Consider the following 56498-nt stretch of genomic DNA (forward strand, 5'->3'; position numbering starts at 1 on the left):
GCCCAGCACGACGCCGGGGTGCCGGAGGTGCTGCCCTGGCGCGAAGGCGCCGCGGTCGCGCGCGACTGACCCGGCCGCGGCGGGCGCGCCGCCTCCCCTACAATAGGCGCCTTACCCGTTCCGGAGCCTGCGCATGCAGCCCACTTCCGTCCGCGCCGTCATCACCGGTGGCGTCTCCGGCCTCGGCCTGGCCGTGGCCCGGCGCCTGGTCGCCGATGGCGGCAAGGTCGCCTTGCTGGACGTCAACGACGCCAAGGGCGCCGAAGCCGTCGCCGCCCTCGGCGAGGCCAACGCCCGCTACTTCCGCACCGACGTCACCGACGAGGCCGGCGTGGCCGCCACGCTCGAGGCCGCGCGCGGTTTCCTGGGCGGCCTGAACGTCGCGGTGAACTGCGCCGGCATCCTCGGCTCGGGCCGCGTGCTGGGCAAGGAAGGCCCGATGCCGCTGGACGGCTTCGCGCGCACGGTCATGGTCAACCTGGTGGGCAGCTTCAACGTGGCCAAGGCCGCCGCGGCGCTGATCCAGCACAACGAGCCGGGCGAGGACGGCGAGCGCGGGGTGGTCGTCAACACCGCTTCGGTGGCCGCCTACGAGGGCCAGATCGGCCAGGCCGCGTATTCGGCGTCCAAGGGCGGCGTGGTCGGCATGACCCTGCCGATGGCGCGCGAGCTCTCGCGCTTCGGCATCCGGGTGATGACCATCGCCCCGGGCGTGTTCTGGACGCCGATGGTCGATGGCATGCCGCAGGCCGTGCAGGACTCGCTGGCCGCGACCATCCCGTTCCCGTCGCGCCTGGGCCGGCCGGAAGAGTTCGCCGACACCGTCGCCTTCATCCTGCGCACGCGCTACCTCAACGGCGAGACGATCCGCCTGGATGGCGCGACCCGCCTGGCGCCCAAGTGAGGCCGTAATTCGCAATTCGCGATTCGTGGCTGGGGGGCGCGAGCCGCCGCCCTTCCTCGGATCGTCGAATCACGAGTCACGGTTGCGAATCACCCGTCACGAATCACCAATCACGGATTTCCCATGAGAGCCAGCGAAATCAAGAAGGGCAACGTCGTCGAGTACAACAACGGCGTCTACCAGGTCCGCGACATCGAGCGCAGCTCGCCGCAAGGCCGCGGCGGCAACGTCCGCTTCCGTTTCATCATGTACAGCGTGCCCGGCGGCACCAAGCTGGACGCCAGCTTCGACGCCGACGACAACCTGGTCGAGGTCGAGCTGCTGCGCCGCCAGGCGACGTTCTCGTACAAGGACGGCGATGCCTTCGTGTTCATGGACGACGAGGATTACACCCCGTACACCCTGGATCCGGACGCGATCGGCGATGCCGCCGGCTACATCACCGACGGGCTCGCCGGCATCTACGTGCAGGTGATCGACGAGCAGCCGGTGGCGATCCAGCTGCCGCAGCACGTGACCCTGGAAGTGGTTGAAACCCCGCCGGAGCTGAAGGGCGGCACCGCGACCAAGCGCCCGAAGCCGGCCACGCTCAACACCGGCATCGAGATCATGGTCCCGGAGTACATCTCCACCGGCGAACGGATCCTGGTCAACACCACCACCGGCGAGTTCGGCGGCCGCGCCGACTGAGCAAGCCGACCCGCATCGATGCACGCGTAGAGCCGGGCCTGCCCGGCTTCCGCGGCGCCGGATGCGGCCTCGCAGCGGGGCAAGCCCCGCTCTACGGCAACGCTCTCCGACGCGCCTCGTAGAGCCGGGCTTGCCCGGCTTGCGCGGTACCGGATGCGGCCTCGCAGCGGGGCAAGCCCCGCTCTACGGCAACACCCTCCGACGCGCTTCGTAGAGCCGGGCTTGCCCGGCTTCCGCGGCGCCGGATGCGGCCTCGCAGCGGGGCGAGCCCCGCTCTACGGCAACACCCTCCGACGCGCTTCGTAGAGCCGGGCTTGCCCGGCTTCCGCGGTACCGGATGCGGCGTCGCAGCGGGGCAAGCCCCGCTCTACGGGGCGGCGGCCAGCTCGCGCAGGCGTCCGCTGACCAGGGCGAGATTGGCCTGCGTGCCCTCCAGCGCCGCCCGGCGCGCCGGCGACAGCAGCGGACGGATCGCCGTTTCCAGCGCCTCGACCTGCGCCTGGCGCGAACGGGCGTCGGCACGCACGCGCCCGGCCAGCACCTCGCGCTCGGCCGCTTGCGGCAGCCCGTAGCCGGGTACGTCCTGCAGCCATGTCGCCGGCCGGCTGAAAGCGCCCCCCAGGCGCAGGAAGTCCTGCAGCGGCCCGGCGATGCCAGCGGCGGCGTCGATCGAACGCGCATCGCGCAGCCAGCGGCGCTTGAGCTCGTCGCGCACCAGCACTTCCTGCCGGCGCAACGCCGCCGCTTCCAGCACCAGCAGCGCCGCGGCGCCCTTCAGCCCGGCCTGGCGCAACGCCGGCTCGCGTGCGGCCGGCGGCAGCGCCAGCCACGCCGCCGCATCGTCCGCCGGCAGGTCCAACTCCCGGCGCGCGACCGCGTACATCTCCTCGAAGCGGGCATTGGCCGGCTCGAACCAGTAGCCGCCCCGCGCCTGCCCTTCCGCATCGGCCGGCACGCCCGCCTCGTCGGTGACGCCGGCCTCGCGCAGACGCGCGAGCAGGCCGTTGGGGCGGATGCTGGCCAGCGGCAGCGCCGCCAGCCGCGGGCTGGCATCGTGCAGCAGCTTGAAGGTCTCCACCGCGCAGTTGTTGCTGATGAAGTAGTAGCGGCCGTCGTAGTTCCAGTGCAGCTGGGCGGCGCGCGCGGCCAGCGCGTCGATCTCCTGGCGCGACAGCGCCAGGGGTACCGAGCGCAGGCCGCGCAGTTCGACCCGGGTGTATTCGTCGATCACCTGCCCCATCGGCAGCGCGAACAGCCGCGAGGGATAGGAACCGGTGAGCCCGCGCCAGCTGGAGACCTGCACGTCGCCGACGAACGCCCGGAACGACAGCACCAGGTGGTGCTGCAGGTCCAGGCGGCAATCCGGCCCGCGCGGCCGGCCCGGCGCGCAGACCACCAGGCGCAGCATGCTGTGGCCCCAGGCGCTCATCGGCCGGTCGTTGCCCTCGGCCAGGAGGTAGTCGACCTGGTAGATGCGCGCCGGATCCAGCAGGCGTTGGGGATCGTCCGAGCGCAGGTCGTCGCCGACGAACAGCAGGCCGTCCGCGCAGGCCGGCCGCGCCTGCAAGGGCAGGCCGAAATGCGTATCCAGGTGCGCGGCCATGGCCGGGCGCCGGCAGGCGTAGTCCGGATCGAGCAGGTAGTGCTCGAGGTTGACCGCCACGTATTCCTTCGGCGATTCCAGCTCGTACGGATCGGGCGAACGGTCGCGGAAGTCGTTGCGCGCGCGGCGCCCCGGCCCGGCGGCCGCGACCTGCCAGCCGGCCAGGTCGAGCAGTCGCGGATCGCGCGACAGGCCACCGGCGGCGGTTCGGTCGTAAAGGTGTGCCAGCTCGTGGAGCAGCGCCGCCAGTGCGGCACGCGTGGCCGGATCGTCGTCGCCGGCGCCCGGCGCGCGGGCCATCCAGGCCTCGAGCAGGCGCCGGTCCAACGCGATCGACCAGTGCCTGGCGCGACCGTGCACGCCATCGGGCAGGTCGTCGCGCCAGGACACGGCGATGGGCCGGTCCAGCGCCGCCGACCACGCTGGCGGCAACTTGCCCGCCGCCTGCGCCAGCAACTGCCCGGTGGCCTGGCGCGCCTCGGCGGACAGGCCATCGGCCAGCCGGAATTGCGGCGTGCCGGCGACGGCCTGGGTGCACGCCAGGCCCATGGCCGCCAGTGCGGCGAGGAGGCGGATCATGGCGTCCTGGCCAACGCGGACGCCCCGCGTGGCCATGCGATCACTCGCTGGCGAGAATCGTCCGCGCCAGTTCCAGGTCGCTGGCCTGGCGCGCCTGCGCGTCGCGCTCGCGCATCACCCGCAGCGCCGCTTCGAGGCGCGCGCTGCGCACCTGGCCTTCGCTGGCGACGAACCCGGCCGCATCCTCGCGCGCCTCGCGCACCAGCTTGTCATCGCCGCCGGAGGTGCTGTTGGACGAGGCCGAGCTGCCGGCCGAAGACGCACCGGCCGAACTGCCGGCCGAGGTGCCGGCGAAACTGCCGGCCAGGGCGGCCGGGGCGAGCACGCAAAGCAGGACCAGCGAAGCGGGAATGGCGAAGGATTTCATCGTTGTTCGGTCATGGATGGCCGCACCTGCGGCGATGGGCGGAAGACTAACCCGGCGGACGCCCGTTCCGGCGGTACTGGATCACCGATCAGGCGTCGAACAGCTTGCCCGGGTTCAGGATCCCGTTGGGGTCGAATACCCGCCGGATGCCGCGCATCAGCTCGATCTCGGCCGCGCTGCGCGTGCTGGACAGGTAGGGCTTCTTGACCAGGCCGATGCCGTGCTCGGCCGAGATGCTGCCACCGTGCGCCAGCAGCGCCTGCGCCAGCAGCTTGGTGACCTGCTCGCACTGGGTGACGAACTCGGCGTCGGACGTACCGTCGGGCTTGAGCACGTTGATGTGCAGGTTGCCGTCGCCGATGTGGCCGAACCAGACGACTTCGAAATGCGGGTAGGCCTGCCCGAGCAAGGCCTGGGTCTGGGCCAGGAACGCGGGCATCGCCGAGATCCGCACCGAGACGTCGTTCTTGTACGGCTTGTAGCGGGCCACCGCCTCGGTGATGCCTTCGCGCAGGCGCCAGATCTGCTGCGCCTGTGCATCGCTCTGGCTGATCACGCCGTCGGCGACCCAGCCCTGCGCCATGCAGTGCTCGAACGCGGCCATCGCCGCGGCCTCGGTGGCTCCGTCGTCGCTGGCGAACTCGGTGACCACGTAGTACGGGTACTCGTCCTCGAGCGGCTTCTGCGCGCCGTGCGCCAGCACGTGGCGCAACGCGAGGTCGGTGAAGAACTCGAACGCCTCCAGCCGCAGGCGGCCGCGGAACTCGGCGAACACCTGCATCAGCACCTCGAACGAGGGCAGCGCCAGCAGCATCACGTTGGTCGGCGGTGGCGGGTCGGCCAGGCGCAGGATCGCCTCCACGACGATGCCGAGGGTGCCTTCCGAGCCGATCAGCAACTGGCGCAGGTCGTAGCCGCTGGAGTTCTTGACCAGCGCGCGGTTGAGCTCGAGCACCTCGCCGGCGCCGGTGACCACGGTCAGCCCGGCGATCCATTCGCGGGTGTTGCCGTAGCGGATCACGCGGATGCCGCCGGCGTTGGTGGCGATGTTGCCGCCGATCGAGCATGAGCCGCGGGCGCCGAAATCCACCGGATAGACCAGGCCGTGCTCGCGGGCGGCGTTCTGCACGGCCTCCAGCGCCATGCCCGCCTGGACGGTCAGGGTGCGGTCGACGGCATCGAAGTCGAGCACCTTGTTCATGCGCTCCAGGCTCAGCACCAGTTCGCCGTTGGCCGCCACCGCGCCGCCGGACAGGCCGGTGCGACCGCCGGACGGCACGACCGCCACGCCGTGGCGGTTGGCCCAGCGCACCACCGCCTGCACTTCGTCGACCGTGGCCGGCAACGCGATCGCCAGCGGCGCCGGGGTCCAGCGCCGGGTCCAGTCGCGGCCGTAATGTTCCAGGTCGGCGGCGTCGGTCTTCAGGCGCAGGTCGGGCAGCGATTGCTGGAGGTCGGCCAGGCGGGGATCAGTCATGGTGGGAGCGGCTGCGATGCATCGCGGAGGGAGCTCTGAAGCGTGCCAGCGGCCGGGCTTTGCGTCCAGTTCGTACTGTCCATGAAGCGAACGCCGGGGGCCTCGGCTTCGGATGGAGTCCGTCGTTGCCCAGGGGTATGACCCACCCTTCGGGACGACGTCCTGTCTTTACGAAGGGCCGTGGCACATCCGTGTGCCACTTGGGCCATACCCCTGGGCAACGACGGCCTTCGGAAAGTTCCGGGCCCCGCGTCTTCGGCTGCCCAACGCCTGGAGCCATCGAGGCGGAGCGTTTCGCGGGTAACTTTTTCGCGCGCTTATTGGTCCGCAGCGCCGCACACGGTGTTCCGCGAGGCTGGCGAAAACACCATGCCGCAGTGCGGAAAACAGGCACCGCATCTGGCATAGTTCGCGGCTCCCGCCACGATTGCAGGAAGCCGACGCGAATGTCGCCCAAGAAGACCTCGTACCCGAAGCAGGACATCCGCGTATTGCTGCTGGAGGGCGTCAGCCAGACGGCGGTGGAGACCTTCAGGGCGGCCGGCTACAGCCAGATCGAGTTCCACGAAAAGTCGCTGCCCGAGGACGAGCTCAAGGCCCGCATCGCCGAGGCGCACATCGTCGGCATCCGTTCGCGCAGCCACCTGACCGCCGAGGTGCTGGCCGAGGCCAAGCGCCTGATCGCGGTGGGCTGCTTCTGCATCGGCACCAACCAGGTCGACCTCGACGCGGCCGAGCTGGCCGGCATCCCGGTGTTCAACGCGCCCTACTCCAACACCCGTTCGGTGGCCGAACTGGTGGTCGCGCAGGCGGTGCTGCTGATGCGCGGCATTCCGCAGAAGAACGCCGAATGCCACCGCGGCGGCTGGTCCAAGTCGGCGGCCGGCAGCCACGAGGTGCGCGGCAAGACCCTGGGCATCGTCGGCTACGGCCACATCGGCACCCAGGTCGGCGTGCTGGCCGAGGCGCTGGGCATGCAGGTGGTGTTCCACGACATCGAGACCAAGCTGTCGCTGGGCAACGCGCGCGCGGCCGCCAGCCTGGACGAACTGCTGGCACGCTCGGACGTGGTCACCCTGCACGTGCCGGAGACGCCGTCGACGAAGAACATGTTCGGCGCCGCGCAGATCGCGATGATGAGACGCGGCGCGCACCTGATCAACGCCTCGCGCGGCACCGTGGTCGACATCGACGCGCTGGCCGCGGCGCTGGAATCGGGGCATGTCGGCGGCGCGGCGGTGGACGTGTTCCCGGTGGAGCCCAAGGGGAATGCGGAGGCGTTCGTCTCGCCGCTGACCCGCTTCGACAACGTGATCCTGACCCCGCACGTGGGTGGCAGCACGCTGGAGGCGCAGGACAACATCGGCGTGGAGGTGGCGGCCAAGCTGGTGCGCTACAGCGACAACGGCAGCACCCTGTCGGCGGTGAACTTCCCGGAAGTGACCCTGCCCGAGCACGAGGACAGCCTGCGCCTGCTGCACATCCACCGCAACGTGCCGGGCGTGCTGTCCAGGATCAACGAGATCTTCAGCCGCCACGCGCTCAACATCGACGGCCAGTTCCTGCGCACCGACCCGAAGGTCGGCTACGTGGTGATCGACGTGGCGGCCGACGAGGCCCAGGGCGCGGCCTTGCGCGAGGAGCTGGCGGCGATCCCGGGAACGCTGCGCACGCGCGTGCTGTATTGAGCCACGGCGCCGGGCAGGCCGGCATTGCGGGAGCAGCCGGGCAAGCCCGGCTCTACGGGACCAGCCGGGCAAGCCCGGCTCTACGGGGGACGGCGGCGCGCTCCCGTTTTCGCGCGGTGGCCGCCCTCGCACCTGGCATGACATCGCGCTGAACCTATGCACGCGACGACACCTTGAGCGGTGCCTGCCCCGCTACCGAACGCGTCGTAGAGCGGGGCTTGCCCCGCTGCTGCTCCACCCGGCACGCCGGACCACCCGGCTCAGCCCTGCGACCGCCCCAGCCACTTGCCGGCCATCCGCCGCATCGATTCGTCGCTGGCTGGGTCGTCGGCCACGGCGGTGATCTCGCGCCAGGCCAGGTCGTGCGACTCCTCGCTGACCACGAAGCGCTCGTCCGCACCGGCCCGCACGACGTAGCGCACGTCGAAATGCCAATGGCCCGGCACCGCGCCCCGCTCCGGGATCCAGTGCCGGTCCAGGTCGAAGATCGCGCCGTCCTCCAGGTGCAGGCCGTGCACGCCGGTCTCCTCCTGCGCCTCGCGCAGCGCGACCCGGGCCAGGTCGCGGTCGCCGTCGGCATGGCCGCCCGGCTGCAGCCAGCGGTCCAGCTTGCGATGGTGGGTGAGCAGGGTCCGGCGCCCGTCGGCGCTGACCACCCAGGCCGAGCCGGTGAAATGGCCGGACAGCCGGTCACGGACGAAGGGGTCCTGCGGGTCCGACAGCAGCGCCAGGAAAGCCTCGGCCACCATCGCTTCGTCCGGCCACAGACCGGCGTATCGCGCCAACGCGCTGCGAACATCCACGTACTGCATCGATCCTTCCAGTCAGGCGCCCGCCGGATGCGGCGGCCACGCCGTCCTCCGTTTACGCCGCGGCACAGCTTGTGATCACTCGGGCCGTTTGGCAAGGTACGGCGCTTGGGCCGTCCGCCGGGGGCGACAGCGGCAACCATCCAACTCAGGCGCATCGGACGGCCGCTCTTCCGGGGAAACCACACCTAATGTCCAAGGGACTATTCATCATCAAGCCGGTAGCGCCGGCCGGCCACGTCGACGCGGGCGAGCCGGTCGAGGGCAGCCTGCAGGGCGAGGCCACACTCAAGCGCACCCTGACCGCGCGCCACCTGGTGCTGCTGGGCATCGGCGCGGTGATTGGCGCGGGCATCTTCGTCCTGACCGGCCAGGCCGCCGCCAACCATGCCGGCCCGGCGATCATGCTCAGCTTCGTGCTGGCCGGCATCGCCTGTGCACTGGCCGGCCTGTGCTACGCCGAGTTCTCCGCGCTGCTGCCGGTATCGGGCAGCGCCTACTCCTTCTCGTACGCGACCCTGGGCGAGTTCACCGCCTGGTTCATCGGCTGGTGCCTGGTCCTGGAATACCTGTTCGCCTCCTCGACGGTCGCGGTCGGCTGGTCGAGCTACCTGGTCAGCTTCCTGACCAGCACCCTCGGACTGCCCTTCCCGGCCGCACTGGCGCAAGCGCCGATCGACTGGAACGGCACCGAATTCGTCCGCACGGGGGCGATGTTCAACCTGCCGGCGATCGCGATCGTGGCCGCGGTCAGCGGCCTGTGCTACGTCGGCATCACCCAGTCGGCCACGGTCAACGCGGTGGTGGTCGCGATCAAGGTCGCGGTCATCGCCGCTTTCCTCGGCTTCGGCATCCAGTACGTGGACCCGGCCAACTGGGTCCCCTTCATCCCCGAGAACCAGGGCCCGGGCAAGTTCGGCTTCGAAGGCGTGACCCGCGCGGCGGCGATCGTGTTCTTCGCCTACATCGGTTTCGACGCGGTATCCACCGCCGCCGGCGAAGCCAAGAACCCGCAGCGCGACATGCCGATCGGCATCCTCGGCTCGCTGGCGATCTGCACCGTCATCTACATCGCCGTGTGCGCGGTGCTGACCGGCATGACCCACTACTCGCTGCTGGGCACGGCCAAGCCGGTGGTCACCGCGATCGAGCCCTTCCCCACCCTGTCCTGGCTCAAGACCGCCACCGAGGTCGGCGCCATCGCCGGCCTGTCCTCGGTGATCCTGGTGATGCTGATGGCGCAGCCGCGCATCTTCTATTCGATGTCGCAGGACGGACTGCTGCCGGGCCTGTTCGGCAAGGTCCACCCGAAGTACCAGACCCCTTACGTGGGCACGATCATCGTCGGCGTGGCGGCCTGCGCCCTGGCCGGGCTGATGCCGCTGAACGTGCTCGGCGAGCTCGTGTCGATGGGCACCCTGCTGGCCTTCGCCACGGTCTGCGCCGGCGTGCTGATCCTGCGCTACACCCGCCCCGAGCTGCCGCGGCCGTTCCGCGTTCCGGTCGCCGTCGTGCTCTGCCCGCTCGGCGTGCTCGCGTGCCTGTACCTGTTCTGGCAGCCGTTCACCGAGCACTGGAAGATCTTCGTCGGCTGGACCGCGCTGGGCATGCTGGTCTATTTCGGCTACGGCTACCGGCACAGCAAGCTACGCAACGGCGGCTGAGCCCGCCCACTGCGATGCGGCCGGCCCAGCGCCGGCCGCGTCGCTTCCACTACCCGCATCCCCCGGCCGGGGCCCTCCACTCCAGAGCAGGCGCAGATGAGCGCAACCACCGCACGCAAGATCGGCCCGGTCCTGGCGACCTTCGTCGTCGCCAACAACATGATCGGTTCGGGCTTCTTCCTGTTGCCGGCAACGCTGGCCAAGTCCGGCGGCGTCACCGCGCTGGCGTGGCTGGTGTGCACGGTGCTGGCGATGATGCTCGGCGGCGCCTTCGCCCGGCTGGCCAGGCACCACCCGGACCTGCAGTCGCCCGACGATTACGTGCGGCCGTCGCTGGGTCGCGACGCCAGCTTCCTGGCCACCACGATGTACTGGGTGTCCTCTTGGATCGGCAACAACGCGATCGCGGTGGCCGCGTTCGGCTACCTGGTGATCCTGCTGCCGATCGACGACAGCCCCGGCGTGCGCCTGGGCGGCCAGATCGCGCTGATCTGGCTGATGTTCGCGCTGAACCTGCTCGGGCCGCGCCCGATCGCGCGCTTCCAGTCGATGTGCGTGGTGCTGGGCCTGCTGCCCGTGGCGGTGATCCTCACCGCCGGCTGGGCCTACTTCGACCCGGCGCTCTACCGCGCCGCATGGAACGTGTCGGGCCAGTCGGACCTGGCGGTGGTGATGCACTCGCTGGCGCCGATCTTCTGGGCGTTCGTCGGCCTGGAAACCGGGGCGATGGTCGCCGGCGTGGTCGACGACCCGGACCGCAACGTGCCCCGCGCGACCCTGGGCGGCATCGCCATCGCCGGCGTGGTCTACCTGGTGTCCTCGGTGCTGATGATGGGCATCGTGCCGGTGGCCGAGCTGGCCGAGTCCGGCGCACCGTTCGCGCTGGTGGCCGGCAAGATGTTCGGCGCCTGGGCGATACCGCTGATCGCCGCCGCCGCGGCGCTGAAAGCCACCGGCACCCTGGGCGGCTGGATGCTGGTGACCGGCGAATCGGGCGCGCGCGCCGCCCAGCGCGGGTTCCTGCCGTCGGTGTTCGGACGGCTGCGCAGCAACGGTTCGGCCGGCACCGGGCTGTTCATCATCGCCACGCTGATGACGCTGCTGGCGGTGGTGACCATGTCGCCGACGGTGTCCGGCCAGTTCGAGACCCTGATCGAGATGGTGGTGATCCTGGTGGTGATGGCCTACGCGGCCGCCGGCCTGAGCCTGCTGCTGGGCACGCCGGAGCGCCCGGCAACGCGGCGCGAACGCGTACTGGGCATGGGCGCGCTGGTGGCCTGCGGGCTGCTGGTCTACTCCACGCCGGGCAAGACCCTGGTCGGCGGCCTGGTGATCGCACTGCTGGCCTGGGCCGCCTACCGCGGGTTCGCGCGCAGGCCACCTCCGCCGGCGCGGTAGACTGCGCACCATGAACAAGCCCCTGCCTTACGACCCGGCGGTCCTGCGCAAGCGCGCCGAGTCGATCATCTCCAACGTGCGCGAGCTGGCCCAGCTGGGCTGGACCCCGGCCACCAGCAGCAACTTCTCGCTGCGGCTGGACGGCGCCCATGCGGCGATCACGGTGTCCGGGCGCGACAAGGGGCGGCTGGTCGAGGACGACATCATGGTCGTGGACTTCGACGGCCGCGCCGTCGGCCGGCCGCTGCGTCCGTCGGCCGAGACCCTGCTGCATACCCAGCTGTACCGCCGCTTCCCGGAAGTGGGCTGCGTGCTGCATACCCATTCGCTGGTGCAGACGGTGGCTTCGCGCCTGTATGCCGGCGCCGGGCACATCCGCCTGGAAGGCTACGAGCTGCTCAAGGCTTTCGAAGGGAACAGCACCCACGAGATGGCCATCGACGTGCCGGTCTTCGCCAACACCCAGGACATGAAGGTGCTGGCCGCCCAGGTCGACGCCCTGCTGGACCGCCAACCGCTGTGGGGCTACCTGATCGACGGGCATGGCCTGTACGCCTGGGGGCGGACCATGGCCGAGGCGCGCCGGCACCTGGAGGCGTTCGAATTCCTGTTCGCCAGCGAGCTGGAGCTGCGCAAGCTGGGTGCGCGCGGCTGAGTCCCATCCTGCGGCAGGCGCCGGCCGTTGCGCCGGCGTTGGCGGAGGCGTCGGCCGCAGCTGGTAACCTTTGCGGTCCCCCGGCGCCTCGCGCGCCAACGCAAGCGAGACCCTCCATGAGCCGACTGCGCATCTTCGACGAGAACGATCCGGGCCAGCCCCTGTTCGCCAGCAGCGACGGGCCGGCCATTGCCGCCGAACTGGAGAAGATCGGCGTGACCTTCGAGCGCTGGCAGGCCAACCAGCCGATCGCGCCGGGCGCCACCCCCGAGCAGGTGATGGACGCCTATCGCGCCGACATCGACCGGCTGGTGGCCGAGCGCGGCTTCAAGACCGTGGACGTGGTCAGCATCGCCCCGGACAACCCGAACCGCGGCGAGATGCGCAGGAAGTTCCTCGACGAGCACTTCCACAAGGAAGACGAAGTCCGTTTCTTCGTCGCCGGCTCGGGCCTGTTCACCCTGCACGTGGACGGGAAGGTCTACGAGATCGAGTGCGTGAAGGACGACCTGATCGCGGTGCCGGACGGCACCAGGCACTGGTTCGACATGGGCGAAGAACCCAGCTTCGTGGCGATCCGCTTCTTCACCGAGCCGGATGGCTGGGTCGGCCACTTCACCGGCACCGACATCGCGCAGAAGTTCCCGCGCTACGAACCGGCGGCCTGAACCCCACCGGCATGATCCACCCGCGCCCCTCGCATCGAGGGGCGCTCCACGTCCCGGCCGACCATGACCCTCGCCATCCTCACCGACATCGAAGGCACCACCAGCTCCATCTCCTTCGTGCGCGACGTGCTGTTCCCGTACGCGCGCCGCGCCCTGCCCGGCTTCGTCCTCGAGCACGGGCACGAACCGCAGGTGCGGCAATGGCTGGACGCGGTGGCCACCGAGGCCGGCGGCCTGTGCCAGGACGCGATGATCGTGGAGACGCTGCAGGGCTGGATCGACCAGGACCGCAAGCACACCGCGCTCAAGGCGCTGCAGGGCCTGGTCTGGGAAGCCGGCTACCGCAACGCCGACTTCACCGCGCCGATCTATCCCGACGCGGCGCAGACGCTGCAGCGCTGGCATGCGCTCGGCCTGCCGCTGTACGTGTACTCCTCCGGCTCGGTGCCGGCGCAGAAGCTGTTCTTCGGCCACAGCGACGCCGGCGACCTGACCGGGCTGTTCTCCGGCTGGTTCGACACCGAGACCGGTGGCAAGCGCGAGGCCGACAGCTACGCGCGCATCGCCGGCGCCATCGGCGTGAAGGCGCACGACATCCTGTTCCTGTCCGACGTGGTCGAGGAACTGGACGCGGCGCGCGCGGCCGGCATGCAGACGGTGCTGGTCGATCGTCCCGAGGACTACCCGCAGCCGCGCGCCGGCGACGCCGCGCACGGGCACACCCACGTGGCCAGCTTCCTCGAAGTCGAACTGCCGCTCTAGCCGCGGTGGACGCCTCCCGCAACGCGACCCTGGCCGGACTGCTGGCGATCCTGCTGTGGTCGTCGCTGGCCCTGTTGACGGTGGCCACCGACGGCCTGCCGCCGTTCCAGGTGCTGGCGATCGCCTTCGCGGTCGCCGGCGCGCTGGGCCTGGTGCGCGCGGGCCTGCGCGGGAAGACGGGATGGTCCGAGCTGCGCCAGCCGGTTTCGGCGCTGGCGCTGTCCACCACGGCGCTGTTCGGTTACCACGCGCTCTATTTCATAGCGCTCAAGCGCGCGCCGGCGGTGGAAGCCAACCTGCTCAACTACCTGTGGCCGCTGCTGATCGTGGTCTTCGCCGGCTTCCTGCCGGGCGTGCGGATCCGCCCGTTGCAGTGGATCGGCACCGGGCTGGGCCTGGCCGCGGCGATCCTGCTGGTGACCGGCGGCCAGCGCGTGACCGTCAGCGCCAGCCACCTGCCCGGCTACCTGGCCGCGATCACCGCGGCGGTGGTCTGGGCCGCCTATTCGGTGCTCAACCGGCGCCATGCGCAGGTGCCCAGCGCGGCGATCACGGTGGCCTGCGTCGGCGTGGCCGTGCTCGGCGCGTTGGCGCACCTGGCCATCGAGACCACCGTGGCGCCCACGCCGCTGCAGTGGGGCGCGCTGCTGTTGATGGGCATCGGCCCGACCGGCGCGGCCTTCTGGCTGTGGGATACCGGCACCAAGCGCGGCGACATCGCCCTGCTGGGCAGCCTGTCCTATCTCGCGCCGCTGCTGTCCACGGCGTTGCTGGTGCTGTCCGGCCGCGTGCAGCCGCACCCGGTCCAGGCCATGGCCCTGGCATTGCTGCTGGCCGGCGCCTGGCTGAGCACGCGCTCGCGGCGCCACGGTTGAGGACGCTTCGCGTTCGAACAAGGGCCGGCGTGGCGGGCTGGACTGCGCGCCACGCAGCCAGCCCGCCTTCCCGGGCACGCCACGCCAACCGCTTGCCAGCCAGCCTTTCGCCAGCCAGCCGCGCGGATACGCCAGGAGCGCCCCTTCCGGGGCGTTTTGCATGTCAGGGCGCTGCGTCCTGCAGCGAGTACGTGGTGCTCGCCGCCGTCTCGCCCTTCCAGCGGTCGAGCGCCCGCACCTCCACCCGGTGCTCGCCTGCGGACAGGTCGGTCGGCAATGCGCCGCGCCACAGGTGGGTGGATGGCACCGCCTCGGGAGAGCGATCGAAGCCACGCAGCGTCGTGGCCAGGTCGTCGGCCACGTTCTCCACCAGCAGCCGCGGATCGGTGCGCTCCACGCGCCGCATCGGCTTCCACGGCCCACCGTCCACCCGGTACTCCACGCGCGTGTCGGCATCGCCCATGAACACGTTGGCGAACACGCCCCACGCCGGATACGCTCCACGCCGCAGCGAACGCGGCGCGTGCAATGCGATGGCCTGGGTGAACGCGGGCTGGTCGACCGGCGCGCGAGCCGGATGGTAGGCCAGCGAGTAGCCGCCGTCCCCGCCCACCGTCAACACCGCATAGCCGTTCGGCGTGCCATCGGCCATGGTCGCATCGGGAATGCCCTGCGCATCCGGCGCGCCGGACCAGAACGCGCCGCAGGCCGCGCCGACGTTGTATTCGTGCAGCGGCGCGGGGCCGTGCCAGCCATCCCTGGCCGCATGCCAGTAGTGCTGCTGGACGTGGCTGTGCCCGCTGAGCAGCAGCACGTGCGGCCGGTCCTTGAGCAGCGCGAACAGGCGCGCGCGGTCGGCGGCGCGGAAGGTCTCGCGGCCACCGGTGTCGAACACCGGGACATGCATGCCCAGCACCAGCAGCCGTTCGCGCGGCAGTTGCGCCAGGTAGCGGGCCAGGAACTGGAACTGGTCCTCGCGCAATCCGCCGATGTAGCCCGGGCCCTGCCCGGGCTGCACGATCACGTCATCGAGGAACACGAAGGCCGCATCGCCCTCCTCCACCGCGTAGGTATCCGGACCGTAGGTCGCGGTCCAGCTGGCCAGCGAACCGGCATCGGTGGTCGAGCCCGGATCGACGTCATGGTTGCCTGGCACGTGGAACCACGGCACGCCCAGCTGCACGGTGACCGCGTTGAGTGCCGGGTACAGCTGCACCTCGTCGTCGACCAGGTCGCCCAGGGTCACGCCCAGCGCCGCCGGATGCCGGCCTACGATCGGCGCGACGATGTCGCGCCGGTAGTAGTCGATGTCGTGCTCGCCCTTGACCTGCGGGTCGGTGAACAGCAGCACCTGGACGTCGTCGGCGCCGGATCCGCCGGTCGCGCTGCCCGGTCGCGCGCCCCCGGCCAGGCCGAAATCCAGATCCACGATGCCCGCCTCCGGCACTTTGCGCCAGAACGCGGGCAATCCATCGGCAGCGGCGACGAAGCGATGGCCCGCGGGCTTGATCACGAACACATGTCCGCCTGGGTCGGCGTCGATGCGGAAACGTCCCTGCGCATCGGTGCGCACGATGTGCATGCCATTGGAGACGGCCACGTCCGCCACGCCGTCATCGGCGCTGCCACGACCGGGCCTGCCGTCGCGGTCCAGGTAGACATGGCCCGATACGGCGACCTTCGCGCCGGTGGCGGCCGGCTGCGCGCGCGCGGGAACGACGGGCACCAGGGCCAGCAAAGCGATGATCAGGTAGCGGGTCCGCATGGCGGCTTCGGGCAAGGGAGCCTGCGATTGTAGGAGCGGGCCCGGCCCGGCAGCCACCTCCACGCCGCCGGCCACGCGCGATACCTTGTCCGTGCGATGTGCCGAGCTCAGCCCCGGTGCCGCAGCGCCAGCACCTCGACCGCATCGGCCAGCGACAGGCCACGCGCGTGCAGCAGCACGGTCAGGTGGTAAACCAGGTCGGCCGATTCGCCGAGCAATTGCTCGTCGTTCTGCGACACCCCGGCCAGCGCGGTCTCCACGCCCTCCTCGCCGACCTTCTGCGCGATCCGGCGCACGCCGGCCTCGAACAGGCGCGTGGTGTAGCTGCCCTCCGGGCGTTCACGCGCGCGGCCGGCAACCAGCGCGTCGAGTTCGCCGAGGAAACCCATGTCGGTCGCGACGGCAGCCGGCGACTGGGCCACGGCCGGCGAGTTCGGAAAGCAACTGGCGCGCTGCAGGTGGCAGGTCGGTCCGCGCGGGCGCGCCAGGACCAGCAGCGCATCGGAATCGCAATCGGTGCCCACGCCGACCAGCTCAAGCACGTGCCCGGAGGTCTCGCCCTTGGTCCACAGGCGCTGCTTGCTGCGGCTGTAGAAGGTGACCAGGCGCTTGGTCAGCGTCGCCTGCAATGCATTGCGGTCCATGTAGCCGAGCATCAGCACCTGCAGGCTGTCGGCATCCTGGACGATCGCCGGCAACAGGCCATCGCCCTTGTCCCAGTCCAGCGACTCGGGCAACAGCGCCGGACCCGCTACCGCGCGTGGCGCCGGCGTCGTGCCAGGAATGGCATTCGCATGCGTAGCCAGGGAATCAGACATCGCGCACCTCGATATCCCGGTCGCGCAGGAATCGCTTCAGGCCGGGGATGGGAATGGCCCCACTATGGAACACGCTGGCGGCCAATGCACCATCGACGTCGGCCTGGTCGAATACCTCGGCGAAGTGATCCATCCCGCCCGCGCCGCCGGAGGCGACCAGCGGTACGTGGCACACGTCGCGCGCCTGGCGCAGTTGCGCGATGTCGTAGCCACGACGCACGCCGTCGCTGTCCATGCAGTTGAGCACGATCTCGCCGGCGCCCAGGCGCTGGGCCTCGGCGATCCAGTCCAGGGTACGCACGCCCAGTGCGCGGGTCTTTTCCGGATCGCCGGTGTTGGTGCGCACGCGCCACTGGCCATCGGGCTCGCGGACCGAGTCGATGCCCACCACCACGCACTGCACGCCGAACGCGTCGGCAAGCTCCGACACCAGGAGCGGGCGCTCGAGCGCGGGCGAATTGACCGAGATCTTGTCGGCGCCGGCATGCAGCACGCGGCGCGCGGTGCCCACGTCGCGGATGCCACCGGCCACGCAGAACGGAATATCGATCAGCCGGGCCACCCGCTCGACCCAGGCATAGTCCACCGAGCGCCCTTCCGGGCTGGCGCCGATGTCGTAGAACACCAGTTCGTCGGCGCCCTGGTCGCGGTAGCGCAAGGCCAGCTCGACGATGTCGCCCATGTCGACATGGTCGCGGAAGCGCACGCCCTTGACCACGCGCCCGTCGCGCACGTCCAGGCAGGGAATGATGCGGCGGCTCAGCACGGCAGCACCTGCTCATCCAGTGCGTCGGCCAGCGAGAGCCGGCCTTCGAGCAGCGCACGGCCGAGCACCGCCCCCGAACAGCCGGCCAGTCGCGCGTTGCGCACGTCGTCGACGTCGCGCACGCCACCGGACGCCTGCACCGCCACGCCCGGGGCCAGCGCGCGCAGGTGCTGGTAAAGGTCCAGGTTCGGCCCGGAGAGCATGCCGTCGCGGTCGATGTCGGTGCACAGCAGGTGGCGCAGGCCCGCGCGCACGTAGACCGGCAGCAGTGCGTCGAGGGTGCCGCCGGCATCTTCGGTCCAGCCGTGCACCGGCAGCTTCCAGGTACCGTCGGCATCCTGCCGGGTGTCCAGCGCAACGGTGATGCGCTCGCCTCCGAACTCGGCCAGCCACGCGGCCACCGCTTCCGGCTCGCGCACCGCCAGCGATCCGACCACCACGCGCGAAGCGCCCGCCTCCAGGATCCGCAAGACGTCCTCGCGCGAGCGGACGCCTCCACCCGTCTGCACCTGCAGGCCGGTGTCGCGGGCGATGTCGGCCAGCAGCGGCGCCAGCGTGTAGCCGCCGGCCTTGGCCGCATCCAGGTCGACCAGGTGCATCCAGCGTGCACCGGCGGCGGCGAACGCCGCGGCGCGCGGCAGGGGGTCGTCTCCGTATTGCGTCTCGCGGGCGTAGTCGCCTTGCGCCAGCCGCACCACGCGGCCACCGCGCAGGTCCAGCGCGGGATAGAGCGTGAACGAACCCATCAGAAATCCATCTCCAGGAAATTGCGCAGGATCCGCGCACCGGTGCCGGCCGAACGCTCCGGGTGGAACTGCGCGCCGCAGTGCCGGCCCCGCTGCACCACCGCGGTGAAGAGCCCGCCATGGTCGCAGGCGGCCACCGTGTCGGCGGTCACCGGCGCGGCATAGCTGTGCACGAAGTAGGCGCTGTCGCCCTCGCCGACGCCGTCCAGCAACGGCGAACGGCGCAGCGGGCGCAGCTGGTTCCAGCCCATGTGCGGCACGCGGATGCCCAGCGCCGGTGTCAGGTGCCGGACCACGCCCGGCAACAGGCCCAGGCATTCGACTTCGCCTTCGGCCGATCTTTCGTACAGCAACTGCATGCCCAGGCAGATGCCCAGCAGCGGCGTCTTGAGCTGCCGCAACGGCTCGACCAGCCCCTGCGCGCGCAGCCGTCGCATCGCCTCCGGGGCGGCGCCCACGCCGGGCAGGATCACGCGGTCGGCGCCGGCCAGCCCGGCCGCATCGTCGACCACCCACGGGCGCACGCCGAGGCGCTCGAGCGCATAGCAGACCGAACCGAGGTTGGCGCCGCCGGCATCGACCACCGCCACCTTGCCCGTGGGAACCGCGCTCACAGCACCCCCTTGGTCGAAGGCAGCGCATCGCCATCGCGGCGTATCGCCTGGCGCAGCGCGCGCGCCAGCGCCTTGAAGCTGGCCTCGATCTTGTGGTGGTCGTTGTCGCCGTCGACGCTGAGGTGTAGGTTCATTCCGGAGGCATCGCACAGCGACCGGAAGAAGTGCGGCACCAGTTCGGTCGGCATGTCGCCCACGCGCTCGCGCCTGAACTGCGCCTCGTAGACCAGGTACGGCCGGCCGCTGAAATCCAGCGCCGCGCTCGCCCGGGTCTCGTCCATCGGCAGGGTGAACCCGTAGCGGCCGATCCCGCGCTTGTCGCCCAGCGCCTCGCGCAGGGCCTGGCCCAGGGCCAGGGCGGTGTCCTCGATGGTGTGGTGCTCGTCGATGTGCAGGTCGCCTTCGGCGTGGATCTTGAGCTCGAAGCCGCCGTGCTTGCCGATCTGCTCGAGCATGTGGTCGTAGAACGGCAGGCCGGTGTGGACCTGCGGATCGGCGGCCCGGTCCAGGTCGACCTCCACCCGGATCCGGGTCTCCCGGGTGCTTCGCTGCACGAGCGCGCGGCGCGGGGCGTCGGCCAGCTCGTGCGCGATTCCGGCCCAGTCCCACTCCCCGCCGAACTGGGGGGTCTTCAGCTGGAAGGCGCGGATCCCCAGGTTGGCGGCGAACTGGTTGTCGGTGGGCCGGTCGCCCACCATCGCCGAGCGCTTCCAGTCGATGCCGCGGTCCTGGATGTAGGGCAGCGCCAGGCCGATGGCCGGCTTGCGGGTCGGGCTGTTCTCGTGCGGGAAGCTGCGGTCGATCAGCACGTCGTGGAAGACGATGCCCTGGCTTTCGAACACCTGCATCATCAGTGCATGCGGGCCGTCGAAGCTGGCCTGCGGGTAGCTGTCGGTGCCCAGGCCATCCTGGTTGGTGACCATCACGAAATGCCAGCCGGCGTCGCGCAGCTTCAGCAGCGCCGGGATCACGCCGCGCACGAATCGCAGCTTCTCGTAGGCATCGATCTGGAAATCCGCCGGCTCCTCGATCAAGGTGCCGTCGCGGTCGAGGAACAGGACCGGGCCATTGATCCCACGCGTGCTCATGCGACGGCTTCCTTGGCATCCAGCGCGGCGAGCACGCGGTCGTTCTGTTCGGGGGTGCCGATGCTGATGCGCAGCGCATCGGACAGCCGCGGCGCGGCACGCTGGTCGCGCACCACCACGCCGGCGGCCAGCAGCCGGGCGAAGGCCGCGTCCGCATCGGCGAAGCGCACCAGCAGGTAGTTGCCGTCGGAGGGATAGACCCGCAGGACGCCGGGCAGCGCCGCCAGTCCATCCTGCAGGCGCACGCGCTCGCGCCGCACCTCGGCCACGCGCGCCGCGGTGCGCGCCAACGCCTCGCCGGCCAGCCCTTCGAGCGCCAGTTCCGCGCACGGCGTGGGCACCGGATACGGCGCCTGGCATGCGCGCAGCACGCGGACCAGCACCGGATCGGCGATCAGCACGCCGATCCGCGCGGCCGCCAGCGCGTGGGCCTTGGACAGGGTGCGCAGCACCGCGATGTTCGCGTTCGCCGCCATCAGTCCGGTGGCCGACGGCTGGTCCGAGAACTCCCCGTAAGCCTCGTCGACCACCACCAGCGCCTGCCCGGCCAGCCGTGCCGCGAGCGCGGCGATCCCTTCCAGCGGCACGCTGCCGCCGGTCGGGTTGGAGGGCGAGCACAGGAACACCAGCTTGGCCCCACCGTGCCCGGCCGCGGTGGCCACGGCATCCAGGTCGACCGCGAATCCGTCCGGCCCGTCGACCAGCGGCACTTCCAGCAACGGCGCACCCTGCAGCCGCGCACTGACCGCGTACATGCCGAACACCGGCGGCGTCACCACGATCGCGTCGCGACCGGGTGCGCACAGGGCGCGCACCAGCAGGTCGATCGCCTCGTCGCTGCCGCGCCCGACTAGTACCTGCGAAGGATCGCAGCCATACAGGCGGGCCAGCGCCTGGCGCAATGCCGGCGGCTGCGGCTCCGGATAGCGGCGGCTGCTGCCGGTGGCGTCGGCCGGGTTGGGCCACGGGCTTTCGTTGGCATTGAGCCAGACCTCGCCGCGCAGGTCGGTCGTGCGCGCCGACGCATAACCGCCGAAGCCGCGCAGGTCCTCGCGGACGAGGCCGAGCAAGCTGCCCGGATCCATGGGACTGCTCATGCGTCCGCCGCCTCCAGCCGCAAGGCGACCGCGTTGGCATGCGCGTCCAACCCCTCCGCCCGTGCCATCGTTACCGCGCATCCGCCGATGGCGAGGATTCCCTCGCGGCTGGCCGCCTGCACGCTGACGCTGTTCTGGAAGCTGGCCACGCTGACCCCGCTCCAGGCCCGCGCCGCGCCGCTGGTCGGCAGGACGTGGTTGGTGCCGCTGCAATAGTCGCCCAGCGCCTCGGGCGTCCAGTCGCCGAGGAAGACCGAACCGGCGGCCTCGACCCGGTCGAGCCAGGCACGCGGTTCGCGCAGCGCCAGGATCAGGTGTTCGGGCGCATAGGCATTGCTGATGGCGAACGCGTCGGCCAGCGAATCCACGCGGACCAGGCGCGAGGCTGACAGCGCGCGGCGCGCGATGTCCGCGCGCGGCAACGCGGCCAGCTGCGCGTGCAGCTGCTGCTCGACCCGGTCGATCAGCGCGGCGCTGTCGGACAGCAGCAGGACCTGCGAGTCCGGCCCGTGTTCGGCCTGCGAGAGCAGGTCGGCGGCGACAAAGGCGGCATCGGCGCCGGCGTCGGCGATCACCAGCACCTCCGACGGACCGGCGGGCATGTCGATCGCCGCGGCACCGGACTGGGCCACCTGGCGCTTGGCCTCGTCGACGTAGCTGTTGCCGGGCCCGAAGATCTTGTCGACCCGGGGCACGCTTTCGCTGCCGAAAGCCATCGCCGCGACCGCCTGCGCGCCGCCGAGCTTGAACACCCGGTGCACGCCCGCCAGCCGGGCCGCGACCAGGACCGCCGGATCGGCCGTGCCGTCGCTGCGCGGCGGCGTGCACAGCACGACCTGCGGGCAACCGGCCAGCGCCGCGGGGATGCACAGCATCAATGCCGTCGACGGCAGTGGCGCGCTGCCAGCGGGCACGTAGAGGCCGACGCGCGGCACGGGACGGATCATCCGTTCGCAGACCACGCCCGGCGCGGTCTCCACCGCATAGCCGGCGGACATGCCGGCGCGATGGAACGCCTCGATCCGCTGCGCCGCCTCGACCATGGCCTGGCGCAGCGCGGGCGCGACCGCTGCCTCGGCCGCGGCGAACTCGGCCGGCGCCACTTCGAAGGCATCCAGTTCGACCCGGTCGAAACGCAGGGTCAGCTCGCGCAGCGCCTGGTCGCCACGCCCGCGCACGTCGGCGAGCACCGCGGCCACCGCCTCGCGCGTGGCCGCGGCCACGACCTGCACCGGACGGGTCAATGCACGGGCGCGAGCGGATTCATCGAGCGCCGACCATTCCAGCCGGCTCCAAGGCAGGGCGTCGTCGGCGGTGCGCGCGATCATGCCAGCGACCTCTCGACCGCGAGCACCATCAGCCCGCGTGCACCGGCACGCTCGAGCTCTTCCAGCCGCTGCCAGCTGACGGCGCCGTCGCACATCGCCTGCAGCGACAGGGCGCCGTTGCTGCCCGGTAGTTCCACCAGCGGCCCGGCGTCATGCAGCAGGCGAGCCAGGGCCGGCACCGATTCGCGCTCCGCGCTGAACATCAGCAGCTTGCGGTCCTTCATCTGCAGCACGCCATCCACCCGGCGCAGCAGCATCTGCGCCAGCCCGGCGCGCGCGTCGTCGAAGCCGCCGGCCGGACCGGCCAGCACTGCTTCGCTGTCGAGCAGGGTTTCCACCGGCTTGAGGTGGTTGGCGGCCAGCGTCGCACCGCTGGATACCAGGTCGCAGATCAGGTCCGCGGTGCCCAGGCGTGGTGCGATCTCGACCGAGCCGGACAGCTCCACCACCTGGGCATCGATGCCCTGCCCTTCCAGCCACTGGCGCAGGATCGCCGGATAGCTGGTGGCGATGCGCAGGCCCTGCAGCTGTTGCGGACCCTGCCAGCCCCAGTCCTCGGGAACGGCGAGCATGAGCCGGCACTGGCCGAAGCCCAGCCCGCGCAGCGCGCGATAGGCCGGCGCCAGCCCGTTGCGCTCGCGTTCGCCGGCCTGCTCGTCCAGTTCGTTGCGACCGACCACGCCCAGGTCGCAGACGCCGTCGGCGATCAGGCCGGGGATGTCGTCGTCGCGGACCAGCAGCAGGTCCACCGGCAGCGATTCGCCATAGCAGAACAGCTTGTCGCGGCTTTCGCGCCAGCTCAGGCCGCAGGCCGCCAGCAGGCTGCGCGCCGGCTCGGCCAGGCGGCCGCTCTTCTGGATCGCGATGCGCAGGCGGTCGCGCGAGGCGGTGCCGAGGGGGGGATTCATGGGGATTCCTTGCGGACGGTCGCGTTCGCGTCGGCCGGCAGTGCCAGCGCATAGCCGCCGGCGCCCCGCTCCAGGGTGCGTGCGACCCGGCCGATGGTGGTGACGCTGACCTGGGTCAGGTCGTGGATTTCGCGGTACGGCATGCCCTGCTGCAGCAGCGGCACGACCCGCCAGCGGTCGGTCATGGCCTCCAGCTCGGCCGGCGTGCACAGGTCGGTGAGGAAGGCCTGGAACGCCTCCGCCCCACGCAATCCGGCCAGCGCCACGGCCAGGGCCTCCAGCCTGGCCTCGCTGTCGTCTGCAGTGTCCCGGGTTCGCCGCTTCATGGCTGGCTTGCCTAATGTATTAACGTGCTAATACATTAGATGACGAATTGGTCACTGGTCAAGCATCGTGGCCGCTACACTGCGCCGGTCGCCCAGGCGATGGGGCACAGGCCTTTCCGGGGAGCGCATGGAGCAGCGGAAGCACGCCAAGAGTCGGGCCCGGCGCGGGATCGCCGTCCTGCTCGCCTGGCTGGCGCTGGCCCTTGCCCTGCCGGCAACGGCGGCGCCAGCGGCTCCCGAGCCCCTGCGCCTGGAGGCGGAGCAGGGACAGTGGCCGCTCGGCACGCACACCCGCTACCTGCATGACGGGGACGGCCGGATGACGCCCGCGCAAGCCTGGCGGCAACTGGACGCCGCCCGCTTCGAGCCGCTGCCCGACGCTGGCGCGGCATTCGGCTTCCAGCAGGGCGCCTACTGGTTCCACGTTCCGGTGGTGAACCGCGCCGGCACCCAGCCGCACTGGCTGCTGGTCCAGGAATACCCGCTGAGCGACCGCCTCGACCTGTACCTGCGCTACGCGGACGGGCGCATCGTCCATCGCAGCGGCGGCGACCACCTGCCCTTCGGCGCCCGCAGCGTCAGCTACCGCTATCCGAACTTCATGCTGCACCTGCCGGTCGGCGAACGCGTGGACGTACTGCTGCGGGTGCAGAGCCAGAGCTCCATGCAGGTGCCGCTGACCCTGCACACGCCCACCGCCTTCATCGAGATCTCGCGCGATGCGCAGTTCGGCATCGGGCTGTACTACGGGATCCTGATCGCCCTGTTCGTCTACAACCTCGTGCTCTGGCTGGCGCTGCGCGACGCCAGCTACTTCTGGTACCTGTTCCATCTCAGCGCGTTCGGCCTGGTGCTGATGACGCTCAACGGCCTCGGCTTCGAGTACCTGTGGCCGGACTCGCCGTGGCTGGCCGACCTGTCGGTGCCGCTGTCGATCTGCCTGGCGCAGATCGGCATGCAGCAGTTCGCCCGGGTGTTCCTGCGCCTGCGCGCCGTGTGGCCGGCCGGCAACTGGATATCGATCGCGGTGATCGCGTTCTACATGGCCCTGGGGATCGCCTCGTTCTGGCTGCCGTACCGGATCGCCACGCCGCTGGCGGCCGCTTCGGTTTTCCTGAGCATCGCCTGGATCCTGACCGTCACCCTGGTGGCGTTCCGCCGCGGCGACCGCTCGGCGCTGCTGTTCCTGCTGGCCTGGGGCATGTTCCTGCTGGGCACCGGCATGTTCACCGCGCTGGCCTTCGGCCTGCTGCCGAAGTCGTTCCTGACCGTCTACGGCGTGCAGATCGGCTCGGCGCTGGAGATGCTGCTGCTGTCGATCGCGCTCAGCTACCGCTACGCGGCGCTGCGCAACGAGAACGAGCGAATCGTGCGCCGGGCCAAGCTGCAGCTCGAATCGCAGGTGCTCGAGCGCACCAGCGAGCTGCGCACCGCGCTCGAGCAGCTGGAAACGGCGCACGGACGGCTGCGCGAGGCCAGCCGCCACGACGCGTTGACCGGCCTGTACAACCGCGGCTGGTTCCGCGAGCGCTTCGAAACGCTGCTCGAGGCCGCCAAGGCCCAGGGGCAGCCGCTGTCGCTGATGATGATCGACCTGGACCACTTCAAGCAGATCAACGACCGGCACGGCCACCTGGTCGGGGACGACTGCCTGCGCCGCAGTGCGCGGCTGGTGGAGGGGGTGCTGCGGCCGCATGGCGCGCTGGTGGCGCGCTACGGCGGCGAGGAGTTCATCGCCGCCCTGCCCGGCATCGACGTGTACCACGCGCGCGAGATCGCCGAGGACATCTGCGCGCGTCTGCGCGAGGAACCGTTCCGCACCCGCGGACCGCTGGTGACCGTCACCGCCAGCATCGGCGTGCATGCGGTCGACACCGGCGCCGACGAGCACGCCGCCACGGACATGGCCCTGCAGGTCGTGGACAACGCTCTCTACGCGGCCAAGTCCGGCGGCCGCGACCAGGTCCGCGTGGCCGGCGGCTAGGCCGGCGGCGCCTGCAGCAGCGCGCCGGAGGCGACCAGCGCCACCATCGCCGCCACTTCGCCGTCCATCGCGCGGTCGCGGTCCAGGAACGGCACCTCGGCGCGGATCCGGGCATGGGCGGCCGCTACCGCGGTACCCGGGTGGAACGCATCGGCACCGGCCAGCTGGGCGCGCAACGCCTCGACCTCGCCGAGGAAACCTTCGCGCCCGGGCGCACCGGCGGCGGGACCACCCTGCACCTTGGTCGCCAGGGCCGCGGCATCCGAACCGCGGGCCAGGGCCCGTGCGGCGTTGATCATGTCCCGGCGCAGGTCCAGCGCCTGCGCGGCGGTGTACAGCTCCAGCGCCAGCACCTTGCCCAGGTCCTCGACCATCGCCAGCACGTGGCGCGCCTCGTTGGCGCCCATGGACACGTGGTCCTCGGCATTGGCGCTGGTCGGAACCGAGTAGACCGAGGCCGGGTGCGCGCGGCTGGCCAGGTCGTTGACGATCGCCGCGGCCGTGTACTGCACGATCATGTGGCCCGACTCGGTGCCGTCCTCGTTGCCGATCAGGAATGCCGGCAGTCCGTCATTGGTCGCCGGGTCGACCAGCTTGTTGAGCCGGCGCTCGGAGATGGAAGCCAGGGTCGGGATCGCCGCCTTCACGTAGCTCAGCGCCAGCGCCAGCGGCATGCCGTGGAAATGCCCGGCCGAGATGACCTGCTCCTCCACGTGGGTGGCGTCGGCCTTGTCCGGGAACACAAGCGGATTGTCGGTGACCGCGTTGAGCTCGATGTCGAGCACGCGCGCGGCCTGCGCGGCCGCGTCGCGGACCGCGCCGTGGACCTGCGGGATGCAGCGCAGCGAATAGCTGTCCTGCGGCTGGTGCTTCTTCCCGCCGCGGAACGGCAGGAAGCGCAGGTAGAACTTCTCGCGGCCATGGCGCTGGTCGGCGGGCACCCAGTCCCAGCCGATGTCGAAGCGCAGCGCCTGCGCGTCGGCGCCGGCCTGCGGGAACGGCGACCAGCTCGACGGCAGCCACTGCCGGAAGCGCGGCACGAGGTGGTAGGCGATGTCGGCCAGGGTCGAGCCTTCCAGCAGCCGGCGCAGGTTCGCCGCCACCTGCACCTGGCCCGGGTGCGGACGCAACGCATGCACCTCGGCGGCGAACGCCCCCAGCCGGCCGGCGAAGGCGTCGATGGTCATCGCCGCGGCAAGGTCGGCGGTGTCGAGCATCTGCTCGAGGCGGTGCAGCGCCAGCACGCCCATCGCCAGCATCTGCGCGGTGCCGTTGTTCAGCGCCAGGCCTTCCTTGTAGGAGAGCGACACCGGCGCCAGGCCGGCGCGGCGCAGCGCCTCGGCACCGGCCATGCGCTGGCCTTCGAAGAACGCTTCGCCGCCGCCGAGCAGGACGATCGCCAGGTGCGACAGCGGCGCCAGGTCGCCGGAGGCACCGACCGAGCCGAGCTGCGGCACCACCGGCACGATGCCGGCGTTGAGCATCGCGGTGAGCGCCTGCAGGGTCTCCACGCGGATGCCCGAATGGCCCTTGAGCAGGGTGTTGATGCGGATGCACAGCATCGCCCGCACCACGTCGGCCGCCATCGGCTCGCCCACGCACACCGCATGGGTGACGATCAGGTTGCGCTGCAGCTCTTCGTGCAGCGACCGCCCCGATGGCGTCGCGCCGGGCAGCTCGTCGCGCAGCGGATGGGCGCCGAGCAGCTTGTCGGCATTGCTGCCGAAGCCGGTGGAGACGCCGTAGATCGGTTCCTGGCGGCGCACCTGCTCGGCGAGGAAGTCGGCGGCGCGCCGGACCGCGGCCAGCGCGCGCGGGTCGAGCTCGACCGCTGCGCCGCCAGCCACGGCAACGAGGCGGTCACGGGTCAGGGACTGCCCGTCGAGTCGGATGGTCTGCATGTTCGTGTTCCGTGTTGCGTGCCTGGGCGGCCGGCTCAACGGCCGGCCAGGGCGCGGGCCTGTTCCAGTTCCACCCGCAAGGTGCCGGCCAGTTCGTCGCGGGATACCTCGAACTGCTGCTCGCGGAGCAGGTCCTTCACCGCGACCACGCCGCGCGCCAGCTCGTCCGCGCCGGCCAGCACGACGAAGCGGATTCCCGCGCGCGAGGCGTACTGGAACTGCTTGCCGACCTTGCGTGCTTCCATCTGCACTTCGGTGTTGATCCCGCCGGCGCGCAGGTGGCGCGCGATGTCCAGCGCCTCCGCCAGCTGCGCCTCGTCCATCAGCGCCACCATCGCCTGCACGCTGCTCTCGGCGATGCCGTCGACCAGCCCGGCCTCGCGCAATTGCCAGAACAGCCGGGTGAGGCCGATGGAGATGCCGACGCCCGGCAGCCTCGACTTGGTGTAGTGGCTGGCCAGGTCCTCGTAGCGCCCGCCGGAGCAGATCGAGCCGATCTCCGGGTGGTCGACCAGCTGGGTCTCATAGACCGTGCCGGTGTAGTAGTCCAGGCCGCGGGCGATGGAGAAGTTGAGGCAGTAGGCCGATTCAGGCACGCCCAGCGACTTCACCAGCTCCAGCACCTCGCGCAGCTCGCCCGCGCCGTCGCGCAGGGTCGCGCTGGCCGAGCCGCCGGCCTCCTCAAGCACGCGCGCGATGTGGGCCAGTGCATCATCGTGGGACTGCGAACGGATCTCGACGAACGCAAGGATCCGCTCCACCGCGGCCGCGGGCAGGCCGAAACCAGGCCCGCAGAGCGCCTCGCGCACGTAATCGGCGCCGCGCTTGTCGATCTTGTCGACCTCGCGCAGCACCAGCGCCTGCTGCTGCGGATCGGACACGCCCTGGGCCTCGAAGAACCCGCGCATCAGCTTGCGGTTGTTGAGTTGCACCCGGAACGCGCCGATCCCCAGCTCGGCGAACACCGCATGGATCACCGCCAGCACCTCGGCGTCGTAGCGGATGCTCAGCGCGTCCTTGCCGATCACGTCGATGTCGCACTGGTAGAACTCGCGGAAGCGGCCGCGCTGGGCGCGCTCGCCGCGGTACACGCGCTGCATCTGGTAGCGTCGGAACGGGAAACTCAGCTCGTGCTCGTGCTCGGCCACGTAGCGCGCCAGCGGCACGGTCAGGTCGAAGCGCAGCGCCAGCTCGGGGAGGCCACCCTCGGGCTTGCCGGCCTCGGCCCCGGCCGCGGCATTGGCCAGCGCGCCGGTCGACTGGACGAAGTACACCTGCCGCTCGGTCTCGCCCCCGGACTTGGTCAGCAGCACGTCGGAGAGCTCGAACACCGGCGTCTCCACCGGCAGGAAGCCGAAGCGCTCGTAGTTGCGGCGGATCACGTCGAGCATGCGCTGGAACGCGATCTGCTCGCGGGGCAGCAGCTCCATGACGCCGGGCGGGGTGCGGGGCCTGATCAAGCGGGAAACTCCTCACGCGCTGGGGCGGCAATTCTACCTTGGCCGGGGCGGGACCCGTTCGGCGCGCGCGTCCTCGCGCCGGTATCATGGGCACACCGATCAAGCGACGCGACGCATGTCCTGGCCCCCGTTCGACAGCCCCTGCCTGGCCCCGCCACCGGATGACGCCGGCCCGCTGGGACCGTGCCTGCATTGCCAGGTCCGCCACCTGGCGGTGTGCTCGGCGCTGTCGCCCGAGGAGATCCAGGCGCTCGAGACGGCAGCCAGCGTGCAGGCGCTCGAACCCGGGGCGGTGCTCGCCCGCCAGGGCGAGACCCGCCGCCACGTGTATACCGTCACCCGCGGCGCCCTGCGCCTGGTGCGCGTGTCCGCCGATGGCCGCCGCCAGGTCGCCGGCTTCGCCTTGCCGGGCGACTTCGTCGGCCTCAGCGGCGCCCCCACCCACCAGCACGACATCGAGGCCCTGGCCGTGACGGAACTGTGCCGTTTCGGCGCCGACGCGATGCAGCGCCTGGGCACCCGCTATCCGCACCTGCAGGCCAAGCTGCTGGAGCGCGCCTGCGTCGAACTGGACACCGCCCGCGAGCAGATGATGTCGCTGGCGCGGATGACCCCGATCGAGCGCATGGGCGACTTCCTGCTCAGGCTGGCCGCGCGCCAGGCGCGCGCCGGCAACCCCGGGCCCGCGGTCGCGCTGCCCATGCCGCGCGCCGACATCGCCGACCACCTCGGCCTGACCGTGGAAACGGTCAGCCGCAGCCTCACGGCGCTGCGCACGCGCGGGCTGATCGCGCTGCCGGGCACCTACGTGGTGGAAATCCTCGATCCGGCCGGCCTCAAGGCGCTCGAAGCAGCCTGAGGCGGCATTGCACGACCCGGTGTGCCGGCGATGCCCGGATCCGCCGCGATGCGTCGTCGCAACGCCCGCCAGCGCGCTGCTGGAACCGCGGAAACGGCCAAAGAAAAAGCGGGCCGGAGCCCGCTTTCTCGTACCAGCTAGGGAGCGCGCGGATTACTCCGTCACGCCCTCGCCTTCCTCGACCGCCTTGATCGACAGGCGGATGCGGCCCTGCTTGTCGACTTCCAGGACCTTGACCTTCACCAGGTCGCCTTCCTTCAGCGCATCGCCGACCTTCTCGACGCGGTCGTTGGAGATCTGCGACACGTGGACCAGGCCGTCCTTGCCCGGCAGGATGGTCACGAAGGCGCCGAAATCCATGATCTTGGCGACCTTGCCCTCGTAGATCCGGCCCGGCTCCACGTCGGAGGTGATCTGCTCGATGCGGGCCTTGGCCGCCTGGCCGGCGGCGCCGTTCACCGAGGCGATGGTGATCGTGCCATCGTCCTGGATGTCGATCTGGGTGCCGGTTTCCTTGGTGATCGCCTGGATCACCGAACCGCCCTTGCCGATCACCTCGCGGATCTTGTCCGGGTGGATCTTGATGGTGATCAGGCGCGGCGCGAACTCGCTCAGCTCCTGGCGCGGTGCCGTCATCGCATGGGCCATCTCGCCCAGGATGTGGAGGCGGCCGGCCTTCGCCTGCGACAGCGCCTGCTTCATGATCTCTTCGGTGATGCCCTCGATCTTGATGTCCATCTGCAGCGCGGACACGCCGTTCTGGGTACCGGCCACCTTGAAGTCCATGTCGCCCAGGTGGTCTTCGTCGCCGAGGATGTCGGAGAGCACGACGAAGTCGTTGCCTTCCTTGACCAGGCCCATCGCGATGCCAGCGACCGGTGCGGAGATCGGCACGCCGGCATCCATCAGCGCCAGCGAGCTGCCGCAGACCGAAGCCATCGAGGAGGAGCCGTTGGACTCGGTGATTTCCGAGACCACGCGGATCGTGTACGGGAACGCTTCCATGGTCGGCATCACCGCCAGCACGCCGCGCTTGGCGAGGCGGCCGTGGCCGATCTCGCGGCGCTTGGGGCCCATCATGCGGCCGGCTTCGCCCACCGAGTACGGGGGGAAGTTGTAGTGGAACAGGAAGTGCTCCTTGTACTCGCCGGAGACCGCGTCGATGATCTGGCCGTCACGGGCGGTGCCCAGCGTGACCGCGACGATCGCCTGCGTCTCGCCACGGGTGAACAGCGACGAGCCGTGAACGCGCGGCAGCACGCCGACCTTCGACGTGATCGGGCGCACGGTGTCCAGCGCACGGCCGTCGATGCGGACCTTGGTCGCCAGCACCGAACCGCGCATGGTCTGGTATTCCAGCTCGCCGAACTCCTTGGACATGGCCGAGGCGGTCCAGCCGTCGGCTTCGGCGCGTCCGGCCAGCTGCTGGAACACGTCCTTCTTGATCGCCGCGATGGCGTCGCGGCGCTGCAGCTTGTCGCGGACCTGGAAGGCGGCCTCGAGCTGGTTGCCGACGGCTTCCTTCAGCGCCGAGATCAGCGCTTCGTTCTTGGCCGGGGCGGCCCAGTCCCAGGTCTTCGTGCCGGCCTCGGTGACCAGCTCGTTGATGATGTTGATGACCTTCTGCATCTCGCGGTGGCCGAACATCACCGCGCCCAGCATCACGTCCTCGGACAGCTCGGCCGCTTCGGACTCCACCATCAGCACCGCGTTGGAGGTACCGGCGACGACCAGCTCAAGCTTCGAGTTCTTCAGTTCGCTGACGGTCGGGTTGAGCACGTACTCGCCGTTGATGTAGCCGACCTTGGCGGCGCCGATCGGGCCGTTGAACGGCGCGCCGGTCAGGGCGACGGCGGCGGACGCGCCGATCAGCGCCGGGATGTCGCCGTCAATCTCCGGGTTCAGCGACATCACCGTGGCGATGACCTGCACTTCGTTGCGGAACTCCTCCGGGAACAGCGGACGCAGCGGGCGGTCGATCAGGCGCGAGATCAGGGTTTCCTTCTCCGTGGCACGACCTTCGCGCTTGAAGAAGCCACCCGGGATGCGGCCGCCGGCATAGAACTTCTCCTGGTAGTCGACCGTCAGCGGGAAGAAGTCCTGGCCTTCGCGGGCCGACTTCGCTGCCACGGCGGTGACCAGCAGCACGGTGTCATCGAACTTGACGATGACGGCACCGCCGGCCTGGCGGGCGATCTCGCCGGTTTCCAGGGTGACCTGGTGCTTGCCGTACTGGAAGGTTTTGGTGATTTTTGCCACGTTGGTTCCTTGGAGATTCTGCTTGCGATTGACCGGGGGCGGCCCTTGCCGCGACCGGGTGGCCGGAGAGCCCGGCCGCTGGCGATGGTGCGTCCGGACCGGCCGGACCGACTACGGGGTTTTCTTTGCGGGTGCCGAAATGCAAACCGCGGCGCATCTCTGCGCCGCGGCGGGGTCTTGCATCAGCGACGCAGGCCGAGCTTCTCGATCAGGGCCTTGTAGCGCTCGTTGTCCTTGCGCTTGAGGTAGTCGAGCAGGCTGCGACGGCGGTTGACCAGCTGCAGCAGGCCACGACGGCTGTGGTGGTCCTTCTTGTGGGTCTTGAAGTGCTCGGTCAGCTGTTCGATGCGGCCGGTGAGCAGGGCGACCTGGACTTCCGGCGAGCCGGTGTCGTTGGCGCCGCGCGCATTGTCGGCAATGATCTTCTGGGTATCGATGGACATGGTTTCTTCTCTGGATGCGAGGCCGGCAGGAACGCGCTGGGCGCACCGCCTGACCCGCCGCTTGCGGATGGCCGCCCCGCCCGGCAGAACAGGGCAATGGGCGGAAAGGGATTGGCCCGGAAAACAGGCGCGCGAATTGTACCTGCGGGCACCCGGTCCGGACAAGGCGCTAGCCGCCGCAGCCCGGCTCCAGGGCCTGCCGGAACAGGCGCTGCGGCGACAGGCGGCCGTCCGCGTCGACGCTGCCCAGGCCCAGGGGCCGGCCGCCACGGGTGAACACGCCGGCCGGCTCGGCCGCCGGCCAGGGTCCGCGCAGGCGCTGCCCCAGGCTGAACCGGGCCGCCTCCCCCTCCTCCAGCTCGACCCGCGGGAGGCCGGCCAATCCGGCCGACAGGGGCACCAGGCAGGCGTCCAGCGCGGCCTCGCCCGCCCCTTCGGCCAGCGCCTCCAGTTCCTCCAGGGTGTGCATCCGCGGCTCCCTGAACGGATCGACCCACAGCCGGCGCAGGCTGGCGATGTGCGCGCCGCACCCCAGGGACTCGCCCAGGTCGCGCGCCAGGCTGCGGATGTAGGTGCCGGTTCCGCAGGTCACCCGGATACGGAGCCGATCGCCGGCGAAGTCCAGCAGTTCGATCGCGCGGACCTCCACCTGGCGCACGGGCGCTTCGATCGCCTCGCCCCGGCGCGCCCGTGCGTACAGCGGCTCACCGCCCTGCTTGAGCGCCGAGTAGACCGGCGCACGCTGCTGCAGCACCCCGGTGAACGGAGCCAGCGCGGCCTCCAGCGCGGCGCGCTCCAGCGCCGGCACCGGCCGCCGGCGCAGGGGCTGGCCGTCGGCATCGTCGGTGTCGGTGGTGGCCCCCAGCACGATGCCGGCCTCGTAGGCCTTGTCCGAGCCCAGCAGCAGCCCGGCCAGCTTGGTCGCCTCGCCGAAGCACAACGGCAGCAGCCCGGTCGCCAGCGGATCCAGGCTGCCGGTATGGCCACCCTTCTCGGCCCGGAACAGCCGCCGCGCCGCCTGCAGGGCGGCGTTCGAGCTCATCCCCGCAGGCTTGTCGAGCAGCAGGATGCCGTCGAGGGGTCGGAAGCGGATCTTGGGTCGGTTCATGGTCATGGCACGACCTGTGCGGCCCGCCGCAGCGGCGCGATCGCGCCGCGCCGCCGGCGGAGGGGATGGCGCCGCCAGGGCAGCCGGAGCGGGCGCAGGCCTACGACTCGGGGTCGATCGGCGGATTTTCCTTCAGCAGCGCCTCGATGCGCTCACCGCGGTCGACCGAGTCGTCGTAGTGGAAATGCAATTCGGGCACGTGGCGCAACTTGACCCGCCGGGCCAGCTCCATGCGCAGTTCCCTGCCCAGTTCCTTCAGCGCCTTGACCGCCTCGGCCGAACGGTCGGGCAGCAGCGCCGTGACGAACACCTTGGCATGGGCCAGGTCGCGGGTGACCTCGACGTCGGAGACGCTCACCGAGGGCAGCCCATGCTCGCGCACGGCCTCGTGGATCAGCGTGCCCAGTTCGCGGCGCAGCTGCGCCGACACCCGGTCGGTACGGTGGAAGGACTTGGTGGGCATGGCTCTACTCCTCGCCGGCGCGTGGTCCGTGCCGGTGCAGACAACGGTAGCAGCCCGGCACGGCGGCAGGGCCCGAAACGACGGGACGGCCGCGTGGGCCGTCCCGTTCCTCGCGCATCGGCCGGCCCGTGCCGGCCGATGCACGGCTTACAGCGTGCGCTGGACCTCGATGCGCTCGAAGCACTCGATCTGGTCGCCGGCCTTGACGTCGTTGTACTCCTTCACGCCGATGCCGCACTCGGTGCCGTTGCGCACTTCGTCCACGTTTTCCTTGAAGCGGCGCAGCGACTCCAGCTCGCCCTCGAAGACGACCGTGTTGTCGCGGAGCACGCGGATCGGCTTGTTCCGCTTGACCACGCCCTCGATGACCATGCAGCCGGCCACCGCGCCGAACTTGGAGCTGCGGAACACGTCGCGCACCTGGGCGATACCGATGATCTCCTCGCGGATCTCCACGCCCAGCAGGCCCGAAGCGACCTGCTTCACCTGGTCGATGACGTCGTAGATGATCGAGAAATAGCGCAGGTCCACGCCGCTGGACTCGATGATCCGGCGGGCCGAGGCGTCGGCGCGGACGTTGAAGCCGATCACCGTGGCCTTGGTGGTCGCGGCGATGTTGGCGTCCGACTCGGTGATGCCGCCCACGCCGGAGCTGATCACGTTGATCCGGATCTGGTCGTTGGACAACGCCGTCAGCGACTGCTTGAGCGCCTCCACCGAACCCTGCACGTCGGCCTTGACCAGCAGGTTGAGGACCTGCTGGCCCTCGCCCTTGCCCATCTGGGCCATGATGTCTTCCATGCGGTTGCCCGCGGCCTGGACCAGGCGCGATTCGCGGCGCTTGGCGTCGCGCTGCTGGGCCACGTCCTTGGCCAGGCGCTCGTCCTTGACGACCACGAAGTCGTCGCCGGCATCGGGCACGCCCGACAGGCCGAGCACCTGCACCGGGATCGACGGGCCAGCCGAGGCCGGCTGGCCGCCGACCTCGTCGAACAGCGCGCGCACGCGGCCGTACTGGATGCCGCAGACCAGGTAGTCGCCCTTCTTCAGCTGGCCCTGCTGGACCAGCACGGTGGCGATCGGGCCACGGCCCTTGTCCAGCGCCGACTCGATGACCACGCCGCTGGCGTTGCCGTCCGGCACGGCCTTCAGCTCCAGCACTTCGGCCTGCAGCGAGATCGCATCGAGCAGCTCGTCCACGCCGGCGCCGGTCTTGGCCGACAGCTCGACCATCTGGGTGTCGCCGCCGAAATCCTCGGCCACGACCTGCTCGCCGAGCAGTTCGTTCTTGACCCGCAGCGGGTCGGCATCGGACTTGTCGATCTTGTTGATCGCCACGATCAGCGGCACGCCGGCCGCCTTGGCGTGCTGGATGGCTTCCTTGGTCTGCGGCATGACGCCGTCGTCGGCCGCCACCACCAGCACCACGATGTCGGTCAGCTTGGCGCCGCGGGCACGCATGGAGGTGAAGGCCGCGTGGCCCGGCGTATCCAGGAAGCTGATCACGCCCTTGGGCGTTTCCACGTGGTAGGCGCCGATGTGCTGGGTGATGCCGCCGGCCTCGCCATGGGCGACCTTGGTGCGGCGGATGTAGTCCAGCAGCGAGGTCTTGCCGTGGTCGACATGGCCCATAATCGTGACCACCGGCGGACGCGGCGACATGTCGCCCTGGTCCTGCTCGACGTGCGCCAGCAGCTCGCTCTCGGCGTCGTCGTTGCCGGCGCGCACCACCTTGTGGCCGAGTTCCTCGGTCACCAGCGCGGCGGTGTCGTGGTCGATGGTCTGGGTGATGGTGGCCATCACGCCCATCTTGAACATCGCCTTGACCACGTCGCCGCCCTTGAGGGCGAGCTTCTGGGCCAGGTCGGCCACGGTGATCGCGTCACCGATGGCCACCTCGCGCACGACCGGCGCGGTCGGGCGCTCGAAGCCGCCGGCACCGCCGGCGGACGAACCGCCCCGCATCTCCTGGCGACGCGGCTTGGGCTTGCCACCCGGGCGGGTCGTGGTCCGGCGCGCGCGCTCGGCGGCCGACAGGTGCAGCTGGCCGGCGAAGCGGCTGGCGGCCGAGTCGTCCTCGATCCCGGCAACCATCGCGTGCGAGCCGCGGGTCTTGTGCTTGTGGCCGCGGCCGTCGTCGGCACCCCGGTCCGGGGCCGGACGGTGGGCGGGCGTGGCGGCGCGGGGCGGGCGCGGTACGCTTTCGTCGATCGGCACGCGCGTCGCGGCCGGCTTCTGCCGCTCTTCCTCGGCCTTGCGCTGCTGCTCCTCGGCGAGGCGCTGGGCCTCCTCCTCCTGGCGCTTGCGCTCCAGCTCCTCGGCCCGGGCCCGGTCGACCTCGGCCAGGTGCTGCTGCTCGGCGAGGTTGCGCTGGCGCGACTCCTCCAGCTTGCGCAGCACCTCGGCGCGCTCGTCGTCGACCGAACCTGCCGGAGCGCCGGTGGTGGCGGCGCCCTCGGGCGCCTTCACGTAGGTGCGCTTCTGCCGGACCTCGACGTTGACCGTGGTCTTGCTGCGCCCTCCGCCGACGGTCAGCTCCTGGACCTTGCGGCGTGCCAGGGTGATCTTCTTCGGCGCGGCGGCGTCTTCGACCGGCGCTTCGGCCTTGCCGTGGGAGCGCTTGAGGAAGCCGAGCAGCTTGAGCTTCTCGGCGCTGGACACGACCTGGTCGGGATCGCTGAAGGGCATGCCGGCCTCGGCCAGCTGCTCCAGCAGCTTCTCGACCGGGGTGTTGACCAGCTCGGCGAGCTTGCGAATGGTGGTTTGCTGCGACATTCGGATCCTATGCTCTGTTTGGCGCCCCCTCGCGCAGAGCAAGGGAAACGCGGATTCTAAGCCCTTGCGGTTGCAGGGCGGTGTTCATCGCCGGCTCATTCGCCGTACTCCGTGGGGGCGGCCGGGGCGTTCACCGGCCCAGCTCCAGGCGGACCGGGGCGCTCATGCGCCACGCTCCAGGCGGGCGATCTCCTCGGCGCGGGCAGCCAAGATCAGCGCCGCGGCGCGGGTCTCGTCCAGCCCTTCGATGCCGAACTCCATCACCTCGTCGGCGGCCAGGTCGGACAGGTCCTCGCTGGTGCGCACCCCGTGCGAGGCCAGGGCGAAGGCGGTTTCCTCGTCCATGCCTTCCAGCGCCAGCAGGTCCTCGGCCGGCTGGTGCTCGTCCAGTTCCTCCTCCACCGCCAGCGCCTCGTTGAGCAGGGCGTCGCGGGCGCGGGAGCGCAGTTCCTCGACGATGTCCTCGTCGAAGCCCTCCACCGCCAGCAGCTCGCCGACCGGGACGTAGGCGATCTCCTCGACGGTGTTGAAGCCCTCGGCGACCAGGATCCCGGCGATCTCCTCGTCGACTTCCAGCTTGTCCATGAACAGCTGGCGGGCCACGGCCTGCTCGGCCTCCGACTTGGCCGCGACCTGGTCCTGGGTCATGACATTGAGCTGCCAGCCGGTCAGGCGGCTGGCCAGGCGCACGTTCTGGCCGCCCTTGCCGATCGCCTGGGCCAGGCGGTCCTCGGCCACGGCCAGGTCCATCGAGTGCTTCTCTTCGTCGACGATGATCGACTGCACCTCGGCCGGCGCCATCGCATTGATGACGAAGTTGGCCGGGTTGTCGTTCCACAGCACGATGTCCACGCGCTCGCCATTGAGCTCGTTGCTCACCGCCTGCACGCGCGAGCCGCGCATGCCGATGCACGCGCCGATCGGGTCGGTGCGGTTGTCGTGGGCGACCACGGCGATCTTGGCGCGGTCGCCCGGATCGCGGGCGCAGGCCTTGATCTCGACCAGGCCCTGGCCGACTTCCGGCACCTCGAGCTTGAACAGCTCGATCATGAACTCCGGCGCGCCTCGGCTGATGAACAGCTGCGGGCCGCGCGGTTCGCTGCGGACCTCGAACAGGTAGCCGCGTACGCGGTCGCCGGTGCGCAGCACGTCGCGCGGAATGCCCTTGTCCTTCGGGATGAAGGCCTCGGCATTGCCGCCCAGGTCGACATAGATGTTGCCGCGCTCGGCGCGCTTGACCACGCCGGTGACCAGCTCGCCGACGCGGTCCTTCCAGGCATCGACCACCTGCTGGCGCTCGGCCTCGCGGACACGCTGCACGATCACCTGCTTGGCCGCCTGCGCTGCGATGCGCCCGAACTCCGGGTTCTCGATCTGCTCCTCGATCCAGTCGCCGACCTCGACGCCGTCGGCCTCGTCGACCGCGTCCATCAGCCGGATCTGGCGGTCCGGGGACTCCATGACCACGCCATCGGCCACCACTTCCCAGCGGCGGAAGGTCTCGTAGCTGCCGTCCTTGCGGTCGATCGCCACGCGGGTGACCACGTCCTGGTCGACGTAGCGCTTCTTGGCCGCCGAGGCCAGCGCGGCCTCGAGCGCGTCGAAGATCACATCGCGCGGCACGCCCTTTTCGTTGGCGACCGCGTCCACTACCAGAAGAAGTTCCTTGCTCATCTCGATTTACCCCGCGTGCGGCTTTCCGGCCGCCGGCTTGTTGGAGGATTGCTTGCCAGTGCTGCCGTTGCCGGTCTTCGGCGCGGGCTTGCCCTTGTTCGAGGGCGAATACTTGTTCGGCGCCAGGCCGAGCGCGGCCCAGTCCGGCACCAGGCGCGCCTTGTCGATGTTCTCGGCGGCCACCGCGAACTCCGCGCCATCCAGCCCGAACACCACCGTGCCGGCCTCGACCCGCAGGATCCTGCCCTGCAGCCGGCGGCGGCCGTCCTGCGGCAGCTTCAGCGACACCTTGGCCTGCTCGCCCAGGAAACGGGCGAAATGCGCTGGCGTGAACAGCGGCCGGTCCAGGCCGGGCGAGGACACCTCGAGGGTGTAGTTGCCGGAGATCGGATCGGCCACGTCCAGCTGCGCCGACACCTCGCGGCTGACCGCCTCGCAGTCCTCGATGGTGACCGTGCGGGCGGCCTCGCCGGCGTCAGCGGGCACGTCGATATACAGGCGCAGGGTCGCGCCGCCGGGCGCCGGCAGGTATTCGATGCCAAGCAGTTCCAGGCCCAGCGACTCGACGGTCGGACCCAGCAGCTCGGTGATTTCGCTGTGCTTGTCGCTCATTGCGGCGGCTTCTCGAACGCGGAAAACGGAAGCTTGGACGACGTCCGGACCCCGGAAACGACAAAGGGCCCGACCGGGCCCCTTGTCCGACGGGAGGCCCGCCTGGGCTTCCCATCCGATGATGCTGGAATCGGCGCAACGGCGGGAACATGCGCCGTTGCAAGCCCAGGCTTTGTGGCCGCCGTTTTCCCGTGGAAACACCGGGAAAACGGAACCACGAAACATGGTAGCGGGGGCAGGATTTGAACCTGCGACCTTCGGGTTATGAGCCCGACGAGCTGCCAGACTGCTCCACCCCGCAGCAGAGGCGGAATTATGACGATTGGCCGGACCTATTGCAAGCCTCGGGAGCGTCGGCCGCCTGAACCGTGGACCTGGAGGGTTCGCCCGCTGCAGGTTTGAAAGGCATCCGCCTTGGCCAGGGATGCCGTGCGTCGGGTGCCGTAGCGAGCAGGCCATGGCTGGCGTGCGCCCGCCGGGAAGCAGCACCCACGGAGTTCGGCAGCCCCTCCCGGATCCGGCGCACCTGTCCGGCTTCCCGACAAAGCAGAACCCCCGGCCTGGGGCCGGGGGTTTTCTCGGAGACCTGATGGCGGCGGCGGATCACATGAAAGCGCGCTGGCACCACTCCAGGATCGGGTTGAGGCCCAGCGGCAGCACCAGCAGGGCCAACGAGTTCACGCCCAGCACGATGCCCAGCACGCGATCGTTGTGCCCCGGCAGCGGCGCGCCCACCGGCTCGTCGAAGTACATGACCTTGATGACGCGCAGGTAGTAGAAGGCGCCGATCACCGCACAGATCACGCCCAGCAGCGCCAGCCAAAGCATCCCGCCCTGCACCGCCGCGCCCAGCACGGCCAGCTTGGTCCAGAAGCCGAGGAACGGAGGCACGCCGGCCAGCGAGGCCATGATGCACAGCACCAGTCCGGCCATCCACGGGTTGCGCGCGTTCAGGCCCTTGAAGTCGTCGATGTTCTCGGCCTCGAAGCCCTGCCGCGACAGCGCGATGATCGCGCCGAAGGACGCCGCCGACATCAGCGCGTAGGCGATGGCGTAGAACAGCGCCGCCGCGTAGCCGCGCTCGTCGCCGCTGGCCAGGCCCATCAGCAGGAAGCCGATGTGGGAGACGGTCGAGTACGCCAGCATGCGCTTGAGGTTGCTCTGGGCCACGGCCATCAGGTTGCCGACCACCAGCGAGACCGCGGCCAGGCCCGCCAGCAGCCACCTCCATTCATCGGCCAGCGGGCCCATGCCGGCCTCCAGCAGCCGCCAGGCCATGCCGAACGCAGCCAGCTTCGGGGCGGAGCTGACGAACAGAGCGACCGGCGCGGTGGCGCCCTGGTACACGTCCGGCAGCCACATGTGGAACGGCGCGGCGCCGAGCTTGAAGGCCACCCCGGCGACCATGAACACCGTGCCGGTCAGCAGCAGCGTGCGCTCGTCCGAGCCGGCGATGGCGGCGTTGATCGCATCCAGCTGCAGAGTGCCGGTGGCGCCGTAGACGAGCGACATGCCGTACAGCAGCAGGCCCGAGGCCAGCGAGCCCAGGACGATGTACTTCATCGCCGCCTCGGTCGCCTTGCCATTGTCGCGATCGGCCGCCACCAGCGCGTAGGAACACAGGGCCAGCAGCTCAAGGCCCAGGTAGACCATGACCAGGCTGCCGGCCGAGACGAGCATCATCATGCCGGCGGTGGCGAACAGCACCAGCACGGGCACCTCGCCCTTGTACAGCTCGCGCTCGCGCAGGTAGCTCCAGCCGTAGACGAGGGTCAGCCCGCTCATCAGCACGATCGCCAGCTTCATCACGTCGGCGGCGGTATCGCGCACGAACATGCCGTTCATCACCGTGCCCTGCCCGCCCTGGCCGGTCGCCAGCATCGCCAGCACCACGACCAGCACCAGCACCGACAGGAAGTGGGTCCAGACCTTGTGCCGGGCGTCGACGAACAGGTCCACGATCAGCAGCGCGAAGGCGCCACCGATCAGCACCAGTTCCGGCAGCAGCGGCAGCAGCTCGGCGGCGGTCGGCATCGAGGGAGACGTGATCATCTTCTGGGAATCCTTACAGCTTGCTGGTGGCGATCTGGATCGCCAGTTGCGCGATCGACGGCTCCATCAGGTCGGTCAGCGGCTTGGGCCACACGCCGAGCAGCAGGGTACCGGCGGCGAACACCCCCAGCACCAGCGCCTCGCGGCCGTTGATGTCCTTCATTTCGGCTACGTGCGCGTTGCCGACCTCGCCGAAGAACACGCGCTTGTACAGCCAAAGCGTGTAAGCGGCGGTGATCACGAGCGTGGTGGCGGCCAGGAACGCGACCATCGGATGCTTCTGGAAGCTGGCCATGATGACCATGAACTCGCCCACGAAGCCGCTGGTGCCCGGCAGGCCGGCATTGGCCATGAAGAACAGCATCGAGAAGGCGGCGAACCACGGCATCACGTTGGCCACGCCGCCGTAGTCGGCGATCCGGCGCGTGTGCATGCGGTCGTAGAGGACACCAATGCAGGTGAACATCGCGCCCGAGACGAAGCCGTGCGAGACCATCTGCACCATCGCGCCCTGCAGGCCAAGGCGGGCGGCGTCGAGCGAGCCGAAGTCGCGCACCAGGGTGAAGACGATGAACGTGCCGAGGGTGACGAAACCCATGTGCGCGACCGACGAGTACGCGACGAGCTTCTTCATGTCGTCCTGTACCAGCGCGACCAGGCCGACATAGACCACCGCGATCAGCGACAGCGTGATCACCAGCCAGGCGTACTCGTGGCCGGCATCCGGGGTGATCGGCAGGTTGAAGCGCAGGAAGCCGTAGCCGCCGATCTTCAGCGCGATCGCCGCCAGGATCACCGAACCAGCGGTCGGCGCCTCGACGTGGGCGTCCGGCAACCACGTGTGGACCGGGAACATCGGCACCTTGACCGCGAAGGCGATCATGAAGGCGAAGAAGATCCAGGTCTGCTCGCGGGCCGTGAGCGGCAGCGCGTACAGGTCGGCCAGCTGGAAGCTGCCGCCCTTCAGGTACAGGTAGACCAGGGCCACCAGCATCAGCACCGAGCCGAGGAAGGTGTACAGGAAGAACTTCAGCGCCGCATAGATGCGCCGCGGCCCGCCCCAGACGCCGATGATCAGGAACATCGGGATCAGCATGGCCTCGAAGAACACGTAGAACAGGATCGCGTCGGTGGCGGCGAAGATGCCCACCGTCACGCCCTGCAGGATCAGGAACGAGGCCACGTACTGGTGCACGCGCTTGTTGACCACGCCCCAGGCGCCGACCAGGGCCAGCACGCCGACGAGGGTGGTCAGCAGGATCAGCGCGACCGCGATGCCGTCCACGCCCAGGTTGTAGTGGATGCCGTAGGACGGGATCCAGGCGTGCCGCTCGACGAATTGCATGCCAGGGTCGGCGTAGTCGAAGCCGGTCAGCAGCCGCAGGCTGGCCAGCAGCGTGGCCACCGCCACGGCCAGCGAGGCCCAGCGCGCGGCCGCCGCCCGGGTTTCGCCCAGGGCGAGGATCAGCGCGCCGCCGATCACCGGCAGCCAGATCAGGACACTCAGCAGATGCGTGTTCGCCACGTCTCGTTCTTCCGTACGGTCAGCGCCAGGCACGCATGAGCACGGCCAGAAGTGCAATCAGGCCGATGATCATCGCGAAGGCGTAGTGGTAGAGGTAACCGGATTGGGTGCGGCGCAGCAGCGTGGCGGCCAGGTCGACCACGCGCGCGCTGCCGTTCACGAGCACCCCGTCGATCAGGGTGCTGTCGATCCAGCGCGACATGCGGCCCAGCGCGACGCCGCCACCGGCGAAGCCCTTGATCCACAGGTGGTCGAAGCCGTACTTCTCCTCCAGGATCCGCACCAGCGGCGCGAAGGTGCGGCGCGCGCGGCCGGCCAGGTCGGGCTTCCACAGGTAGAACAGCGCCGCGAGCAGGAAGCCGGCCACGGTCAACCAGAAGGCCGGCATCATCATGCCGTGGGTCGCGTAGGCGACCGGGCCATGCCAGAACTCCTCGCCGACCCGGGCGATGGTGTCGCGCGCCGGATCGATGAAGTCGATCGCGCCGGTGAAGTAGGTCACGAGCTGCCCGGGCACCGCGGCGGCGTGGTGCGTACCCTTCCAGTCGGTGCCGAACAGCATCGGGCCTGCGGTGAAGAAGCCGATCAGCACCGACGGGATCGCCAGCAGGACCAGCGGCACGGTCACCACCCAGGGCGATTCGTGCGGCTCGTGCGCGCCGTGGTGGGCGTGGTCGTCATGGCCGTGCTCGTCGGCGTGCGCATGGGCATCGTGGCCGTGCGCGGCCTCGGCATGGCCGTGGTGGTCGTCATGGCCGTGCCCATGGCCGGCGTGCGCATCGCGGAAGCGCTCCGGCCCATGGAAGGTCATGAACAGCAGCCGGAAGCTGTAGAAGCTGGTCACGATCACGCCGCCCAACACCGCCCAGTAGGCGTAGTGCGGGATGAACCAAGCCCAGCCGCTGGCCGCCTCGGCGCCATGCGCGTGCAGCGCGGCGGCCTCGATGATGGTGTCCTTGGAGTAGAACCCGGAGAAGAACGGCGTGCCGACCAGGGCCAGGGTACCGATGACGCTGGTCCAGTAGGTGACCGGCATGTACTTGCGCAGGCCGCCCATCTTCCGCATGTCCTGCTCGTGGTGCATGCCGATGATCACCGAGCCGGCCGCCAGGAACAGCAGCGCCTTGAAGAAGGCGTGGGTCATCAGGTGGTAGACCGCGCCCGAGTAGGCCGAAACGCCCAGCGCCACGGTCATGTAGCCGAGCTGCGACAGGGTCGAATAGGCGACCACGCGCTTGATGTCGTTCTGGACGATGCCGATCAGGCCCATGAAGAACGCGGTGGTGGCGCCGATGAACAGCACGAACGCCAGCGCGGCCTCGGACAGCTCGAACAGCGGCGACATGCGCGCCACCATGAAGATGCCCGCGGTCACCATCGTCGCGGCATGGATCAGCGCCGAGATCGGCGTCGGGCCTTCCATCGAGTCCGGCAGCCAGACGTGCAGCGGCACCTGCGCCGACTTGCCCATCGCGCCGATGAACAGGCAGACGCAGATGATCGTGGCCACGCCCCAGGCATGGCCCTCGAAGATCTGCACCTGCGCGCCGGCCAGCTGCGGCGCGTTGGCGAACACCGTCGCGTAGTCCAGCGTCCCGAACCACAGCAGCACGCCGGCGATGCCCAGCAGGAAGCCGAAATCGCCCACGCGGTTGACCAGGAACGCCTTCATGTTGGCGAACACCGCGGTCGGGCGCTTGAACCAGAAGCCGATCAGCAGGTACGACACCAGGCCGACCGCTTCCCAGCCGAAGAACAGCTGCAGGAAGTTGTTGCTCATCACCAGCATCAGCATGCTGAAGGTGAACAGCGAGATGTAGCTGAAGAAGCGCTGGTAGCCCGGGTCGTCGGCCATGTAGCCGATGGTGTAGACGTGGACCAGCAGCGACACGAAGGTCACCACCACCATCATCATCGCGGTCAGCCGGTCGACCATGAAGCCGACGTGGGCCGAGTAGCCGCCGACTTCGAAGAAGGTGTAGACGTTCTGGTTGAACGGCGAAGCACCGCCTGCCACCAGCTGGTACAGGACCCAGCACGACAGCGCGCAGCTGGCGGCCACGCCGAGGATGGTCGCGTACTGCGCGCCCCTGCGGCCGACCTGGCGCCCGAACAGGCCCGCGATGATGCTGCCCAGCAACGGGGCCAGCACGATCAGCAGCAGATGGGTTTTGGAGATGATCATGGTGTGCCGTCTAATCCAGTACGTGCCTGTCGGTGCGGACGCGGGCCCGGGGCCCTCGCCTGCGCATGCCGCAATTCCCTACTATCGCCAGCCGCATCGCCTCGAAGGCCGAAGCGTCGCGCGATCATTGGTTATCCCCGCCGTCCCTGGCGGTACCGCGCGGGTCCCGGAGAACCCTGCCCGGCCATCCGTGGCCGGGCGCTGAGCGGATCGAACCGATGGTCCGGTCCGCTCAGCCCTTGAGCGTGTCCACCTCGCCGACGTTGATCGTGCCCCGGGTCCGGAACAACGCGACCAGGATCGCCAGGCCGATCGCCGCTTCGGCCGCGGCCACCGTCAGGATGAAGAAGACGAAGATCTGCCCTGCCGCATCCCCAAGCTCGCGCGAGAACGCGATGAAGTTGATGTTGACCGACAGCAGCATCAGTTCGATCGACATCAGCAGGACGATGACGTTCTTCCGGTTGAGGAAGATGCCGGCCATGCTGATGCAGAACAGCACCGCGCCCAGCGCGAGCAGGTGTCCGAGCGTGATCATGCCTGGCCCTCCCCTTCGGCCGGTGCCGCGGGCGCCGGCTTCTCCGCCGGCATGGACACCATGCGCAGCCGGTCGCCGGCCTTCACCCGCGACTGCTCGGACGGATTCTGCGTCTTGATGCCGGTGCGCTTGCGCAGGGTCAGCATGACCGCCGCCACGACCGCCACGGTCAGGATCACGGCGGCGAACTCGAACGGAAGGATGAAGCCGGTGAACAGGTGTTCGGCCAGCCACTTGGTATTGGACGTATCGGCGGCCACCGAGGCGGCGTTGTCCGGGAACGGCGCCGCGGCGCGCATCTTCACCCCGATCAGGCTGAGCATCTGCACCAGCATCACCACCGCCACGACCAGGCCCACGGGCAGGAACCGCACCCAGCCCTCGCGCAGCGCCGCAACGTCGATGTCCAGCATCATCACCACGAACAGGAACAGCACCATCACCGCGCCGACGTAGACCAGGATCAGGGCCACGCCGAGGAACTCGGCGCCGACCAGCAGCCAGACGCAGGCCACGGAGAAGAACGTGAGGATCAGGCACAGCACCGCGTTGACCGGGTTGCGCACGCTGATCACGGCGCCGGCGGATACGACCGCGGTGGCGGCGAAGGCATAGAAGGCGATCTTGATCCAGTCCATCGTGGCCTCAGCGGTAGGCGGCGTCGGCGGCGCGGCGCTCGGCGATCTCCGCCTCCAGGCGGTCGCCGATGGCCAGCAGCTGCGGCTTGGTGACGATGTTCTCGCCGCGCTTCTCGAAGTGGTACTCCAGCACGTGCGTCTCCACGATCGAATCCACCGGGCAGCTTTCCTCGCAGAAGCCGCAGTAGATGCACTTGAACAGGTCGATGTCGTAGCGCGTGGTGCGGCGGGTCCCGTCCTCGCGCTTGGTCGAGTCGATGGTGATGGCCAGCGCCGGGCACACCGCCTCGCACAGCTTGCAGGCGATGCAGCGCTCTTCCCCGTTCGGGTAGCGGCGCAGCGCGTGCAGGCCGCGGAAGCGCGGCGACTGCGGGAACTTCTCCATCGGGTACATCAGCGTGTACTTGGGACGGAACAGGTAGCGGAACGTCAGGCCCAACCCCTGGATCAGCTCCAGCAGCATCAGGCTCTTGAAGTAGTGGACGACTTTGTTCATCGGTCAGGCGCCCTTCTCGAACACGCCATAGAACACCAGCAGCGCGGTGACCGCGATCCAGGCGATCGTGATCGGGATGAAGACCTTCCAGCCCAGCCGCATGATCTGGTCGTAGCGGTAGCGCGGGAAGCTGGCGCGGAACCAGATGTAGGCGCTGGCGAAGAAGAACACCTTCAGCAGGGTCCAAGGCCAGCCACCCTTCCAGAGCCAGTCGATCCACGGCGACACATCGCCGGTGACCCAGCCCTGGATCGGGCTCAGCCAGCCACCCAGGAAGAAGATCGTGATCAGGAAGCTGACCAGGATCATGTTGGCGTACTCGGCCAGGAAGAACAGCGCGAACGCCGAGCCCGAGTACTCGACCATGTGGCCGGCCACGATCTCCGACTCACCCTCGACCACGTCGAACGGCGCGCGGTTGGTCTCGGCCACGCCGGACACCCAGTAGACGACGAACAGCGGCAGCAGCGGCAGCCAGAACCATTCCAGGAAGCCCGAGTTGCCGGCCTGGGCCATGACGATGTCGGTCAGGTTCAGGCTGCCGGCGGCGATCAGCACGCCGACCAGGGCGAAGCCCATCGCGATCTCGTAGCTGACCACCTGCGCGGCCGAGCGCATCGCACCCAGGAACGCGTACTTGGAGTTCGAGGCCCAGCCCGCGATGATCACGCCGTACACGCCCAGCGAGGTCATCGCCAGCAGGTACAACAGGCCGGCATTGGCGTTGGACAGCACCAGCTTGTAGTCGAGCGGGACCACGGCCCAGGCCGCGAACGCCGGCGCCAGCACGATCAGCGGCGCCAGGATGTACATCGTCCTGTGCGCGTTCGCCGGCCGGATGACTTCCTTGAACAGCAGCTTGAAGACGTCGGCGAACGCCTGGAAGATGCCCATGCCCACGTACATCGGCCCGTGGCGCACGTGCATCCAGCCGATCAGCTTGCGCTCCCAGACCACGTAGAACGCCACCGCGATGATCACCGGCATGGCGATGGTCAGGATCTTCAGCACGATCCACAGTGCCGGGCCCAGCTCGCCGAGCGCATGGAACCATTCGCGCAGCGGGCCAACCGCCTGGATCAGCAACTCGTTCATGCCTTCACCACCTCGACCCGGCCCGCGCCCAGCGGCGCGGTGGCTCCGTGGCCGCCTTCGATCCATGCCACGCCCGCGGCGACCCCCGCATCCATCGCCACCGGCAGCGTCGCCGTGCCGTGTGCGCCCTTGACCTTGGCGACCGTTCCGTCGGCCAGGCCGGCGGCGGCGGCGGCGGCCGGGTTGAGCACCAGGCGCGCCTCGCGATTGAGCGGATGCGCCTGCAACGCCGGCGCACGGCGCACCACGGCGTCGGTGCGGTAGATCGCCGGCACCAGCGCGAGCTCCAAACCGGCGCCCGCCAGCCCTGCGCCATCCGCGCTGCCGGCCTGTCCGGCCCTGACCTGGACCTTGCGGCCGCCTTCCAGCAGCGCGCGCGCGCCGGCCAGGTCGGTGAACTCGAAGCCCGGCAGGCCCAGTTCGCCGCCGAGTGCGCGCAGTACCCGCCAGCCCTCGCGGGCCTGGCCGGGCAGCTTGCCGCCAGCGCGTGCCGGCTGCTCGACGCCGTCGAGGTTGGTCAGCGTGGCCTCGACCTCGGGCAGCGCACCGATCGGCAGGATCACGTCGGCGACCGCGCGGGTGGATTCGCAGGCGAAGTGGCTGAAGGCCACGACCTGCGCGCCGTTCAACGCCTTCAGCGCCGCGGCGGTGTCGGCGAAGTCCAGGCCCGGCTCGATTCCGTACAGGACGTAGGCACTACGCGGCTGGGCGATCATCGCGGCGACGTCGCGGGCAGCCGGCAGCACCCCGGCGCGCGCCAGGCCGACGGCATTGGCACCCTGCGGAATGCGGCACAGCGAGGCCCCGGTGGCCGCGGCGAAGTCGCGCGCGGCAGCGCGGATCGTGGCCGCCTGCGGATGGTTCTCGGCGATCGCGCCAACGATGACCACCGCGCGGGTGGCGGCCTTGGCGGCATCGCGCAGGGCGGCATCGCCCAGCGCCTCGGCCAGGCGCGACGGCGGCACGATCTGCTTGCCGGCGAGGCTGAAGGCGAAGTCGAAGTCGACCGGGTTGAGCGCATGGATGCGCGCGTTGCGCTTGACCTGCGCCTGGCGCAGGCGTGCATGCAGCAGCGGCAGCTCGTGGCGCACGTGGGTGCCGACCAGCACGACCACGTCGGCCTGCTCGATCTCGGCCAGCGGCAGCGCGAACGGCTCGGCCACGGCGGCGTCGGAGAAGTCGCGGTTGCCGATGCGGTGGTCGAGGTTGCCGCTGCCCAGTTCGCCGGCCAGCACGGCCAGCAGGCCGCCTTCCTCGTTGGAGGTGGCCGGATGGGCGAGCACGCCCAGCGCGTCGCCCTTGTGCGCGCGCAGGATCTCGCCCGCCGCGGCCAGTGCCTCGGTCCAGCTCACCTCGCGCCACTGCCCATCCACCTTGCGCATCGGCACGGTGGCACGGTCGGCCGCGTACAGGCCCTGGTGCGAATAGCGGTCGCGGTCGGACAGCCAGCACTCGTTTACCGCTTCGTTGTCGCGCGGCACGGTGCGCAACACTTCGCCGCGGCGCACGTGCAGGTAGAGGTTGGAGCCCATCGGGTCGTGGTAGCCCAGCGACTCCCTGGCCACCAGCTCCCAAGGCCGCGCGCGGAACTGGAACACCTTGTTGGTCAGCGCACCCACCGGGCACACGTCCACGACATTGCCCGACAGCTCGGTGGTCAGCGGCTTGCCGTCGTAGGTGCCGATCTGCAGGTTCTCGCCGCGGTACATGCCGCCCAGCTCGTACGTGCCCGCGATCTCGCCGGTGAAGCGGACGCAGCGGGTGCACTGGATGCAGCGGGTCATCTCGGTGGCGACCAGCGGGCCGATGTCCTCGTCGGGCACCACGCGCTTGCGCTCGACGTAGCGGCTGACCGAACGGCCATAGCCGAGCGAGACGTCCTGCAGTTCGCACTCGCCGCCCTGGTCGCAGATCGGGCAGTCGAGCGGGTGGTTGATCAGCAGGAACTCCATCACGTTCCGCTGGGCCTTGAGCGCCTTCTCGTTGCGGGTGAAGACCTTCAGGCCGTCCATCACCGGGGTGGCGCAGGCTGGCGACGGCTTGGGCGCGGAGCGCCCGCCGACCTCGGTGTCGACCAGGCACATGCGGCAGTTGGCCGCCACGGCCAGCTTGTCGTGGTAGCAGAAGCGCGGGATGGGGATGCCGGCCTTGTCGGCGGCATGGATGATCATTGACCCCTTGGGCGCGGCCAGCTCGACCCCGTCGATGAAGACGGTGACGTGGTCGGGCGGCAGGTTCGGGTTCACCGGCTGCGCACTCACGCGGCCACCTCCAGCTTGCTGCGCACCACGGTGCCGTCGCGCTCGTCGTCGACCAGGAAGCGCTTGTTGACGATCGCGTACTCGAACTCGTGCCAGAAATGGCGCAGGAAGCCCTGCACCGGCCAGGCGGCGGCCTCGCCGAACGCGCAGATGGTGTGGCCTTCAATCTGGCCGGCCGCCGCGCGCAGTGTGTGCAGGTCTTCCAGGGTGGCCTTGTGCTCGGCCACGCGGGTCAGCATGCGGTACATCCAGCCGGTGCCTTCGCGGCACGGCGTGCACTGGCCGCAGCTTTCCTTGAAGTAGAAGCGGGCGATGCGCTGGCAGGCACGCACCATGCAGGTCGTCTCGTCCATCACCACGACCGCGCCCGAGCCCAGGCCGGAGCCGGCCTTCTGGATCGCGTCGTAGTCCATGGTCAGCCCCATCATCACCTCGCCCGGCAGCACCGGCATCGAGGAACCGCCCGGGATCACCGCCTTGATCTTCCTGCCTTCGCGCATGCCGCCGCACAGTTCCAGCAGTTCGGCGAACGGGGTGCCCAGGCGGATCTCATGGTTGCCCGGCCTGGCGACATGGCCGGAGACCGAGAAGATCTTGCAGCCGCCGTTGTTGGGCTTGCCCAGGTTCATGAACCACTCGGCGCCGTTGCGCACGATCGCAGGCACCGAGGCGTAGGTCTCGGTGTTGTTGATCGTGGTCGGCTTGCCGTACAGGCCGAAGTTGGCCGGGAACGGCGGCTTGAAGCGCGGCTGGCCCTTCTTGCCTTCCAGCGACTCCATCAGCGCGGTCTCTTCACCGCAGATGTAGGCGCCCGCGCCCAGCGCGTTGTACAGGTCGATGTCAACGCCCGAGCCGAGGATGTCCTTGCCCAGCCAGCCGTTGGCGTAGGCCTCGGCGGTGGCTTCCTCGAGGTGCTCGAACGGCTCGTGGTGGAACTCGCCGCGCAGGTAGTTGTAGCCCACGGTGGAACCGGTGGCGTAGCAGGCGATCGCCATACCCTCGATCACCGCGTGCGGGTTGTAGCGCAGGATGTCGCGGTCCTTGGCCGTGCCCGGCTCGGACTCGTCGGAGTTGCAGAGGATGTACTTCTGCATGTCGCCCTTGGGCATGAAGCTCCACTTCAGGCCGGTCGGGAAGCCCGCGCCGCCACGGCCGCGCAGGCCCGACTGCTTGACCATCTCGATCACGTCGGCCGGCGGGATCTTCTCGGTCAGGATCCGCCGCAGCGCCTGGTAGCCGCCGGTCTTCAGGTAGTTCTCGTACGACCACGGCTTGTCGAAGTGCAGGGTCGTATAGACCGCCTGGTGCTCCTTCGGCGCCGGGCCGACCGGGCCGTAGCCCTCGGAAATCTTGGTGTGGTGCGCCATCTGCCGTGGCCTCACTTCAGTCCGTCGAGCAGCTCGTCCACCTTCTCGGGGGTGAGCTTCTCGTGGTAATGGCCGTTGATCACGACCACCGGGGCGCCGCAGCACGCGGCCACGCACTCTTCCTCGCGCTTGAGGTAGACGCGGCCGTCGGCGGTCGATTCGCCCAGCTTGCAGCCCAGCTTCTTCTCGGCGTGGGCGACCAGGCCCTCGGCGCCGTTGAGCCAGCAGCTGATGTTGGTACAGAAGGCCACGTTGTTCCGGCCGACCTTCTCGACCTCGAACATCGAATAGAACGTGGCGACCTCGTAGGCCCAGACCGGCGGCAGGTCGAGGTAGCGGGCCACGCCGGCGATCAGCTCGTCGGTGAGCCAGCCGCCGTTCTGCTCCTGGGCGGCGTGCAACCCCTGCAGCACCGCCGACCGCTTGCGGTCCGGCGGGAACTTGGTCAGCCAGTGGTCGATGTGCGCGCGCGTGTCGTCGCTCAGGACGACCATCGGGTCGACGTGGCGCGCGTTCTCGAAGTTACCGGTGGCCTTCATCGATCCACCTCACCGAATACAAGGTCATAAGTACCGATCATGGCGACGACGTCGGCCAGCATGTGGCCGCGCACGATCTCGTCCATCGAGGACAGGTGCGCGAAGCCGGGGGCGCGCAGGTGCACGCGGAACGGCTTGTTGGCGCCGTCGGAAACCAGGTAGCAGCCGAACTCGCCCTTGGGCGCCTCGACCGCGGCGTAGGTCTCGCCGGCCGGCACGCAGTAGCCCTCGGAGAACAGCTTGAAGTGGTGGATCAGCGCTTCCATGTCGTCCTTCATCTCCTCGCGCTTGGGAGGGGCGACCTTGAAGTTCTGGACCATGACCGGGCCGGGGTTGGCCTTCAGCCACTCCACGCACTGGGCGATGATGCGGTTGGACTGGCGCATCTCGGCGACCCGGACCAGGTAACGGTCGTAGCAGTCGCCGTGGGTGCCGAGCGGAATGTCGAAATCGACGCTGTCGTACTTGGCGTAGGGCTGCTTCTTGCGCAGGTCCCAGGCGATGCCCGAACCGCGCAGCATCACGCCGGTCATCGACCAGGCCTTGGCCTGCTCCGGGCTGATCACGCCGATGCCGACGGTGCGCTGCTTCCAGATGCGGTTGTCGGTCAACAGCGTCTCGTACTCGTCCACGCGCTTGGGGAACTCGCGGGTGAAGTGCTCGACGTAGTCCAGCATCGTGCCCTCGCGGGCCTCGTTGAAGCGCTTGAGCTTGGCGCCCTGGTGCCAGGGCGATTCCTTGTACTTGGGCATGCGGTCGGGCAGGTCGCGGTAGACGCCGCCGGGCCGGTAGTAGGTCGCGTGCATGCGCGCGCCGCTGACCGCCTCGTACACGTCCATCAACTCTTCGCGCTCGCGGAACGCGTACAGGAACACCGCCATCGCGCCCAGGTCCAGCGCGTTGGAGCCCAGCCACATCAGGTGGTTCAGGATCCGGGTGATCTCGTCGAACATCGTGCGGATGTACTGGGCGCGCTCGGGAGCCTCGATTCCCATCAGGGCCTCGATCGCGCGCACGTAGGCGTGCTCGTTGCACATCATCGAGCAGTAGTCCAGGCGGTCCATGTAACCGATCGACTGGTTGAATGGCTTGGACTCGGCCAGCTTCTCGGTGCCGCGGTGGAGCAGGCCCACGTGCGGGTCGGCGCGGACGATGGTCTCGCCGTCCATCTCCAGGATCAGGCGCAGCACGCCATGCGCGGCCGGGTGCTGCGGGCCGAAGTTCATGGTGTAGTTGCGGATTTCCTGCCTGGCTTCGCCGGCATTGCTCGCGAACGCCGCGCCGGCCTGGTGGATGGTGGTGTCAGGCGTCATCTGTGCGCTCACTTGGCGGCCTCCCGCTGGGCGGCTTCGCCGGCGGCGGTCTGGTAGCGGGCGTCGTCGCGGATCACGCGCGGCACGCCCACGCGCGGCTCGACCGAGGTGACCGGCTCGTAGACCACGCGCTTGCGCTCTTCGTCGTAGCGCACCTCGACGTTGCCGATCAGCGGGAAGTCCTTGCGGAACGGATGGCCGACGAAGCCGTAGTCGGTGAGGATCCGGCGCAGGTCCGGATGGCCTTCGAAGACGATGCCGTACAGGTCGAACGCCTCGCGCTCGAACCAGTTGGCGCCCGGCCAGATGCCGGTGACCGAGGCCACCATCGGCAGCGCGTCGTCGGGCGCGAAGCCGCGGACGCGGACGCGCTGGTTGTTGGCGTAGGAAATCAGGTGCAGGACCGCGGCGAAGCGACGCTGCGGCGCCTCGATGGGAGTGATCGCGCCGCCGTCTTCCTGGCTGGGGCGCTCGCCCCAGCCGAAGCGGCCCGTGCCCTTGCCTTCCACGCCACGGCTGAAGCCGCCCGAGGAGACGCCGTCGGTGTCCCACTCGTCGCTGCCGTAACCCAGGTAGTCGATGCCGCTGACCGCGGTCAGCTGTTCGAAGCCGAATTCGTCGCGCAGCGCCTGGCACAGCGGCAGCCATTCATGGCCGGCGGTCTCCAGGGTGATCTCGCCACGGGGTTCGGCCACGGTCACCACCGCGTCCGCGAAGCGGTCGCGCAGTCGTTGGGCGAAGGAGGCTGCTGGCTCGGCCATGGGGCTTGGCGTATTCCAAAGAAGGGCGTGGGGTTCAGCGGTCTATCGTGTTGGCCTGCCTGGCGACGGTCTGCGTGCGCCAGATCTTCTTCTGCAACTGCAGGATGCCGTAGACCAGCGCCTCGGCCGTCGGCGGGCAGCCGGGCACGTAGACGTCGACCGGCACGATGCGGTCGCAGCCACGGACCACCGAGTAGGAATAGTGGTAGTAGCCGCCGCCGTTGGCGCAGCTGCCCATCGAGATGACCCACTTCGGGTCGGGCATCTGGTCGTAGACCTTGCGCAGCGCCGGGGCCATCTTGTTGACCAGGGTGCCGGCCACGATCATCACGTCGGACTGTCGCGGCGACGGGCGGAAAACCACCCCGTACCGGTCCAGGTCCAGGCGCGCCGCGCCGGCGTGCATCATCTCCACCGCGCAGCAGGCCAGGCCGAAGGTCATCGGCCACATCGAGCCAGTGCGGGCCCAGTTCACCAGGGCGTCGACGCTGGTGGTGACGTAGCCCTTCTCCAGCAGCGGGTTGTCGCCCTCGGGACGCAGGATGTCGTCCACCCGCCCTTCCGGGATCGGGTTGGTCATCAGGCGGTCGAGGGTCTGGATCACTCCCATTCGAGCGCTCCCTTCTTCCAGACGTAGATGAAGCCGAGGAAGAGCATCCCCACGAACAGGCCCATGGTGACCAGCGCGCGCGGTCCCAGCTCCTGGAACACGAGGGTCCACGGCACGATGAAGATGATTTCCAGGTCGAAGACGATGAACTGGATCGCGATGAGGTAGTAGCGCACGTCGAACTTCATGCGCGCGTCCTCGAACGCCTCGAAGCCGCACTCGTAGGGCGACAGCTTCTGCGCATCCGGGCGGCGCGGCCCGAGCACGTGGCCGACGATGATCAGCGCGACGCCGATACCGGTGGCCACGATCAGGAACAACAGGGTCGGCAGGTATTGGGCCAGCACGTGCGGTTCTCTCTTGCCTCTGCCCGGCAGGCCGGGCTTGGGTCAGTTTCCGCGAAGGCCGCGGAGCGCCTGTTGCGTCGTCGCCGCCGGGTGACCGGCGATGCCGCGGACGGGCGCATGTGCCGGTGTCCGCTGCGATTGTGCACAGCAGCGGAATTGTAGCGGCTGCGCGGCTCGGTAGTAAACGCTTGCACGTTGCCGCAGTGCGGCGAATCCAAAGAAAAAGCCCGCTGCGAGCGGGCCTTGTTCTTGTACCGCGATCCGTCGCGCTCGGCGCGGCGGCTTTCACATGGTGCCCAAGAGGGGACTCGAACCCCTACGACCTAAGTCGCTACCACCTCAAGGTAGTGCGTCTACCAATTCCGCCACCTGGGCATAAAACCGTGCGCCGGACCAGCGGCGCGGCGCATTGTACGCCTTACTGCGCCGGCGGAGCAGCCTCCGGCTGCGGCGCGGGCACCGTCCCGGCGTCGACCGGGGCGTTCTCGACCGGCGGCGCGACCGCGGGCACCTCGGTCGCGGCCGGCGCCGGCGGCGGCACCGGCATCTCGCCCGGGGCCGGGGCACCCTGCACCGGCGCGACCGGCTCGCCCATCAGGCCCAGGCTCTGCTGCGCCACCGGGCGGGCGCTGTGGCTGGCGTACCAGGCCATGAACAGGCTGATCCCGAAGAACACCACGGCCAGCCACTTGGTGCTCTTGGACAGGAAATTGGACGCGCCACGGGCGCCGAACACCGTGCCCGAGGCACCGGCGCCAAACCCGGAGCCGGCGGCGGCGCCGGCGCCGCGCTGGAGCAGGATCAGCGCGATCATGGCGATCGCCACCAGCACGTACACCACGTTGAGGATCAGCATCAGCATTCTTGTCGTCTCGACTTGCTCGTCTCGCCCCGGGGCCTAGGCGGCCGACCGGGCAATGGCCAGGAAATCCGCGGCCACCAGCGAGGCGCCGCCGATCAGCCCGCCGTCTACGTCCGGCTGCGCGAAGAGCGCGCCGGCGTTGTCGGGCTTCACGCTGCCACCGTAGAGGATCGGCAGGGAATCGGCGATTCTAGCATCGTGCCCGGCGATCTGGCGACGGATGAAGGCGTGCATGGCCTGGGCCTGCTCGGGGGTGGCGGTCCGGCCGGTACCGATCGCCCAGACCGGCTCGTAGGCCACGACCGCACTGGCGAACCCCGCCACCCCGACCAGGTCCAGGACCGGCTGCAGCTGGGCGGCGATCACCGCCTCGGCCTCGCCCGCATCCCGCTGCGCCAGCCCCTCGCCCATGCACAGCACCGGTTTCAGCCCGGCATTGAGGGCCGCGCGGAACTTCAGCGCGACCAGCTCGCTGCTTTCGTGGTGGTACTGGCGCCGCTCCGAATGCCCGCACAGGCCGTACCGCGCACCGACGTCGACCAGCATCGAGGCGGAGACCTCGCCGGTATACGCCCCTTGCTCGTTGCTGCTCACGTCCTGGGCGCCGAAGGCCAGCGGCGTGCCCTCGAAGTCCTCGATCAGGTCGCCCAGGTAGGGCAGCGGCGGCAGGACCACCAGCTCGACCCCCGGCACCGGCGCGGCCCCGGCGATCTGGCCGACCAGCGACGTGGCGAACGCACGCGACCCGTGAAGCTTCCAGTTGCCCGCGACGATCC

51 protein-coding genes and 2 tRNA genes (2 of these 53 cut by a window edge) are annotated in these 56498 nt (G+C 69.8%); 12 read left to right on the forward strand and 41 right to left on the reverse strand.

The annotated features are described in order from the left end of the window. The 3 genes from ABKA19_RS11015 to yeiP all read left to right on the forward strand — a co-directional run. Positions 1-69, forward strand: partial view of an NAD-dependent epimerase/dehydratase family protein gene (locus ABKA19_RS11015; protein WP_353688935.1) — the final stretch only. It extends 831 nt beyond the left edge of the window; the window shows 69 of its 900 coding nt (coding positions 832-900); its start codon lies off the left edge, out of view; it ends in the stop codon at positions 67-69. A 64-nt stretch (positions 70-133) separates the two neighbouring features. Next, positions 134-904 (forward strand): SDR family NAD(P)-dependent oxidoreductase, encoded by a 771-nt coding sequence (locus tag ABKA19_RS11020; RefSeq protein ID WP_353688936.1) that lies wholly within the window; start codon positions 134-136, stop codon positions 902-904. A gap of 123 nt (positions 905-1027) precedes the next feature. Continuing rightward, a complete protein-coding gene (gene yeiP, locus ABKA19_RS11025) occupies positions 1028-1594 on the forward strand; it encodes an elongation factor P-like protein YeiP (RefSeq protein ID WP_162378021.1) in 567 nt (188 codons plus the stop codon). 367 nt (positions 1595-1961) lie between these two features. On the opposite strand, the gene ABKA19_RS11030 is transcribed toward yeiP, so the two are convergent. From ABKA19_RS11030 to ABKA19_RS11040, 3 genes are all read right to left on the reverse strand, one after another. After that, entirely contained in the window at positions 1962-3776 is a 1815-nt protein-coding gene (locus ABKA19_RS11030; RefSeq protein ID WP_353688937.1) for a DUF7844 domain-containing protein, read from the reverse strand. A gap of 40 nt (positions 3777-3816) precedes the next feature. Further along, positions 3817-4143: a DUF2388 domain-containing protein gene (locus ABKA19_RS11035; protein ID WP_374319111.1), complete on the reverse strand. Its 327-nt coding sequence runs from the start codon at positions 4141-4143 to the stop codon at positions 3817-3819. Positions 4144-4231: 88 nt separating this feature from the next. Next, positions 4232-5620, reverse strand: a complete 1389-nt coding sequence (locus tag ABKA19_RS11040; RefSeq protein ID WP_353688938.1) for a D-2-hydroxyglutarate dehydrogenase — start codon at positions 5618-5620, stop codon at positions 4232-4234. A gap of 446 nt (positions 5621-6066) precedes the next feature. Between ABKA19_RS11040 and serA the strand changes: the two genes are divergently transcribed. After that, the gene (serA, locus tag ABKA19_RS11045; protein WP_353688939.1) at positions 6067-7308 is read left to right on the forward strand and encodes a phosphoglycerate dehydrogenase; all 1242 of its coding nucleotides are present in this window, start codon (positions 6067-6069) and stop codon (positions 7306-7308) included. A 260-nt stretch (positions 7309-7568) separates the two neighbouring features. Here the strand turns inward: serA and ABKA19_RS11050 are convergent, their stop codons facing one another. Beyond that, positions 7569-8120: an NUDIX hydrolase gene (locus ABKA19_RS11050; protein WP_353688940.1), complete on the reverse strand. Its 552-nt coding sequence runs from the start codon at positions 8118-8120 to the stop codon at positions 7569-7571. Between the two features lie 188 nt (positions 8121-8308). Here ABKA19_RS11050 and ABKA19_RS11055 point away from each other — a divergent pair, with 188 nt between their 5' ends. The 6 genes from ABKA19_RS11055 (at position 8309) to yddG (ending at position 14139) form a co-directional block, all read left to right on the forward strand. Next, the gene (locus ABKA19_RS11055) at positions 8309-9781 is read left to right on the forward strand and encodes an amino acid permease (RefSeq protein ID WP_353688941.1); all 1473 of its coding nucleotides are present in this window, start codon (positions 8309-8311) and stop codon (positions 9779-9781) included. 96 nt (positions 9782-9877) lie between these two features. Beyond that, positions 9878-11179 carry an amino acid permease gene (locus ABKA19_RS11060; protein ID WP_353688942.1) on the forward strand — a complete coding sequence of 434 codons (1302 nt, stop codon included), beginning with the start codon at positions 9878-9880 and terminating at the stop codon, positions 11177-11179. Positions 11180-11189: 10 nt separating this feature from the next. Beyond that, entirely contained in the window at positions 11190-11834 is a 645-nt protein-coding gene (locus ABKA19_RS11065) for a methylthioribulose 1-phosphate dehydratase (RefSeq protein WP_353688943.1), read from the forward strand. Between the two features lie 116 nt (positions 11835-11950). Then, positions 11951-12502 (forward strand): 1,2-dihydroxy-3-keto-5-methylthiopentene dioxygenase, encoded by a 552-nt coding sequence (locus tag ABKA19_RS11070; protein WP_353688944.1) that lies wholly within the window; start codon positions 11951-11953, stop codon positions 12500-12502. A gap of 63 nt (positions 12503-12565) precedes the next feature. After that, on the forward strand, positions 12566-13264 hold the full coding sequence (gene mtnC / locus ABKA19_RS11075) for an acireductone synthase (protein WP_353688945.1): 699 nt from the start codon (positions 12566-12568) through the stop codon (positions 13262-13264). 5 nt (positions 13265-13269) lie between these two features. Continuing rightward, positions 13270-14139 carry an aromatic amino acid exporter YddG gene (yddG, locus tag ABKA19_RS11080; RefSeq protein ID WP_353688946.1) on the forward strand — a complete coding sequence of 290 codons (870 nt, stop codon included), beginning with the start codon at positions 13270-13272 and terminating at the stop codon, positions 14137-14139. 163 nt (positions 14140-14302) lie between these two features. Here the strand turns inward: yddG and ABKA19_RS11085 are convergent, their stop codons facing one another. The 10 genes from ABKA19_RS11085 to ABKA19_RS11130 form a co-directional block, all read right to left on the reverse strand. Next, positions 14303-15904 carry a calcineurin-like phosphoesterase C-terminal domain-containing protein gene (locus ABKA19_RS11085; protein ID WP_353688947.1) on the reverse strand — a complete coding sequence of 534 codons (1602 nt, stop codon included), beginning with the start codon at positions 15902-15904 and terminating at the stop codon, positions 14303-14305. Positions 15905-16011: 107 nt separating this feature from the next. Continuing rightward, positions 16012-16722, reverse strand: coding sequence for a bifunctional phosphoribosyl-AMP cyclohydrolase/phosphoribosyl-ATP diphosphatase HisIE (gene hisIE / locus ABKA19_RS11090; protein ID WP_353688948.1), 711 nt, complete (start codon positions 16720-16722; stop codon positions 16012-16014). Further along, on the reverse strand, positions 16715-17488 hold the full coding sequence (gene hisF, locus ABKA19_RS11095) for an imidazole glycerol phosphate synthase subunit HisF (protein WP_353688949.1): 774 nt from the start codon (positions 17486-17488) through the stop codon (positions 16715-16717). Before hisF ends, hisIE begins: the two co-directional genes overlap by 8 nt. Further along, a complete protein-coding gene (gene hisA / locus ABKA19_RS11100) occupies positions 17482-18234 on the reverse strand; it encodes a 1-(5-phosphoribosyl)-5-[(5-phosphoribosylamino)methylideneamino]imidazole-4-carboxamide isomerase (RefSeq protein ID WP_353688950.1) in 753 nt (250 codons plus the stop codon). The genes hisF and hisA overlap by 7 nt, the downstream gene beginning before the upstream one ends. Beyond that, on the reverse strand, positions 18234-18824 hold the full coding sequence (gene hisH / locus ABKA19_RS11105) for an imidazole glycerol phosphate synthase subunit HisH (protein ID WP_353689011.1): 591 nt from the start codon (positions 18822-18824) through the stop codon (positions 18234-18236). The genes hisA and hisH overlap by 1 nt, the downstream gene beginning before the upstream one ends. Positions 18825-18844: 20 nt before the next feature. Beyond that, on the reverse strand, positions 18845-19936 hold the full coding sequence (gene hisB, locus ABKA19_RS11110) for a bifunctional histidinol-phosphatase/imidazoleglycerol-phosphate dehydratase HisB (RefSeq protein ID WP_353688951.1): 1092 nt from the start codon (positions 19934-19936) through the stop codon (positions 18845-18847). Continuing rightward, positions 19933-21033, reverse strand: a complete 1101-nt coding sequence (gene hisC, locus ABKA19_RS11115) for a histidinol-phosphate transaminase (protein WP_353688952.1) — start codon at positions 21031-21033, stop codon at positions 19933-19935. The genes hisB and hisC overlap by 4 nt, the downstream gene beginning before the upstream one ends. Further along, a complete protein-coding gene (gene hisD / locus ABKA19_RS11120) occupies positions 21030-22361 on the reverse strand; it encodes a histidinol dehydrogenase (protein ID WP_353688953.1) in 1332 nt (443 codons plus the stop codon). Before hisD ends, hisC begins: the two co-directional genes overlap by 4 nt. After that, positions 22358-23269: an ATP phosphoribosyltransferase gene (gene hisG / locus ABKA19_RS11125; RefSeq protein WP_353688954.1), complete on the reverse strand. Its 912-nt coding sequence runs from the start codon at positions 23267-23269 to the stop codon at positions 22358-22360. The genes hisD and hisG overlap by 4 nt, the downstream gene beginning before the upstream one ends. Then, complete coding sequence (locus ABKA19_RS11130; protein WP_353688955.1) at positions 23266-23595, reverse strand: YerC/YecD family TrpR-related protein; 330 nt, start codon at positions 23593-23595, stop codon at positions 23266-23268. The genes hisG and ABKA19_RS11130 overlap by 4 nt, the downstream gene beginning before the upstream one ends. Positions 23596-23722: 127 nt before the next feature. On the opposite strand from ABKA19_RS11130, the gene ABKA19_RS11135 reads away from it, so the two are divergent. Continuing rightward, the gene (locus ABKA19_RS11135; RefSeq protein WP_353688956.1) at positions 23723-25579 is read left to right on the forward strand and encodes a sensor domain-containing diguanylate cyclase; all 1857 of its coding nucleotides are present in this window, start codon (positions 23723-23725) and stop codon (positions 25577-25579) included. Here ABKA19_RS11135 and ABKA19_RS11140 read toward each other — a convergent pair. Together ABKA19_RS11140 and hisS are read right to left on the reverse strand one after the other, a co-directional pair. Next, on the reverse strand, positions 25576-27480 hold the full coding sequence (locus ABKA19_RS11140; protein ID WP_353688957.1) for an HAL/PAL/TAL family ammonia-lyase: 1905 nt from the start codon (positions 27478-27480) through the stop codon (positions 25576-25578). The two genes, ABKA19_RS11135 and ABKA19_RS11140, sit on opposite strands and share 4 nt — an antisense overlap. A 35-nt stretch (positions 27481-27515) precedes the next feature. Next, positions 27516-28940 carry a histidine--tRNA ligase gene (gene hisS / locus ABKA19_RS11145; protein WP_353688958.1) on the reverse strand — a complete coding sequence of 475 codons (1425 nt, stop codon included), beginning with the start codon at positions 28938-28940 and terminating at the stop codon, positions 27516-27518. Between the two features lie 115 nt (positions 28941-29055). On the opposite strand from hisS, the gene ABKA19_RS11150 reads away from it, so the two are divergent. Continuing rightward, positions 29056-29799 carry a Crp/Fnr family transcriptional regulator gene (locus ABKA19_RS11150; RefSeq protein WP_353688959.1) on the forward strand — a complete coding sequence of 248 codons (744 nt, stop codon included), beginning with the start codon at positions 29056-29058 and terminating at the stop codon, positions 29797-29799. Positions 29800-29952: 153 nt separating this feature from the next. On the opposite strand, the gene pnp is transcribed toward ABKA19_RS11150, so the two are convergent. The 25 genes from pnp to tpiA form a co-directional block, all read right to left on the reverse strand. After that, positions 29953-32058 carry a polyribonucleotide nucleotidyltransferase gene (pnp, locus tag ABKA19_RS11155; RefSeq protein WP_353688960.1) on the reverse strand — a complete coding sequence of 702 codons (2106 nt, stop codon included), beginning with the start codon at positions 32056-32058 and terminating at the stop codon, positions 29953-29955. Between the two features lie 182 nt (positions 32059-32240). Further along, positions 32241-32501 carry a 30S ribosomal protein S15 gene (gene rpsO / locus ABKA19_RS11160; protein ID WP_162377994.1) on the reverse strand — a complete coding sequence of 87 codons (261 nt, stop codon included), beginning with the start codon at positions 32499-32501 and terminating at the stop codon, positions 32241-32243. A gap of 169 nt (positions 32502-32670) precedes the next feature. Next, positions 32671-33609 (reverse strand): tRNA pseudouridine(55) synthase TruB, encoded by a 939-nt coding sequence (truB, locus tag ABKA19_RS11165; RefSeq protein WP_353688961.1) that lies wholly within the window; start codon positions 33607-33609, stop codon positions 32671-32673. Between the two features lie 100 nt (positions 33610-33709). Further along, positions 33710-34072, reverse strand: a complete 363-nt coding sequence (gene rbfA, locus ABKA19_RS11170) for a 30S ribosome-binding factor RbfA (RefSeq protein WP_162377986.1) — start codon at positions 34070-34072, stop codon at positions 33710-33712. Positions 34073-34219: 147 nt separating this feature from the next. Beyond that, the gene (infB, locus tag ABKA19_RS11175; protein WP_353688962.1) at positions 34220-36847 is read right to left on the reverse strand and encodes a translation initiation factor IF-2; all 2628 of its coding nucleotides are present in this window, start codon (positions 36845-36847) and stop codon (positions 34220-34222) included. A 162-nt stretch (positions 36848-37009) separates the two neighbouring features. Next, positions 37010-38521, reverse strand: coding sequence for a transcription termination factor NusA (gene nusA / locus ABKA19_RS11180; RefSeq protein ID WP_353688963.1), 1512 nt, complete (start codon positions 38519-38521; stop codon positions 37010-37012). Between the two features lie 6 nt (positions 38522-38527). Next, positions 38528-39133 (reverse strand): ribosome maturation factor RimP, encoded by a 606-nt coding sequence (rimP, locus tag ABKA19_RS11185; RefSeq protein WP_353688964.1) that lies wholly within the window; start codon positions 39131-39133, stop codon positions 38528-38530. Between the two features lie 224 nt (positions 39134-39357). Beyond that, positions 39358-39434: transfer RNA gene (locus ABKA19_RS11190), tRNA-Met, on the reverse strand. A gap of 302 nt (positions 39435-39736) precedes the next feature. Beyond that, on the reverse strand, positions 39737-41185 hold the full coding sequence (gene nuoN, locus ABKA19_RS11195; protein ID WP_353688965.1) for an NADH-quinone oxidoreductase subunit NuoN: 1449 nt from the start codon (positions 41183-41185) through the stop codon (positions 39737-39739). Positions 41186-41198: 13 nt separating this feature from the next. Further along, positions 41199-42710, reverse strand: a complete 1512-nt coding sequence (locus tag ABKA19_RS11200; protein WP_162377981.1) for an NADH-quinone oxidoreductase subunit M — start codon at positions 42708-42710, stop codon at positions 41199-41201. Positions 42711-42729: 19 nt separating this feature from the next. Then, positions 42730-44895 carry an NADH-quinone oxidoreductase subunit L gene (gene nuoL, locus ABKA19_RS11205; protein WP_353688966.1) on the reverse strand — a complete coding sequence of 722 codons (2166 nt, stop codon included), beginning with the start codon at positions 44893-44895 and terminating at the stop codon, positions 42730-42732. Positions 44896-45127: 232 nt separating this feature from the next. Beyond that, on the reverse strand, positions 45128-45433 hold the full coding sequence (gene nuoK / locus ABKA19_RS11210; protein ID WP_162377979.1) for an NADH-quinone oxidoreductase subunit NuoK: 306 nt from the start codon (positions 45431-45433) through the stop codon (positions 45128-45130). Continuing rightward, positions 45430-46071: an NADH-quinone oxidoreductase subunit J gene (locus tag ABKA19_RS11215; protein ID WP_162377978.1), complete on the reverse strand. Its 642-nt coding sequence runs from the start codon at positions 46069-46071 to the stop codon at positions 45430-45432. The genes nuoK and ABKA19_RS11215 overlap by 4 nt, the downstream gene beginning before the upstream one ends. Positions 46072-46078: 7 nt before the next feature. After that, a complete protein-coding gene (gene nuoI, locus ABKA19_RS11220) occupies positions 46079-46567 on the reverse strand; it encodes an NADH-quinone oxidoreductase subunit NuoI (RefSeq protein ID WP_162377977.1) in 489 nt (162 codons plus the stop codon). A gap of 3 nt (positions 46568-46570) precedes the next feature. Continuing rightward, positions 46571-47662: an NADH-quinone oxidoreductase subunit NuoH gene (nuoH, locus tag ABKA19_RS11225; protein ID WP_353688967.1), complete on the reverse strand. Its 1092-nt coding sequence runs from the start codon at positions 47660-47662 to the stop codon at positions 46571-46573. Beyond that, positions 47659-49923, reverse strand: a complete 2265-nt coding sequence (gene nuoG / locus ABKA19_RS11230) for an NADH-quinone oxidoreductase subunit NuoG (protein WP_353688968.1) — start codon at positions 49921-49923, stop codon at positions 47659-47661. The genes nuoH and nuoG overlap by 4 nt, the downstream gene beginning before the upstream one ends. After that, positions 49920-51290: an NADH-quinone oxidoreductase subunit NuoF gene (nuoF, locus tag ABKA19_RS11235; RefSeq protein ID WP_162377974.1), complete on the reverse strand. Its 1371-nt coding sequence runs from the start codon at positions 51288-51290 to the stop codon at positions 49920-49922. Before nuoF ends, nuoG begins: the two co-directional genes overlap by 4 nt. Positions 51291-51301: 11 nt before the next feature. Beyond that, complete coding sequence (gene nuoE / locus ABKA19_RS11240; protein ID WP_162377973.1) at positions 51302-51829, reverse strand: NADH-quinone oxidoreductase subunit NuoE; 528 nt, start codon at positions 51827-51829, stop codon at positions 51302-51304. Next, complete coding sequence (locus ABKA19_RS11245; protein WP_353689012.1) at positions 51826-53142, reverse strand: NADH-quinone oxidoreductase subunit D; 1317 nt, start codon at positions 53140-53142, stop codon at positions 51826-51828. Before ABKA19_RS11245 ends, nuoE begins: the two co-directional genes overlap by 4 nt. Positions 53143-53150: 8 nt before the next feature. Next, complete coding sequence (locus ABKA19_RS11250; RefSeq protein WP_162377972.1) at positions 53151-53903, reverse strand: NADH-quinone oxidoreductase subunit C; 753 nt, start codon at positions 53901-53903, stop codon at positions 53151-53153. A gap of 34 nt (positions 53904-53937) precedes the next feature. Beyond that, positions 53938-54513 carry a NuoB/complex I 20 kDa subunit family protein gene (locus tag ABKA19_RS11255; RefSeq protein ID WP_162377971.1) on the reverse strand — a complete coding sequence of 192 codons (576 nt, stop codon included), beginning with the start codon at positions 54511-54513 and terminating at the stop codon, positions 53938-53940. Beyond that, positions 54504-54860: an NADH-quinone oxidoreductase subunit A gene (locus tag ABKA19_RS11260; RefSeq protein ID WP_162377970.1), complete on the reverse strand. Its 357-nt coding sequence runs from the start codon at positions 54858-54860 to the stop codon at positions 54504-54506. The genes ABKA19_RS11255 and ABKA19_RS11260 overlap by 10 nt, the downstream gene beginning before the upstream one ends. Positions 54861-55150: 290 nt before the next feature. Further along, a tRNA-Leu gene (locus ABKA19_RS11265) sits at positions 55151-55235 on the reverse strand. A 43-nt stretch (positions 55236-55278) separates the two neighbouring features. Further along, the gene (gene secG / locus ABKA19_RS11270; protein ID WP_353688969.1) at positions 55279-55722 is read right to left on the reverse strand and encodes a preprotein translocase subunit SecG; all 444 of its coding nucleotides are present in this window, start codon (positions 55720-55722) and stop codon (positions 55279-55281) included. Positions 55723-55758: 36 nt separating this feature from the next. Next, on the reverse strand, positions 55759-56498 hold the 3' portion of the coding sequence (tpiA, locus tag ABKA19_RS11275; protein WP_353688970.1) for a triose-phosphate isomerase. Its footprint extends 10 nt past the window's final position; the window shows 740 of its 750 coding nt (coding positions 11-750); its start codon lies beyond the right edge, outside the window; the stop codon is at positions 55759-55761.

Source organism: Pseudoxanthomonas sp. Soil82 (assembly GCF_040446535.1).
Taxonomy (GTDB): Bacteria; Pseudomonadota; Gammaproteobacteria; order Xanthomonadales; family Xanthomonadaceae; genus Pseudoxanthomonas; species Pseudoxanthomonas kaohsiungensis.

Coding starts and splice junctions, on each gene's coding strand:
- ABKA19_RS11020 (WP_353688936.1), top strand. CDS start 134: ATGCAGCCCACTTCCGTCCGCGCCGTCATCACCGGTGGCGTCTCCGGC.
- yeiP (WP_162378021.1), top strand. CDS start 1,028: ATGAGAGCCAGCGAAATCAAGAAGGGCAACGTCGTCGAGTACAACAAC.
- ABKA19_RS11030 (WP_353688937.1), bottom strand. CDS start 3,776: ATGATCCGCCTCCTCGCCGCACTGGCGGCCATGGGCCTGGCGTGCACC.
- ABKA19_RS11035 (WP_374319111.1), bottom strand. CDS start 4,143: ATGAAATCCTTCGCCATTCCCGCTTCGCTGGTCCTGCTTTGCGTGCTC.
- ABKA19_RS11040 (WP_353688938.1), bottom strand. CDS start 5,620: ATGACTGATCCCCGCCTGGCCGACCTCCAGCAATCGCTGCCCGACCTG.
- serA (WP_353688939.1), top strand. CDS start 6,067: ATGTCGCCCAAGAAGACCTCGTACCCGAAGCAGGACATCCGCGTATTG.
- ABKA19_RS11050 (WP_353688940.1), bottom strand. CDS start 8,120: ATGCAGTACGTGGATGTTCGCAGCGCGTTGGCGCGATACGCCGGTCTG.
- ABKA19_RS11055 (WP_353688941.1), top strand. CDS start 8,309: ATGTCCAAGGGACTATTCATCATCAAGCCGGTAGCGCCGGCCGGCCAC.
- ABKA19_RS11060 (WP_353688942.1), top strand. CDS start 9,878: ATGAGCGCAACCACCGCACGCAAGATCGGCCCGGTCCTGGCGACCTTC.
- ABKA19_RS11065 (WP_353688943.1), top strand. CDS start 11,190: ATGAACAAGCCCCTGCCTTACGACCCGGCGGTCCTGCGCAAGCGCGCC.
- ABKA19_RS11070 (WP_353688944.1), top strand. CDS start 11,951: ATGAGCCGACTGCGCATCTTCGACGAGAACGATCCGGGCCAGCCCCTG.
- mtnC (WP_353688945.1), top strand. CDS start 12,566: ATGACCCTCGCCATCCTCACCGACATCGAAGGCACCACCAGCTCCATC.
- ABKA19_RS11085 (WP_353688947.1), bottom strand. CDS start 15,904: ATGCGGACCCGCTACCTGATCATCGCTTTGCTGGCCCTGGTGCCCGTC.
- hisIE (WP_353688948.1), bottom strand. CDS start 16,722: ATGTCTGATTCCCTGGCTACGCATGCGAATGCCATTCCTGGCACGACG.
- hisA (WP_353688950.1), bottom strand. CDS start 18,234: ATGGGTTCGTTCACGCTCTATCCCGCGCTGGACCTGCGCGGTGGCCGC.
- hisB (WP_353688951.1), bottom strand. CDS start 19,936: ATGAGCACGCGTGGGATCAATGGCCCGGTCCTGTTCCTCGACCGCGAC.
- hisC (WP_353688952.1), bottom strand. CDS start 21,033: ATGAGCAGTCCCATGGATCCGGGCAGCTTGCTCGGCCTCGTCCGCGAG.
- hisD (WP_353688953.1), bottom strand. CDS start 22,361: ATGATCGCGCGCACCGCCGACGACGCCCTGCCTTGGAGCCGGCTGGAA.
- hisG (WP_353688954.1), bottom strand. CDS start 23,269: ATGAATCCCCCCCTCGGCACCGCCTCGCGCGACCGCCTGCGCATCGCG.
- ABKA19_RS11130 (WP_353688955.1), bottom strand. CDS start 23,595: ATGAAGCGGCGAACCCGGGACACTGCAGACGACAGCGAGGCCAGGCTG.
- ABKA19_RS11135 (WP_353688956.1), top strand. CDS start 23,723: ATGGAGCAGCGGAAGCACGCCAAGAGTCGGGCCCGGCGCGGGATCGCC.
- ABKA19_RS11140 (WP_353688957.1), bottom strand. CDS start 27,480: ATGCAGACCATCCGACTCGACGGGCAGTCCCTGACCCGTGACCGCCTC.
- ABKA19_RS11150 (WP_353688959.1), top strand. CDS start 29,056: ATGTCCTGGCCCCCGTTCGACAGCCCCTGCCTGGCCCCGCCACCGGAT.
- rpsO (WP_162377994.1), bottom strand. CDS start 32,501: ATGTCCATCGATACCCAGAAGATCATTGCCGACAATGCGCGCGGCGCC.
- truB (WP_353688961.1), bottom strand. CDS start 33,609: ATGAACCGACCCAAGATCCGCTTCCGACCCCTCGACGGCATCCTGCTG.
- rbfA (WP_162377986.1), bottom strand. CDS start 34,072: ATGCCCACCAAGTCCTTCCACCGTACCGACCGGGTGTCGGCGCAGCTG.
- infB (WP_353688962.1), bottom strand. CDS start 36,847: ATGTCGCAGCAAACCACCATTCGCAAGCTCGCCGAGCTGGTCAACACC.
- nusA (WP_353688963.1), bottom strand. CDS start 38,521: ATGAGCAAGGAACTTCTTCTGGTAGTGGACGCGGTCGCCAACGAAAAG.
- rimP (WP_353688964.1), bottom strand. CDS start 39,133: ATGAGCGACAAGCACAGCGAAATCACCGAGCTGCTGGGTCCGACCGTC.
- nuoN (WP_353688965.1), bottom strand. CDS start 41,185: ATGATCACGTCTCCCTCGATGCCGACCGCCGCCGAGCTGCTGCCGCTG.
- nuoL (WP_353688966.1), bottom strand. CDS start 44,895: ATGATCATCTCCAAAACCCATCTGCTGCTGATCGTGCTGGCCCCGTTG.
- nuoK (WP_162377979.1), bottom strand. CDS start 45,433: ATGATCACGCTCGGACACCTGCTCGCGCTGGGCGCGGTGCTGTTCTGC.
- ABKA19_RS11215 (WP_162377978.1), bottom strand. CDS start 46,071: ATGGACTGGATCAAGATCGCCTTCTATGCCTTCGCCGCCACCGCGGTC.
- nuoI (WP_162377977.1), bottom strand. CDS start 46,567: ATGAACAAAGTCGTCCACTACTTCAAGAGCCTGATGCTGCTGGAGCTG.
- nuoH (WP_353688967.1), bottom strand. CDS start 47,662: ATGAACGAGTTGCTGATCCAGGCGGTTGGCCCGCTGCGCGAATGGTTC.
- nuoF (WP_162377974.1), bottom strand. CDS start 51,290: ATGGCGCACCACACCAAGATTTCCGAGGGCTACGGCCCGGTCGGCCCG.
- nuoE (WP_162377973.1), bottom strand. CDS start 51,829: ATGAAGGCCACCGGTAACTTCGAGAACGCGCGCCACGTCGACCCGATG.
- ABKA19_RS11245 (WP_353689012.1), bottom strand. CDS start 53,142: ATGACGCCTGACACCACCATCCACCAGGCCGGCGCGGCGTTCGCGAGC.
- ABKA19_RS11250 (WP_162377972.1), bottom strand. CDS start 53,903: ATGGCCGAGCCAGCAGCCTCCTTCGCCCAACGACTGCGCGACCGCTTC.
- ABKA19_RS11255 (WP_162377971.1), bottom strand. CDS start 54,513: ATGGGAGTGATCCAGACCCTCGACCGCCTGATGACCAACCCGATCCCG.
- secG (WP_353688969.1), bottom strand. CDS start 55,722: ATGCTGATGCTGATCCTCAACGTGGTGTACGTGCTGGTGGCGATCGCC.